Origin of the sequence: Nakamurella aerolata (assembly GCF_013002705.1) — a bacterium.
Taxonomy (GTDB): Bacteria; Actinomycetota; Actinomycetes; order Mycobacteriales; family Nakamurellaceae; genus Nakamurella; species Nakamurella aerolata.
In genome coordinates this window covers 516,726-571,822 of the sequence record NZ_JABEND010000002.1, presented here as the reverse complement: position 1 = coordinate 571,822, position 55,097 = coordinate 516,726, and the positions used below count along the sequence as shown (strand labels likewise).

General features: G+C 69.5%; 62 protein-coding genes and 1 pseudogene (1 of these 63 only partly in view). 21 read left to right on the top strand and 42 right to left on the bottom strand.

Features of this window, described 5'->3' with window-relative positions; all coding sequences use genetic code 11:
* From HKD39_RS05820 to infA, 6 genes are all read right to left on the bottom strand, one after another.
* A protein-coding gene (locus HKD39_RS05820; protein ID WP_171198842.1) for a DNA-directed RNA polymerase subunit alpha crosses the window boundary here: on the bottom strand, positions 1-1,056 show its 5' portion. The gene continues 54 nt to the left of window position 1, outside the view; only the first 1,056 of its 1,110 coding nucleotides appear in the window; it begins with the start codon at positions 1,054-1,056; its stop codon lies off the left edge, out of view.
* Between the two features lie 361 nt (positions 1,057-1,417).
* Positions 1,418-2,023 carry a 30S ribosomal protein S4 gene (gene rpsD / locus HKD39_RS05815; protein ID WP_171198841.1) on the bottom strand — a complete coding sequence of 202 codons (606 nt, stop codon included), beginning with the start codon at positions 2,021-2,023 and terminating at the stop codon, positions 1,418-1,420.
* A gap of 23 nt (positions 2,024-2,046) precedes the next feature.
* Positions 2,047-2,451 carry a 30S ribosomal protein S11 gene (gene rpsK / locus HKD39_RS05810; RefSeq protein ID WP_171198840.1) on the bottom strand — a complete coding sequence of 135 codons (405 nt, stop codon included), beginning with the start codon at positions 2,449-2,451 and terminating at the stop codon, positions 2,047-2,049.
* Between the two features lie 6 nt (positions 2,452-2,457).
* Positions 2,458-2,835, bottom strand: a complete 378-nt coding sequence (gene rpsM / locus HKD39_RS05805) for a 30S ribosomal protein S13 (protein ID WP_171198839.1) — start codon at positions 2,833-2,835, stop codon at positions 2,458-2,460.
* A gap of 261 nt (positions 2,836-3,096) precedes the next feature.
* A complete protein-coding gene (gene rpmJ, locus HKD39_RS05800) occupies positions 3,097-3,210 on the bottom strand; it encodes a 50S ribosomal protein L36 (protein WP_171198838.1) in 114 nt (37 codons plus the stop codon).
* 81 nt (positions 3,211-3,291) lie between these two features.
* On the bottom strand, positions 3,292-3,513 hold the full coding sequence (gene infA / locus HKD39_RS05795) for a translation initiation factor IF-1 (protein WP_004558881.1): 222 nt from the start codon (positions 3,511-3,513) through the stop codon (positions 3,292-3,294).
* Between the two features lie 602 nt (positions 3,514-4,115).
* Between infA and HKD39_RS05790 the strand changes: the two genes are divergently transcribed.
* The 3 genes from HKD39_RS05790 to HKD39_RS05780 all read left to right on the top strand — a co-directional run bounded on the left by HKD39_RS05790 (position 4,116) and on the right by HKD39_RS05780 (position 7,023).
* On the top strand, positions 4,116-5,351 hold the full coding sequence (locus tag HKD39_RS05790; RefSeq protein WP_171198837.1) for an ATP-binding protein: 1,236 nt from the start codon (positions 4,116-4,118) through the stop codon (positions 5,349-5,351).
* Between the two features lie 80 nt (positions 5,352-5,431).
* Entirely contained in the window at positions 5,432-6,211 is a 780-nt protein-coding gene (locus tag HKD39_RS05785) for an SDR family oxidoreductase (protein ID WP_171198836.1), read from the top strand.
* The gene (locus HKD39_RS05780; RefSeq protein ID WP_171198835.1) at positions 6,211-7,023 is read left to right on the top strand and encodes a phosphatase PAP2 family protein; all 813 of its coding nucleotides are present in this window, start codon (positions 6,211-6,213) and stop codon (positions 7,021-7,023) included. Before HKD39_RS05785 ends, HKD39_RS05780 begins: the two co-directional genes overlap by 1 nt.
* Positions 7,024-7,026: 3 nt before the next feature.
* Here HKD39_RS05780 and HKD39_RS05775 read toward each other — a convergent pair whose 3' ends face one another.
* Together HKD39_RS05775 and HKD39_RS05770 are read right to left on the bottom strand one after the other, a co-directional pair.
* A complete protein-coding gene (locus HKD39_RS05775) occupies positions 7,027-7,542 on the bottom strand; it encodes a putative immunity protein (RefSeq protein ID WP_171198998.1) in 516 nt (171 codons plus the stop codon).
* Positions 7,542-8,249: a putative immunity protein gene (locus HKD39_RS05770; RefSeq protein ID WP_212754019.1), complete on the bottom strand. Its 708-nt coding sequence runs from the start codon at positions 8,247-8,249 to the stop codon at positions 7,542-7,544. The genes HKD39_RS05775 and HKD39_RS05770 overlap by 1 nt, the downstream gene beginning before the upstream one ends.
* A 102-nt stretch (positions 8,250-8,351) precedes the next feature.
* On the opposite strand from HKD39_RS05770, the gene HKD39_RS05765 reads away from it, so the two are divergent.
* The 3 genes from HKD39_RS05765 to HKD39_RS05755 all read left to right on the top strand — a co-directional run bounded on the left by HKD39_RS05765 (position 8,352) and on the right by HKD39_RS05755 (position 11,157).
* A complete protein-coding gene (locus HKD39_RS05765; protein WP_171198834.1) occupies positions 8,352-9,143 on the top strand; it encodes a MerR family DNA-binding transcriptional regulator in 792 nt (263 codons plus the stop codon).
* Positions 9,144-9,338: 195 nt separating this feature from the next.
* Positions 9,339-10,289, top strand: coding sequence for an NADP-dependent oxidoreductase (locus HKD39_RS05760; protein ID WP_171198833.1), 951 nt, complete (start codon positions 9,339-9,341; stop codon positions 10,287-10,289).
* Between the two features lie 79 nt (positions 10,290-10,368).
* Entirely contained in the window at positions 10,369-11,157 is a 789-nt protein-coding gene (locus tag HKD39_RS05755) for a serine hydrolase (protein ID WP_171198832.1), read from the top strand.
* A gap of 68 nt (positions 11,158-11,225) precedes the next feature.
* Here HKD39_RS05755 and HKD39_RS05750 read toward each other — a convergent pair whose 3' ends face one another.
* The gene (locus HKD39_RS05750) at positions 11,226-12,191 is read right to left on the bottom strand and encodes a DMT family transporter (RefSeq protein ID WP_171198831.1); all 966 of its coding nucleotides are present in this window, start codon (positions 12,189-12,191) and stop codon (positions 11,226-11,228) included.
* A gap of 67 nt (positions 12,192-12,258) precedes the next feature.
* Here HKD39_RS05750 and pdxR point away from each other — a divergent pair, with 67 nt between their 5' ends.
* Positions 12,259-13,848, top strand: coding sequence for a MocR-like pyridoxine biosynthesis transcription factor PdxR (gene pdxR / locus HKD39_RS05745; protein WP_171198830.1), 1,590 nt, complete (start codon positions 12,259-12,261; stop codon positions 13,846-13,848).
* A gap of 26 nt (positions 13,849-13,874) precedes the next feature.
* Here the strand turns inward: pdxR and map are convergent, their stop codons facing one another.
* The 16 genes from map to HKD39_RS05665 form a co-directional block, all read right to left on the bottom strand.
* On the bottom strand, positions 13,875-14,738 hold the full coding sequence (gene map, locus HKD39_RS05740; protein ID WP_343074605.1) for a type I methionyl aminopeptidase: 864 nt from the start codon (positions 14,736-14,738) through the stop codon (positions 13,875-13,877).
* A 4-nt stretch (positions 14,739-14,742) separates the two neighbouring features.
* A complete protein-coding gene (locus HKD39_RS05735; protein ID WP_171198829.1) occupies positions 14,743-15,333 on the bottom strand; it encodes an adenylate kinase in 591 nt (196 codons plus the stop codon).
* The gene (secY, locus tag HKD39_RS05730) at positions 15,333-16,661 is read right to left on the bottom strand and encodes a preprotein translocase subunit SecY (protein WP_171198828.1); all 1,329 of its coding nucleotides are present in this window, start codon (positions 16,659-16,661) and stop codon (positions 15,333-15,335) included. The genes HKD39_RS05735 and secY overlap by 1 nt, the downstream gene beginning before the upstream one ends.
* Before the next feature lie 515 nt (positions 16,662-17,176).
* Positions 17,177-18,241, bottom strand: coding sequence for a hypothetical protein (locus HKD39_RS05725; protein ID WP_171198827.1), 1,065 nt, complete (start codon positions 18,239-18,241; stop codon positions 17,177-17,179).
* Between the two features lie 526 nt (positions 18,242-18,767).
* Complete coding sequence (gene rplO / locus HKD39_RS05720; protein WP_171198826.1) at positions 18,768-19,211, bottom strand: 50S ribosomal protein L15; 444 nt, start codon at positions 19,209-19,211, stop codon at positions 18,768-18,770.
* Between the two features lie 2 nt (positions 19,212-19,213).
* On the bottom strand, positions 19,214-19,426 hold the full coding sequence (gene rpmD, locus HKD39_RS05715; protein WP_171198825.1) for a 50S ribosomal protein L30: 213 nt from the start codon (positions 19,424-19,426) through the stop codon (positions 19,214-19,216).
* Between the two features lies 1 nt (position 19,427).
* Positions 19,428-20,045 carry a 30S ribosomal protein S5 gene (gene rpsE / locus HKD39_RS05710; protein ID WP_171198824.1) on the bottom strand — a complete coding sequence of 206 codons (618 nt, stop codon included), beginning with the start codon at positions 20,043-20,045 and terminating at the stop codon, positions 19,428-19,430.
* A 1-nt stretch (position 20,046) separates the two neighbouring features.
* Complete coding sequence (rplR, locus tag HKD39_RS05705; RefSeq protein ID WP_171198823.1) at positions 20,047-20,421, bottom strand: 50S ribosomal protein L18; 375 nt, start codon at positions 20,419-20,421, stop codon at positions 20,047-20,049.
* 2 nt (positions 20,422-20,423) lie between these two features.
* The gene (gene rplF, locus HKD39_RS05700; RefSeq protein ID WP_171198822.1) at positions 20,424-20,960 is read right to left on the bottom strand and encodes a 50S ribosomal protein L6; all 537 of its coding nucleotides are present in this window, start codon (positions 20,958-20,960) and stop codon (positions 20,424-20,426) included.
* Positions 20,961-20,998: 38 nt separating this feature from the next.
* A complete protein-coding gene (gene rpsH / locus HKD39_RS05695; protein WP_171198821.1) occupies positions 20,999-21,397 on the bottom strand; it encodes a 30S ribosomal protein S8 in 399 nt (132 codons plus the stop codon).
* A gap of 157 nt (positions 21,398-21,554) precedes the next feature.
* The gene (locus HKD39_RS05690; protein WP_171198820.1) at positions 21,555-21,740 is read right to left on the bottom strand and encodes a type Z 30S ribosomal protein S14; all 186 of its coding nucleotides are present in this window, start codon (positions 21,738-21,740) and stop codon (positions 21,555-21,557) included.
* A 3-nt stretch (positions 21,741-21,743) separates the two neighbouring features.
* Positions 21,744-22,328 carry a 50S ribosomal protein L5 gene (rplE, locus tag HKD39_RS05685; RefSeq protein ID WP_171198819.1) on the bottom strand — a complete coding sequence of 195 codons (585 nt, stop codon included), beginning with the start codon at positions 22,326-22,328 and terminating at the stop codon, positions 21,744-21,746.
* Positions 22,328-22,642, bottom strand: a complete 315-nt coding sequence (gene rplX / locus HKD39_RS05680) for a 50S ribosomal protein L24 (protein ID WP_171198996.1) — start codon at positions 22,640-22,642, stop codon at positions 22,328-22,330. The genes rplE and rplX overlap by 1 nt, the downstream gene beginning before the upstream one ends.
* Positions 22,643-22,647: 5 nt before the next feature.
* The gene (gene rplN, locus HKD39_RS05675; RefSeq protein WP_171198818.1) at positions 22,648-23,016 is read right to left on the bottom strand and encodes a 50S ribosomal protein L14; all 369 of its coding nucleotides are present in this window, start codon (positions 23,014-23,016) and stop codon (positions 22,648-22,650) included.
* Positions 23,017-23,519: 503 nt separating this feature from the next.
* The gene (locus tag HKD39_RS05670) at positions 23,520-24,365 is read right to left on the bottom strand and encodes a hypothetical protein (protein ID WP_171198817.1); all 846 of its coding nucleotides are present in this window, start codon (positions 24,363-24,365) and stop codon (positions 23,520-23,522) included.
* Positions 24,366-24,524: 159 nt separating this feature from the next.
* Entirely contained in the window at positions 24,525-25,532 is a 1,008-nt protein-coding gene (locus HKD39_RS05665) for a pseudouridine synthase (RefSeq protein WP_212754017.1), read from the bottom strand.
* Positions 25,533-25,659: 127 nt separating this feature from the next.
* Here HKD39_RS05665 and HKD39_RS05660 point away from each other — a divergent pair, with 127 nt between their 5' ends.
* The 6 genes from HKD39_RS05660 (at position 25,660) to HKD39_RS05635 (ending at position 32,515) form a co-directional block, all read left to right on the top strand.
* A complete protein-coding gene (locus HKD39_RS05660; RefSeq protein ID WP_171198816.1) occupies positions 25,660-27,060 on the top strand; it encodes a lactonase family protein in 1,401 nt (466 codons plus the stop codon).
* Complete coding sequence (locus HKD39_RS05655; protein WP_171198815.1) at positions 27,060-28,403, top strand: ABC transporter substrate-binding protein; 1,344 nt, start codon at positions 27,060-27,062, stop codon at positions 28,401-28,403. The genes HKD39_RS05660 and HKD39_RS05655 overlap by 1 nt, the downstream gene beginning before the upstream one ends.
* Positions 28,400-29,383, top strand: coding sequence for a carbohydrate ABC transporter permease (locus tag HKD39_RS05650; RefSeq protein WP_212754015.1), 984 nt, complete (start codon positions 28,400-28,402; stop codon positions 29,381-29,383). The genes HKD39_RS05655 and HKD39_RS05650 overlap by 4 nt, the downstream gene beginning before the upstream one ends.
* Positions 29,380-30,330, top strand: a complete 951-nt coding sequence (locus tag HKD39_RS05645; RefSeq protein WP_171198814.1) for a carbohydrate ABC transporter permease — start codon at positions 29,380-29,382, stop codon at positions 30,328-30,330. The genes HKD39_RS05650 and HKD39_RS05645 overlap by 4 nt, the downstream gene beginning before the upstream one ends.
* A gap of 90 nt (positions 30,331-30,420) precedes the next feature.
* A complete protein-coding gene (locus HKD39_RS05640) occupies positions 30,421-31,695 on the top strand; it encodes a Gfo/Idh/MocA family oxidoreductase (protein WP_171198813.1) in 1,275 nt (424 codons plus the stop codon).
* 85 nt (positions 31,696-31,780) lie between these two features.
* Positions 31,781-32,515, top strand: coding sequence for a DUF998 domain-containing protein (locus tag HKD39_RS05635; protein ID WP_171198812.1), 735 nt, complete (start codon positions 31,781-31,783; stop codon positions 32,513-32,515).
* Positions 32,516-32,536: 21 nt separating this feature from the next.
* Here HKD39_RS05635 and HKD39_RS05630 read toward each other — a convergent pair whose 3' ends face one another.
* Positions 32,537-33,184 (bottom strand): class I SAM-dependent methyltransferase, encoded by a 648-nt coding sequence (locus HKD39_RS05630; RefSeq protein ID WP_171198811.1) that lies wholly within the window; start codon positions 33,182-33,184, stop codon positions 32,537-32,539.
* A gap of 156 nt (positions 33,185-33,340) precedes the next feature.
* On the opposite strand from HKD39_RS05630, the gene HKD39_RS05625 reads away from it, so the two are divergent.
* On the top strand, positions 33,341-34,132 hold the full coding sequence (locus HKD39_RS05625) for a DsbA family oxidoreductase (RefSeq protein WP_171198810.1): 792 nt from the start codon (positions 33,341-33,343) through the stop codon (positions 34,130-34,132).
* On the opposite strand, the gene HKD39_RS05620 is transcribed toward HKD39_RS05625, so the two are convergent.
* On the bottom strand, positions 34,129-35,043 hold the full coding sequence (locus HKD39_RS05620) for an LLM class flavin-dependent oxidoreductase (RefSeq protein WP_171198809.1): 915 nt from the start codon (positions 35,041-35,043) through the stop codon (positions 34,129-34,131). The two genes, HKD39_RS05625 and HKD39_RS05620, sit on opposite strands and share 4 nt — an antisense overlap.
* A 37-nt stretch (positions 35,044-35,080) precedes the next feature.
* Positions 35,081-35,569: a MarR family winged helix-turn-helix transcriptional regulator gene (locus HKD39_RS05615; protein WP_171198808.1), complete on the bottom strand. Its 489-nt coding sequence runs from the start codon at positions 35,567-35,569 to the stop codon at positions 35,081-35,083.
* Positions 35,570-35,750: 181 nt separating this feature from the next.
* Here HKD39_RS05615 and HKD39_RS05610 point away from each other — a divergent pair, with 181 nt between their 5' ends.
* Genes HKD39_RS05610 through HKD39_RS05600 form a run of 3 tightly spaced genes read left to right on the top strand, consistent with a single transcriptional unit; the run spans position 35,751 to position 37,707 of the window.
* The gene (locus HKD39_RS05610; RefSeq protein ID WP_171198807.1) at positions 35,751-36,104 is read left to right on the top strand and encodes a DoxX family protein; all 354 of its coding nucleotides are present in this window, start codon (positions 35,751-35,753) and stop codon (positions 36,102-36,104) included.
* Complete coding sequence (locus tag HKD39_RS05605; protein WP_171198806.1) at positions 36,104-37,384, top strand: MDR family MFS transporter; 1,281 nt, start codon at positions 36,104-36,106, stop codon at positions 37,382-37,384. The genes HKD39_RS05610 and HKD39_RS05605 overlap by 1 nt, the downstream gene beginning before the upstream one ends.
* Positions 37,342-37,707 (top strand): hypothetical protein, encoded by a 366-nt coding sequence (locus HKD39_RS05600; protein WP_171198805.1) that lies wholly within the window; start codon positions 37,342-37,344, stop codon positions 37,705-37,707. Before HKD39_RS05605 ends, HKD39_RS05600 begins: the two co-directional genes overlap by 43 nt.
* Positions 37,708-37,869: 162 nt before the next feature.
* Here HKD39_RS05600 and rpsQ read toward each other — a convergent pair whose 3' ends face one another.
* The 12 genes from rpsQ to HKD39_RS05540 form a co-directional block, all read right to left on the bottom strand.
* The gene (rpsQ, locus tag HKD39_RS05595) at positions 37,870-38,181 is read right to left on the bottom strand and encodes a 30S ribosomal protein S17 (RefSeq protein WP_171198804.1); all 312 of its coding nucleotides are present in this window, start codon (positions 38,179-38,181) and stop codon (positions 37,870-37,872) included.
* Entirely contained in the window at positions 38,178-38,450 is a 273-nt protein-coding gene (gene rpmC, locus HKD39_RS05590; protein WP_343074618.1) for a 50S ribosomal protein L29, read from the bottom strand. Before rpmC ends, rpsQ begins: the two co-directional genes overlap by 4 nt.
* A gap of 83 nt (positions 38,451-38,533) precedes the next feature.
* Positions 38,534-38,953, bottom strand: coding sequence for a 50S ribosomal protein L16 (gene rplP / locus HKD39_RS05585; RefSeq protein WP_171198802.1), 420 nt, complete (start codon positions 38,951-38,953; stop codon positions 38,534-38,536).
* Between the two features lie 2 nt (positions 38,954-38,955).
* A complete protein-coding gene (gene rpsC, locus HKD39_RS05580) occupies positions 38,956-39,813 on the bottom strand; it encodes a 30S ribosomal protein S3 (protein WP_171198801.1) in 858 nt (285 codons plus the stop codon).
* The gene (gene rplV, locus HKD39_RS05575) at positions 39,813-40,274 is read right to left on the bottom strand and encodes a 50S ribosomal protein L22 (protein WP_171198800.1); all 462 of its coding nucleotides are present in this window, start codon (positions 40,272-40,274) and stop codon (positions 39,813-39,815) included. The genes rpsC and rplV overlap by 1 nt, the downstream gene beginning before the upstream one ends.
* 41 nt (positions 40,275-40,315) lie before the next feature.
* Complete coding sequence (gene rpsS / locus HKD39_RS05570; RefSeq protein WP_171198799.1) at positions 40,316-40,597, bottom strand: 30S ribosomal protein S19; 282 nt, start codon at positions 40,595-40,597, stop codon at positions 40,316-40,318.
* Positions 40,598-40,609: 12 nt separating this feature from the next.
* Positions 40,610-41,449: a 50S ribosomal protein L2 gene (gene rplB / locus HKD39_RS05565; RefSeq protein WP_171198798.1), complete on the bottom strand. Its 840-nt coding sequence runs from the start codon at positions 41,447-41,449 to the stop codon at positions 40,610-40,612.
* A 24-nt stretch (positions 41,450-41,473) separates the two neighbouring features.
* Entirely contained in the window at positions 41,474-41,767 is a 294-nt protein-coding gene (gene rplW / locus HKD39_RS05560) for a 50S ribosomal protein L23 (protein WP_171198797.1), read from the bottom strand.
* The gene (rplD, locus tag HKD39_RS20335) at positions 41,764-42,810 is read right to left on the bottom strand and encodes a 50S ribosomal protein L4, sunset domain variant (RefSeq protein WP_171198796.1); all 1,047 of its coding nucleotides are present in this window, start codon (positions 42,808-42,810) and stop codon (positions 41,764-41,766) included. The genes rplW and rplD overlap by 4 nt, the downstream gene beginning before the upstream one ends.
* A 12-nt stretch (positions 42,811-42,822) precedes the next feature.
* Positions 42,823-43,512, bottom strand: coding sequence for a 50S ribosomal protein L3 (gene rplC, locus HKD39_RS05550; protein ID WP_171198795.1), 690 nt, complete (start codon positions 43,510-43,512; stop codon positions 42,823-42,825).
* Positions 43,513-43,556: 44 nt separating this feature from the next.
* Entirely contained in the window at positions 43,557-43,862 is a 306-nt protein-coding gene (gene rpsJ / locus HKD39_RS05545) for a 30S ribosomal protein S10 (RefSeq protein WP_010120790.1), read from the bottom strand.
* Between the two features lie 539 nt (positions 43,863-44,401).
* Entirely contained in the window at positions 44,402-44,719 is a 318-nt protein-coding gene (locus tag HKD39_RS05540) for a hypothetical protein (RefSeq protein ID WP_171198794.1), read from the bottom strand.
* Positions 44,720-44,829: 110 nt separating this feature from the next.
* Here HKD39_RS05540 and HKD39_RS05535 point away from each other — a divergent pair, with 110 nt between their 5' ends.
* Entirely contained in the window at positions 44,830-47,109 is a 2,280-nt protein-coding gene (locus HKD39_RS05535; protein ID WP_171198793.1) for a catalase, read from the top strand.
* A gap of 177 nt (positions 47,110-47,286) precedes the next feature.
* Here the strand turns inward: HKD39_RS05535 and HKD39_RS05530 are convergent, their stop codons facing one another.
* A complete protein-coding gene (locus HKD39_RS05530; RefSeq protein WP_171198792.1) occupies positions 47,287-48,102 on the bottom strand; it encodes an alpha/beta hydrolase fold domain-containing protein in 816 nt (271 codons plus the stop codon).
* Between the two features lie 453 nt (positions 48,103-48,555).
* Here HKD39_RS05530 and HKD39_RS05525 point away from each other — a divergent pair, with 453 nt between their 5' ends.
* From HKD39_RS05525 to HKD39_RS05515, 3 genes and pseudogenes are all read left to right on the top strand, one after another.
* Entirely contained in the window at positions 48,556-51,615 is a 3,060-nt protein-coding gene (locus HKD39_RS05525; RefSeq protein ID WP_171198791.1) for a discoidin domain-containing protein, read from the top strand.
* Positions 51,616-51,783: 168 nt separating this feature from the next.
* Positions 51,784-52,257 (top strand): annotated as a pseudogene (locus HKD39_RS05520) (gluconokinase); the annotation flags it as partial.
* A gap of 194 nt (positions 52,258-52,451) precedes the next feature.
* Complete coding sequence (locus HKD39_RS05515) at positions 52,452-54,014, top strand: GntP family permease (protein WP_171198790.1); 1,563 nt, start codon at positions 52,452-52,454, stop codon at positions 54,012-54,014.
* A gap of 132 nt (positions 54,015-54,146) precedes the next feature.
* Here the strand turns inward: HKD39_RS05515 and HKD39_RS05510 are convergent, their stop codons facing one another.
* The gene (locus tag HKD39_RS05510) at positions 54,147-55,031 is read right to left on the bottom strand and encodes a lysozyme (protein WP_171198789.1); all 885 of its coding nucleotides are present in this window, start codon (positions 55,029-55,031) and stop codon (positions 54,147-54,149) included.
* Positions 55,032-55,097: the final 66 nt, after the last annotated feature.

The following is a 55,097-nucleotide window of genomic DNA, read 5'->3' as shown; positions in this document are numbered from 1 at the left end:
AGCGCCGGCGGCACCCGCGGTGGCATCGTCACCATCGGCGCCTTCGGCACCGGCCTGGGACACCGTCGGGCCCCAGTCGTTGCCGTAGGCCAGCGCGGCTGCGGTCGGATCGAAGCCGGCCGGGGAATCCTTGAGCGCCAAGCCCATCTGGTGCAGCTTGACCTTGACCTCGTCGATCGACTTCTGGCCGAAGTTGCGGATGTCCAGCAGGTCGGCCTCGGTACGGCCGACCAGCTCGCCGACGCTGTGGATGCCTTCGCGCTTGAGGCAGTTGTAGGAGCGGACGGTCAGGTCCATCTCCTCGATCGGCAGGCTGAACGCCGCAATGTGGTCGGCCTCGGCCGGCGACGGGCCGATCTCGATGCCTTCGGCGTTGACGTTCAGCTCGCGGGCAAGACCGAACAGCTCCACCAGGGTGGTGCCGGCCGAGGCCAGCGCGTCCCGCGGGCTGATCGACGACTTGGTCTCGACGTCGAGCACCAGCCGGTCGAAGTCGGTGCGCTGCTCGACGCGGGTGGCCTCCACCCGGTAGGTGACCTTGAGCACCGGCGAGTAGATCGAATCGACCGGGATGCGACCGATCTCGGCGCCGACGGCCTTGTTCGGAGCGGCAGGCACATAGCCACGGCCGCGCTCGACCACCAGCTCGATCTCGAGCTTGCCCTTGTCGGTGAGGGTGGCAAGGTGCAGGTCGGGGTTGTGCACGGTGACGCCGGCCGGCGGCGCGATGTCGGCGGCGGTGACCTCGCCGGGGCCCTGCTTGCGCAGGTACATGACGACGGGCTCGTCGTCCTCGGAGGAGACGACCAGATCCTTGACGTTCAGGATCAGCTCGGTGACGTCCTCTTTCACGCCGGGGACGGTGGTGAACTCGTGCAGCACACCGTCGATGCGGATGCTGGTGACGCTGGCGCCCGGGATGGACGACAGCAGCGTCCGGCGCAGCGAGTTGCCAAGGGTGTAGCCGAAGCCGGGCTCCAGCGGCTCGATGACGAACCGGGCTCGGTTCGCCGAGACGCTTTCCTCGGCAAGGGCGGGGCGCTGGGAAATCAGCACAGGGATTCCTCTCCCATGTTCAGGTGACGACCGCTATATGACGTCACGTTGGGGCACAACAACTTTCGTCGTGCAGTGCGGCGCAGCTGGTGCGGTGACCGGCTGCGCACCCACACGGTGGTGCCGTGTGGTGAGCGGCTCCGCCGCCGGCCGGTCGGTGCCGCACCCGTGATGCCGGGTGCCGGCGCCGACCGGCCGGCGCGAGCCGGAAGCGCGACGGGTCAGCGATGAACCCGTTGGTCACACTTGTGAATCCAAGGGACCGGCCGACGGAGTCAACCGATCGCTGTGGACCCGAGTAGTCGGACGACGCAGTCGGACCGAATACTTGTGGACCCGACTACTTGGAGTAGTACTCGACCTACTTGGAGTAGTACTCGACGATCAGCTGTTCGTTGATCTGCGAATCGATCTGCGCCCGCACCGGCAGCTGGTGGATCAGGATCTGCAGGGTGTCGGGGACCACCTGCATCCAGGCCGGAGCGGTGCGCTCGCCCTGGGTCTGCCGCGCCAGCTCGAACGGGAACTTCGCCACCGACTGCTTGCGGATGGTGATGATGTCGTACTGCTCGACGCGGTAGCTGGGCACGTCCACCCGCACACCGTTGACCTCGAAGTGGCCGTGGGTCACCAGCTGCCGGGCAGCGCGGCGGGTCCTGGCCAGGCCGGCACGGTAGATGACGTTGTCCAGCCGCGACTCCAGGATGACCAGCAGAGCTTCACCGGTCTTGCCCTTGGTGCGGGTGGCCTCGTCGTAGTAGCGGGAGAACTGCTTCTCCATGACGCCGTAGGTGTACCTGGCCTTCTGCTTCTCCTGCAGCTGGGTCAGGTACTCCTTCTCCTTGGTGCGGGCGCGGCCGTGCTGCCCGGGAGGGAAGGGACGGCGCTCGAACGCCTGATCGCCGCCGACCAGGTCGGTCTTGAGGCGACGGGAAATCTTGGTAACGGGACCTGTATAGCGAGCCATTGTTTTCTAAACCTTCTTCCCCGTCAGACCCGGCGCCGCTTGGGCGGCCGGGTTCCGTTGTGTGCCTGCGGGGTGACGTCGGAGATCGCACCCACCTCCAGGCCGGTGGCCTGCAGCGAGCGGATGGCGGTCTCCCGGCCCGAGCCGGGACCCTTGACGAACACGTCGACCTTGCGCATGCCGTGTTCCATGGCCTTGCGCGCGGCGTTCTCCGCGGCCATCTGGGCGGCGTACGGGGTCGACTTGCGGGAGCCCTTGAAGCCGACGTGGCCGGCGGAGGCCCAGCTGATCACCGCACCGGTCGGGTCGGTGATCGAGACGATGGTGTTGTTGAAGGTGCTCTTGATGTGAGCGTGACCGTGGGAGACGTTCTTCTTCTCCTTGCGGCGCACCTTTTTCACGGCACCTGCACGAGTCTTCGGTGGCATGGCGGATTACCTGGCCTTCTTCTTGCCGGCGATGGTCTTCTTCGGGCCCTTGCGGGTGCGGGCGTTGGTCTTGGTGCGCTGGCCGCGGACCGGCAGGTGCCGGCGGTGACGCAGGCCCTGGTACGACCCGATCTCCATCTTGCGGCGGATGTCGGCCTGCACCTCGCGGCGCAGGTCGCCCTCGACCTTGTAACCCTCGGCGTCGATGGCGTCGCGCAGGGCGAGCACCTGATCGTCGGTGAGGTCCTTGCTCCGAAGATCCGGCGAGATACCGGTCGACTTCAGGATGGCGACCGAGCGGGTGTGCCCGATGCCGTAGATGTAGGTCAGTGCGATCTCCATGCGCTTGTCGCGCGGGAGATCCACTCCCATGAGACGTGCCATCTGGCCGCTCTCCTTCTTGCCGGGTTTCCCCGGGCTGCGCTACAGGTGTCGGTCGCGTCCCGTCCCGCAGTGGGGACCGGCTGGGATGAGCCGGTCCGTGCGGGCCCCGGCCTGTAGTCCGGGGGTGGTCCGCTGCCCTTGCCGGAAGTTCCGGCAGGACGGCGGGTGGTGACGCGATATTCAGGTGTGCCGGTCTCGCTCCGGCTCACCCGCCACGTGGCGGGTGCAGTCTTATCTGTGGTGCTTGCGCAGGCTCGTCGCTCAACCCTGCCGCTGCTTGTGGCGCGGGTTCTCGCAGATCACCATGACGCGGCTGTGCCGCCGGATGACCTTGCACTTGTCACAGATCGGCTTGACGCTCGGCTGTACCTTCATTGCTTTTCCTCGGTGTCGCTGGTGTGGGGGATGGTTCCGGGGAACCATGCGGCGCTGGATCTGCCCTGCCGCCGCGAAGATTTACTTGTAGCGGTAGACGATGCGGCCGCGAGACAGGTCGTACGGCGAGAGTTCGACGACAACCCGGTCCTCCGGGAGGATGCGGATGTAGTGCTGCCGCATCTTGCCGCTGATGTGGGCGAGCACCTTGTGCCCGTTCTCCAGCTCGACTCGGAACATGGCATTGGGCAGCGGCTCGACAACCCGGCCCTCGACCTCGATCGCGCCGTCCTTCTTAGCCAAATCCGATCCTCTTCTATTCCGTGTTGCAGTTGTTCCGTGTTGCAGTTATTCCGTACTGCTGTCTGTACCGCTGTGCTGCCTGCACCGGCTGCTCTTCCTGCACCGGCTCTGCGCTGCCCGGTACCGCACGTGCTTCGGCAGCCAGCGACAAGCCGCCCGCCGGGCACCGGCAGACCGCTTGCTTGCTGCTCGGGGTGGGTCCGCGCCGCCGGCTCAACCTGCGAGCTAGCATCGGCCCAGACACCGGGAAAGATGCTCGTCCCGAGCTGGTTCTCGGGCGAACAGTGAACACGCCAGAACCGGCCCGACACGCGCGCCAACAGTCAACTGTACGCGGCGGGCGCCCCTGAATCCAATCGGCGCCCGAGCGGCGTCCGGCGAAGCCTCTCGGCACTCAGCTTCCTCGCCATTCAGCCTCTCGGCACGCAGCTCGCCACGCAGCTTCCGCCACATCCCGGCTCCCGGCCCGACTCGCTGGGCCCGATCCCCCGGCCCAGCATCCGCGCAACCCGATGCCCACTCCGATGATTCGTGATAGTTTCAGGCTAATATCACGCATTATCGACAGTGCGCTGGATCGGCCAGGGAGAGCGGGGCCAAGCATGCAGCCGAGTCCGTACACCCCTGGCCAGATCGCGCGCCAGGTGCCGGGCCGCGACGAGCAACTCGCCGACATCGACGAACAGATCTCGCTGATGGCCGATCTCGGCGAGTTCATCGGGCGGATCAGGGTCGATGCGGCACCGCGCGGTATGGGCAAGACGTCGATCCTTTCGCAGGTCGACCAACTGGCCAAGGGCCGCGGCGCCGTCACGGTATGGGCAGCCGGCGGGGCGGGCGACTCGCTGATCGGCGCCATCGCCGACCGCATCGACCGACAACTGCGCGCCTGGGACGGCGAGCGGCCGCCGAAGCGCAGCAAGCACTCCAAGCTGCGCCGGATCCTGGACCGGCTCACCGTCAAGCTCATCGTCGGCGTCCCTGGAGTGGCGCAGGTGGAGGCCAGCGTCGAGCCCGCCGGCAAGTCGGGCACAACGACGGGTGCCGGCAACCGGCCGACCGACCCCACCCTCGAGTTCGAGGAGTTGATCACCGAGACGGTGGCGGCGGCCCAGCAGGAAGGTCACAGCGGGCTGGTGCTGCTGATCGACGAGATCCAGAGCGCCGACCCTGCCGGTCTCAGCACGTTGGCGCACACCTGGCAGAACCTTCAGCGCCGCGTCGGCGGGCCGCTGCGGGCGGCGGTGTTCGCCGCCGGTACGCCGGACGCCGAGGACGCACTGCGCAAGGCCGCAACGTTCAGCGAACGCTTTCACTACCCGGTGCTGGGGCCGCTGTCCGACCAGGCGGTGCGCACGGCGCTCACCGCGCCGGCCCGGGAGCGCGGGGTCAGTTGGCAGGTGGACGCGCTGGACGCCGCCGTCAGGTTCGCCGAGGGCTTCCCGTTCACCGTGCAGCTGGTCGGTGACGAGGCCTGGCGGGCCGCCGGACGACCCGCTCCCGGCGGGACGTTGACGCTCGACCAGGTGCGCACCGGCATCGAGCGGGCAGCTGAGCAACTGGTGCGACTGCACCGCACCCGTTGGGCAGACGCCACCCCGGCCGAACGCAAGCTGCTGCGGGCGATGGCGCGGATCGCCGCGGACACCGGCTCACCCTCGGTCGCCCGCAGTGACATCGCCGCGGCGCTGCACACCTCGAGCACCAGCCTGAGCGAGCTGCGGGAGCGGCTGATCACCAAGGGCGTCATCCGGCCGACCAGTCGCGGGCGGTTGGGCTTCACCGTCAACGGTTTCGGCGATTACGTGCTGCAGGGCAATCTGGACCCCGACGACTGAATCCTGCTCGCCGGCACACCGGACCACCCGAGCAGCGGCGGGACGGCGCGGCAAGCGCGAACAACCAAGGAGCAGAGCCGATGGACCTACAGCTGGCCGGGCGGACGTACCTGATCACCGGCGGCACCCGCGGGCTCGGCCGCGCCACCGCTGAGGTGCTGGTGGCCTCGGGGGCCGACGTGGTGGTCAGCGGGCGCACCGCGGAGTCCGCCGCAGCCGCCGCCGACCAGCTCACCAACGGTGGGCCGGGGCGCGCCGTCGGGGTGGGCGTTGACAACGCCGATCCTGCTGCACCGCAACAACTCCTGGCCGCGGCGCAGGGTCTGGCGCCGCTGCGGGGCGCGTTGATCAGCGTCGGCGGACCGCCGGCCGGCGCGCTGACCGACATCACCGACGAGCAGTGGCGGGACAGCTTCGACCGGGTCTTCCTCGGGGCGTTGCGCATCGCCCGCGCCGTCGTCGGCGTCCTGCACAACCAGCCACCGGTGGACGGCGAACGGGGCGCGATCGCCTTCGTGTTGTCCAGCACCGTTGTGCAACCGGCACCGACGTTGGCCATCTCCAACGGCCTGCGGCCGGGCCTTGCGATGATCGCCAAAGAGATGGCCGATGGGCTTGGCCCGCAAGGCATCCGGGTGAACTCGCTGCTGCCGGGCAGCATCGAGACCGACCGGGTGCGTGAGGTGGCGGCGGCAGCAGCCGACCCGGCTGCGGCCAGGAGGGCAGCGGAGCAGTCGGTGCCGCTGCGGCGGTACGGGCGGCCGGCAGAGTTCGGCGCGGCCGCCGCGTTCCTGCTCTCCCCCGCGGCCGGCTACCTCACCGGGGTTGCCCTGCCGGTCGACGGCGGCGTCAGTCGCTGATGATCGGCGAATACTGGCACGTCTGGCTGCCCTACGCGCTGGCGGCGGTGGCGCTGGCGGTGTTGGCGACGCTGTCGGCCCTGCGGGTGGGGCGCACCTGGCGGATCGCCTCGGCCTGGACGTTCGGTCTGTACGGCGCGGCGTTGGCCGTGGCGGGCGGCACCGCCGCGGCCCTGGCCGACGCGGCCGGCGAGGGCGACGGGCTGACGGTCTTCGACCGGCCGGTCTGGCAGTGGTTCGTCGAGCATCGGAGTCCAACCGCCACAACCATTTTCAAGGCGATCACCACGCTTGGCTCGACGGTGTCGATGACGGTGCTGGCCGTCGTGGTGGTGCTGGTGCTGGGCTGGCGACGGTCGTGGGGGGCGGCGATCTTCGTCGCCGTGGTGTCGGCGGGGGCCGGGCTGATCGTGTTCTTCGGCAAGCGCGCGGTCGGCCGCGTGCGGCCGCCGGAGGCGCAGCGGTTGGTGACCGAAACCAACGCCTCGTTCCCGTCCGGGCATGCGCTGGCCGCGACGGCCGTCATCGGGGCGTGCGTGCTGATGGCGGTGGTGGCGATGCGCGACCGGGCCCCGCGCTGGCGGGCTCCGCTGATCGTGCTGGCCGCGGTTTTCGTTGCCAGCATTGGCATTTCGAGGCTGTACCTCGGTGTGCACTGGGCCACCGACGTGCTCGGCGGCTGGGTGACCGGTGCGGCCTGGCTGCTGCTGTGCGTCACCGTCCGCCGATTGTGGCGGGCCTGGCAGCAGCCGACCGCACAACGAAGGCTCGCAGCGAACCCGCCGCCGGACACTCGGACTCACGGACACTAGGACTCAACAGTCGAACACCGACCAGCAGTAGTCGTTGCGGAGGCGCTGGTCGTCCAGCACCAGCTCCCGGACGTCGGGTGGCAGTTGCGCGCGCTGCCAATCGCATTCCAGCTGCCCCGCTGCCCGTTCGGCTCCGGCGGGCGCTGCGGCCCGCACCGCTTTGATGGCGTAGGCCGCGGCACCGAGCTGGTGCGCGGCGACGTGCGCCACGCACCCGGCTTGGCCGGCGGCATACGCGGCAAACCTGGCTGCTCCCTTGAGGTTTCTGGCCGCGCCCATGGCGTGGCCGCCCGCCGCCCTCGACCGCATCATCCCCACCTCGCCGCGCACCCAGGCTCTGATGTGCTCGATCGCCGCGCGCGGCCGCGGGTCGGTCGGCTGCTGCGCCTCGAACAGCCCCACCACGTGCTCGGCGCAATCGGCCGCCCAGAGCGCGAGCAGCCGATGGTCGTGGTCTGTCAGAGTGCCGCCGCGACGGACGGTCACCAACCGCTGGTCCGGGGTCGGTGCGAAGATCATCACCCGCAACTCCTTGCATCGCTTCGCTTCTCGGCGGCAGGGGCCCCGGCGTCGGGTTGCCCGGCACCGGCAGTCGCATCGGCGCCGGCCGCCGCATCAGCGCGGGCGCCGGTGTCAGTGCCGGTGCCTGTGTCGGTGTCGGCGCCCGCGTCGGTGCCGGTGTCGGCGCGCAGGGCACGGTCGAGGGTGACCAGCAGCCGCGTCACCGGGCTGGCCCCGGCGGGCGGCTCGGGCAGCGACGGGTAGCGCCGCAGCACGGCCAGCACCACGGGGGTGGCGCGCCGCCGCGTGCTGAGCAAGGCGGCCGCCGCGGGCTCGGCGCCCGACACTTCGGCGATAGCCGCGACCGCAGCTGCTGAGCGGAGCAGGTGCGCAAGCTGGCTGGACCGGGCCAACGGATGCAGGTACGCCGCGGCGGCCGCATCTCCGGCAGCAAGAGCGGCAAGCCGAGCCGGCTCGCTGGGCGCCTGCCGCGCGGCGCGATGGGCGTCCGCAGCGGCGCGGCGCTGCACCGCGGACCGGGGCGCGCCGCCGGCGAACAGCAACGCGGCGTCCACCGCCGCCCTGGGTCGCTGGTCGCCCGGCACGGCCGCCTCGAAAACACCGAGGACATCCTGCGCGTGCCGAGCGGCGAAGGCCGCGACCGCCCGCAGCTCGGCCGTCGTCAGGTCGAAGTCTGGCGCTGTCCTGGTCGCCTTTGGTGTCATGTAGGCAAACCGTAACTGTGAACGCTCGGTTGAAACTTTTGCGGCGACACCCGCGAGGATGTCGTCCAAACCTTCCAACGACTAAACCATTAGCGAGGTGTCGTGCGGCCGAGTCAGCTGGCGCAGCGCTTCGGGTTGTCGGCGCAGGCGGTGCGCAATTACGAGGAGTCCGGCATCGTCCCGCCGGCCAACCGCAGCACCTCCGGATACCGGAACTACGCCGAGACGCACGCCGCCGGAGTGGGCGCGTACCTGGCGCTGGTGCCCGCCGTCGGGCACGGGCGCGCCCGGCGTTTGCTGCAGGCCGCGACCGCCGGACGACTCGACGAGGTGCTGACCACCATCGATGCGGTGCACGCCGAGCTCGCCCGCGACCGCGCCACCCTGCGCAGCGTCGAGAGTGCGCTGGCTCTGCACAACGCGAACAACGGACACCATCCGCAGCACTCGCCCACCCCGCATGACCTGACAGCAGAGCACCACCTGACAGCAGAGCACCACCTGACAGCGGTGAACGCCGCGGGCGGGTCGGCCGCCCCGTTCACCACCGGTGAGCTGGCCCGTCGCCTCGGGATCGGGGCCGCGACGCTGCGGGCCTGGGAACGCGCCGGCATCCTCACGCCGGCGCGAGATCCACACACCGGCCAGCGCCGTTATCGACCCGCAGACGTCCGCGAGGCCGAATTGGCGCACATGCTGCGCCGGGGCGGCCGCCCGCGCGCCGAGATCGCCGTGGTGATGCGCGAATTGCGCGGCGCCGGCAACATCGAGGCGTTGGCGGAGTCGGTGCGACGGTGGCGGGACCAGCTCAGCACCCGCGGGCACACATTGCTGCGCGCCGCCGGACTGCTGGCCGGCTACCTGGACGAACTGCGAGCGCCGCGGCCCGGCTGACTGTGCCCATCGTCACCATCGCTGCGGCGTCGGCATGCCGGCACCGTGACTCGCGGTTGCTGCCGGTGACGGCAGGCAGGCCGTGCGTTCGTCGTTCAGCGCGGCGTGTCGCACAGCGGCGCATCGTTCGGCGCGGTGCGGCGTTCAACGCGGTTCGCCGCGGCGCCCGCGGCCATTTCGCGAGAGGATCAGTAGATGCGAGCAACCAGCTACGACCATTACGCCAAGGACAATTCGGCGCTGCGGGTGGGCGAGCTGCCCGATCCCAAGGTGGCGCCCGGCGCGGTGCTGATCAAGGTGCGGGCCGCCGGCGTCAACCCGGTCGACTGGAAAGTGATGGCCGGGGCGTTGGATGCGTTGCTCGACACCGTTTTTCCCGTCATTCCCGGATGGGACGTTGCCGGTGAGGTGGTGGCCGTCGGACCGGACACTCCCGAGTTCGCGGCCGGTGACAAGGTCATGGCATACGCCCGCAAGGACGTGGTGCACGGCGGCACCTTCGCCGAGCTGGTCGCGGTGGCCGCCGAGGCCGTCGCGCCGAAACCGACGGCATTGAGCTGGGAGCAGGCCGGTGGACTGCCGCTGGCCGGCCTGACCGCGCTGCGCGCGCTGCAGGCCGTCGGTCTGGCGCCGACGGCCGACCCGCAGCAGCAGCCGGGCGCCGGCAAAACGGTGCTGATCCACGGTGGCGCTGGTGGGGTGGGACTGTTCGCGGTGCAGCTGGCCAGAGCGGCCGGGGCCAGGGTGATCGCCACCGCCTCCGAACGCAATCACGACTACCTGCGTGGGCTCGGCGCCGAGCCGGTGAGCTACGGCGACGGCGAGATCGAGCGGCTGCGCACGCTGGTGCCCGACGGTGTTGACGCCGTTGTGGACTTTGTCGGCGGGGTTCTCGACGTCACCGTCGCGGTGCTGAAACCGGGCGCGCCGCAGGCCTCGGTCGCCGACCCGACCGTCACCCAGAAGGGCGGCCGCTACGTGTGGGTCCGCCCCAACGGGCGGGAGCTGGCTCTGCTCGGCGAGTTGGCCGACGCCGGCCGGCTCACCGTCGAGGTTGCCGGCACCTTCGGTCTCGACGGCGTCGGCGCCGCGTTCGACGCCAGCCGCAGCGGACGCACCCGCGGCAAGCTCGTCATCGTTTCCTGAGCCGGGTCAGTTGCCGCCAGCCGCGACCACCGGCGGGTGCTCCCTGAAGCTGCGCGACGGTCGGCCTAGGCTGGCCACCGTGGCTGAGATCAGTGTCTGCCTGCTGGATGCCGACAACGGCGGCGTGCTGGAGTTCGACGGCGGCGAGCGCGTGCACAAGACCGCCTCCATCGGCAAGATTCTGCTGCTGATCGAGGTGGCGATCCGGCTGGCCGACGGCCGGCTGCGGGCCACCATTCCGCTGCGCCGCACTGCCGAGGACGACATCGCCGATTCCGGTCTGTTGCAGCACCTTTCGGCCACCGAATGGTCACCGGCCGATCTTGCCGTGCTGGTCGGCGGGGTCAGCGACAACCTTGCCACCAACGTGCTGTTGCGCCATGTCGGGATTCCGTCCGTCATCGAGCGGGCGAAAACCCTTGAGCTGCAACACACCGCACTGCTTGACCGGGTGCGGGCCAGCCGCGGACCGTCCGATCCGCCCGCACTGTCGGTCGGCACCGCCGCCGAGCTCGCCGACCTGATGGCCCGGCTGCACCGTGGCGAGGTGCGGTCGAGAGCAGTGTCGAGGCAGGTGCTCGGGTGGCTCGCCTTGGACACCGATACCTCGATGACGGCCGGCGCGTTCGGCCTTGACCCGTTGTGCCACTTCGAACCCGACCGCGGGATCAGCCTGGCTCACAAGACCGGCACCGACACCGGTATCCGGTGCGACGTCGGCGTTGTCACCGGCCCGAAACGCTCGGTGGCCTACGGGGTGCTGGCGTCGTTCACTGAGTCGGCCGACCCTTCGGCCGGCGAGCGGGACGAGGTGCTCGGGGCCATGTTCGGCATCGGCGAGCGGATCCGGAAGCTGATCACCGACTGACCGCTCCGGCGCTCAGTTGCCGCGCCCCGCCGCAGTTGCAGCCCTGGCCCGGTTCGGGCCGCGGCGCCCTACTCGACCGCCGGCGCCACCGGCACCCGCCCGGCCCGGCGCCGGCCGGCGCGCAGCCCGATCGTCAAACCCATTGCCACCACAGCGATTCCGAGCCACACCGCCGGGGCCGGAGCTGCATCACCGAGCAGCATGCCGGCGCCGATCGCGGCCACCGGCGCCACCCCGGTGAGCAGACCCGCCCGGTCCGAGCCCAGCAGCCGCACCCCGGTGTACCAACACACGAAAGCCACCGCGGTGACACCGACCGCCATGTAGATCACCGCAGCCCACTCGCCCGAGGTGAACCGCAGCACCGCCGTCGGCCCCTCCCGCCACACTCCCCCGACGCCGAAGGCGACGGTCGCGATCCAGCAGGCGTGCCACGACACCCCGACGGCGCCGTGCTGCGCGAGTACCGGCACCGCACACAGTGTGAAGGCGGCCTCGCAGACGAACACGGTGACGGCCAACAACAATCCGACGGCATCGGTCCGACCGAAGCCCTCGACGAGCGCCGCACCTGCGGTGACCACCAGCGCGCCGAGCACCGCCCGGACCGTCGGCGCGCGGTGTTCGAGCACCGGCCCGAGCAGCGCCAGCAGCACCGGCACCGCTGCCATCGCCACCCCGAACACGGCCGGCTCCGCGTGCCGTGACCCGGCCATCAACGCCAGGTTGAACACCACAAGACCGCAGCCGGAAACCGCGAGCAGCCAAGCCCACTGCCACCCGCGCGGGCGCCGCAACGGCACCCTGCGCAGCTTGGCGTACCCGGCCAGCAGGGCAGTGGCCAGCGCGTACCGCACGGCCTGCGCGGTCAGCGACGGCGCGTCGGCCAGCACCCTGGACGCGGCGATGCTGCCACCGACCAGCGTCATCGCAGCGGCGCCGAGCAGCGCCCCGAGCACCAGCCGGCCGCGCTGTGTGGCGACCGGAGCTGCCGCGGTGGTGGGCGCGCCCGCCCCGTTGACGGTGTTGGTCATGGCCCACATCCTCTGCGCACCCGTGGCCCACCTGCCAGGTCCAATCGGCGACCCGCACAATGGACCAATGTCGGCCGACTCCCCCGCCCAGCCTCCGACCCGGCCGGCACCCGGAGCAGCACCAGGAGCGGCCGCCCGAGCTACGGCCCGAGGGAGGGCCACCGTCCCGACGCCGGCGCAGCGGCAGCCACCGCGGGCCGGGTCCGACTTCTTGCAGTTGTCCGCACCGGACCGGGGCATCGGCGGGCCGGGGCTGACCGACTGGCTCACCGCCCAGATCAGGGCGGCCATCATCGACGGCCGACTGGGCGCCGGGACGCTGCTGCCGGCCAGTCGCACCCTTGCCGGCGAGCTGCGGTTGTCCCGCGGGGTGGTGGTTGAGGCCTACCGCCGGTTGACCGACGAAGCGCTGATCGCGGCCCGCCGCGGCTCCGGCACCATCGTTCTGGCCCGCCCGTCCGACCCGGGCGAGGACGACGGCGCTGGGCAGCCCACGGCGACCGCCCCGCTGCTTCCGAACAGCCCGACGCTGCCTGCCGGCGCCGCCGGACCCGACCCGACGGTCCGCATCGACCTGTCACCAGGGCTGCCCGACCTGGCCGGGTTCCCCCATCAGGAGTGGGCCGCGGCCGGCCGGCGAGCGCTGGCCGGCGCGACGGCGTCCGACCTCGGCTACGGCGATCCGCGCGGCCACCCGCGGTTACGGGCCGAGCTGGCCGACTGGTTGGGCCGCAGCCGCGGGGTGCGCACCCATCCGGACGGCATCGTTGTGGTGAACGGGGTGGCGCAGGCGCTGGCACTGCTGGCCCAGGTGTTGCTGCGGGCCGGCCAGACCTCGGTGGCGGTGGAGGATCCAGGTTCGCGGGGCGCGAGAGAGCAGTTCGAGTACTGGGGGCTGTCCACCGAACGCCTGCCTGTTGACCACGACGGCGCCGATACCGCTGCGCTGCAACGTTTGTCGGTCCGCACGGCCAGCTTGACACCGGCGCACGAATTCCCGATGGGGGTGGTGCTGTCGCCCGCCCGGCGGCAGCAGCTGCTGGCCTGGGCCGAAGCCGCCGACGGATTGCTGATCGAGGACGACTACGACGCCGAGTTCCGCTACGACCGCCCACCGGTGCCTGCGGTGCAGGCCAGCGCGCCGCACCGGGTTGCCTACACCGGAAGCACGTCAAAGACGCTTGCCCCTGGGCTGCGGCTCGGCTGGCTGGTACCGCCGAAACACCTGCTGGCCGAGGTGGTTTCGGTGAAGCACGCGACGGACCTGGGCGCTTGCGTGCTGCCGCAGCTGGTGTTGGCGCAGTGGATCGGCAGCGGCCGGCACGAGCGGCACATCAGAGCGGTGCGGACTCGGTACCGCCAGCGCCGCGACGCGCTGGTGTCGGCACTGCAGGGTGGGCTGACCGGGCGGGCGCCGTTCGTGCTGCACGGGGTGGCCGCCGGGCTGCACCTCGTTGTCGGCCTGCCGGAGTTGACCGTTCCCGACACGGTGCTGGCCGAACGGCTGCTGCGCAACGGGATCCGGGTGCAGCCGCTGTCCTGGCACGCCATCGCCGCCGCACCGCGGGGATTGGTGCTCGGCTACGCCGCGACCAGCGCCGATCGGCTGCGGGAGGCTGGCACCGAGATCGCCGAACAGGTGCTCGCGCTGCGGTGACGGGCCGTTCTGGCTGCCCGATCGAGCTACAGATCGAGGTTGACCGGCTCGACGCCGAGCTCGCTCAGTCCGCTGGCGCCGCGGTCGCGGGCGGTGAGCACGGTGACGCCGTCGGACAGCACCGCGATGGTGTGTTCGACGTGGGCGCCGCGCCGGCCGTCCCTGGTCACCACCGTCCAGCCGTCCGACCGCTCCGACACCGCGCCGCGACCGGCGGCCAGCATCGGTTCGATCGCCAACGCCGTCCCCGGCACCAGCCGTTGGCCGCGACCGGGCTTGCCGCGGTTGGCGACGTACGGGTCCATGTGCATCGCGGTGCCGATGCCGTGCCCGCCAAAGTCCTTGATCGGCGCGTAATCTCCGGCCGCCGCCTCGATCGCGGCGGAGACGTCACCGAGCCTTGCCCCGGCCTTGGCGGCCGCAACTCCGGCCCACAGCGCGGCCCACGCGGCGTCGATGAGCTGCTGGTCTGCGGTGTTCTGGTCGTCGTCCATCTGCGCAGGGTCCCCCGGCACCACGATGGACCAGGCGGCGTCGGCGTGCCACCCGTCGACGATGCAGCCGGCATCGACGCTGAGTAGGTCACCGGCCTGCAGCACCCGGTCGCCGGGGATGCCGTGGATCACTTCGTCGTTGACGCTGGTGCAGATGGCGGCCGGAAACCCTTGGTAGCCAAGAAAACTGGAAGTCGCTCCCGCGTCGATCAGCGCCTGCCGGGCCACCTCGTCGAGCCGGCCGGTGGTGATGCCGGCGGCAGCGCTGCCCCGCACCGAGTCGAGGATGCCGGCCAAGGTCAGGCCGCTGGCGCGCATCGCCTGCAGCTCGCCGCGGGTCTTGAGCTCGATCCGTCGTTTGCGTCCTGGCGAGCCCGATCCGAACGGCCAGCGCACTCGCTCAGCCGCCGACGGCGTCGGTGGTGGCCGGCTGCGGATCCGGCCCGGTGCCGTCCAATGCTGCGGCGATGCGGTCGTGCACGTCGTCAACCTCGCCGACACCGTCGATCTGCACCACCCGGTCGCCGTAGTACTCGACCAGCGGCAGCGTCTCGGCGTGATAGATGTCCAGCCGCTGCTGGATCGCCTCTTCGGTGTCGTCCGCACGACCGCGGGCCAACATGCGCTCCATCAGCACCTCGTCCGGCGCGGTCAACAGCAGCACCCGCTCGATCGGGGTGCCCCGCTCGGCCAGCAGGGTGCTGAGCCACTCGGCCTGCTTGAGGTTGCGCGGAAACCCGTCAAGCAGGAAACCGTTGTCGGTGTCCGGCTGGGCCAGCCGGTCGGCCACCATCGCCTGGGTGACGTCGTCGGGGACCAGCTTGCCGGCGTCGGTGTAGCTCTGCGCCAGCTTGCCCAGCTCGGTACCGCCGGCGATGTTCGCGCGGAACAGGTCGCCGGTGGAGATGTGCGGGATGCCGAGCTCGCCGCAGATCCGGGTCGCCTGGGTGCCCTTGCCCGCGCCCTGCGGACCGATGATCATCGCCCGCATCAGCGCAGGAACCCTTCGTAGTTGCGCTGCATCAGCTGCGACTCGATCTGCTTGATGGTGTCGAGGCCGACACCGACCATGATCAGCACAGCGGTGCCACCGAACGGGAAGTTCTGGTTCTGCCCGTCACCGGTGATCGACAGGAACAGGTTGGGCAGGATCGCCACGATGCCCAGGTACAGCGACCCGGGGAAGGTGATCCGGCTCAGCACGTACTGCAGGTATTCGGCGGTGGGGCGGCCCGGTCGGATGCCGGGGATGAAGCCGCCGTACTTCTTCAGGTCGTCCGCCCGTTCGGTCGGGTTGAACGTGATGCCGACGTAGAAGTAGGTGAAGAAGATGATCAGCGCGAAGTACAGGACGATGTGAATCCAGCTGTTCTGGTTCACGATGTTGAAGCTGACCCACTGCTGCCAGCCACCGCCGGTCACCTGGCCGGTGTTCGGGTCGATGGTCGGGTTCATCAGGCTGATGATCAGCTGCGGGATGTACAGCAGCGAGGTCGCGAAGATGACGGGGATGACGCCGGCCTGGTTCACCTTCAGCGGCAGGTAGGTGGAGGTGCCGCCGTACATGCGGCGGCCGATCATCCGCTTGGCGTACTGCACAGGGATGCGGCGCTGCGCCTGCTCGACGAACACCACGGCGGCGATGATGCCGAGGGCGATCACCACGACGACGCCGAAGACGACCCCACCGTTCTGCCGCAGGATATTGATGCCCTCCTGCGGGATCCGGGCGGCGATCGAGGTGAAGATCAGCAGCGACATGCCGTTGCCGATGCCGCGGTCGGTGATCAGCTCACCCATCCACATCACGGCGGCGGTCCCGGCCGTCATCACCAGCACCATGACGACAAGACCGAACCCGCTCTCCGGGACGACCTCACGGTCACAGTTCTGGAAGATGCCGCCGTTCTTGGCCAGCGCGACGTACGCGGTCGACTGCAGCACGCCGAGGCCGACCGTGAGGTAGCGGGTGTACTGGGTCAGCTTGGCCTGGCCGGCCTGGCCGAGCTTCTTGAGCTGCTCGAACCGCGGGATCACCACGCCGAGCAGCTGGATGATGATCGACGCGGTGATGTACGGCATGATGCCCAGCGCGAACACCGACACGTGCAGCAGCGCGCCACCGGAGAACAGGTTCAGCAGCGACAGCAGGTCGTTGTTGGAGCCAGACTGCTGGGAGCAGTAGTTGACGTTGGTGTAGTCAACCCCGGGGGTCGGCACGGTGGCCCCGAGCCGGTACACGGCGATCAGGCCCAGCGTGAAGAGGATCTTCTTGCGAAGATCCGGCGTCTTCAACGCCGAGACGAAGGCTTTCAGCAAGGGTCCTCCTGTTGGTGCCGCCGCATTACCTGGCCCGGATTTCGGCCGGCCTGGCATGGCGACCGGGGTGCACAACCTGGCAGCGCGGACGCGGGCACAGCGGTGCCCGACAGCGAAAGCGACTGCCGCTCTAGGAGCTTACTGCACACTGCGTGAGCAACTTTCCGCGCAGCCGGCTCTGGATCGGACAGTCACGACGAGGCCCGCCGCTGCCGCGTCGAGCGGCGGAGTTGCTGCCGCGTCGAGCGGCGGGGTTGGCGGGTGAGCTTCCTCGCTGGCCGTTCGGCGGCCGGCGGCTGGCGGCTCGCGGCGCGGCTGGTCTGCGCTCGCTGCCGGCCCGCACGATCGGTCGGCCGAGATTCAGCCCCGGCCGCAAACTCGGCGCCATCCGGGCGCGCGCGTCCGACGAATGCCTCACTTCTGTCGGTGGTGCTGAATCGTGGTGATCTGACCGTGGTGATCTGACCGCGGTGATCTGACCAGCCGGATCGGCGCCGGCGTCGGCCGCTGCCGGCTCAGTACGGCTGCGCCAACCGCTCCGCGGCGCGCACCTGGCGAACGAACTCCCCCTCGTCCTCAAGGCTGAGGTGGGTGAACCGCAGCGCGATGAAGCGGTGCAGCTGCGCCAAGTTGTCTCTGGTCCGGTCCGACTCGAACGCCTCTCGTTGGTGGTGAAAGGCGTAGCCGTCGAACTCCAGGAGCAGCCGGACGCGGGTGAACCTGATGTCGGGCATGAGGATCGAGTCACCAATCCGGTAGCGGCGGTTGGCCACCCACTCGGTGATACCCGCGCGCCTGAGGACGCGGTGCGCCCGGCGTTCGAGCTCCGAGCAACCCATGGTCGCCGAGTCCTTGAGCAGCCGCCGGCGAGCCCGGTTTCCCCAGCGGCCGCGCGTGAGCCGCAGGGCGCGGTGCAGATCGTCCAGGGTGGTTCCGCCTCGCAACAGCACTCTGTCGATCGCCTCGGGCCCAACGTCACCGAGGCAGAGATCGAGCGCTGTCAGCGCGGGCCTTGTCACCGGTATCCCGTGCACCAGGCCGATCAGCTCGTCCGGGATCGAGGCGCGCCGAACGCGAAAGAGCGGATTCTCGACGAGGTGCGAGTCGACGATCTCCACCGGGAGGCCCTCTAGCTCGGGCCAGTAGGTCAGCGCAGCGGCCGAGCGCCCAACGACGACGGCGGTCGGATGCGCCGCGGTGAACGCCCGCGCCAGGATGGTCGGATTCTCGGCGAATCGCGGCGCGGTGTAGGTGCCTGGCAATATCTTGACTAGCCGGCCGGTCCTGGTCAGGTAGTCGAGCCGATTCCGCCGGGTTTTGCTCGTCCCGGCCATGGCGACGCCGGAGCCGGGAGCGAGCAACTCGGTCGGCGTTTCTCCCACCAAACAACTGTGTAAGACAACGCCGCGTCTCCTCGCAGTTGTCCACAACGCTCGGTCGACCGGCCGCACCCACCCCACGCTCGTTCGCCGGGCCTCCGCCACCCCGCGCTCATGCGCCGGGCCGGCAGCCCCACCCCACGCTCGTGACCGGCGCCGATCATGACCGATGCCGTCGCCAAAATTCAGCACCACCGACAAACCCGGTCCATTCCGCGCTCGTATCGGCCCGCAACTGCCCGGGAATGGCAGTGGTGCTGAATCTGTGAACCGCCCGCAACACCGAGCCGCCCGCAACACACCGCAGCCACCCCACGCTCGTGACCGGCGCCGATCATGACCGATGCCGTCGCCAAATTCAGCACCACCGACAAACCCGGTCCATTCCGCGCTCGTATCGGCCCGCAACTGCCCGGGAATGGCAGTGGTGCTGAATCTGTGAACCGCCCGCAACACACCGCAGCCACCCCACGCTCGTGACCGGCGCCGATCATGACCGATGCCGTCGCCGAAATTCAGCACCACCGACAAACCCGGGCCATTCCGCGCTCGTATCGGCCCGCAACTGCCGGGAATGGCAGTGGTGCTGAATCTGTGAACCGCCCGCAACACCGAACGGCCCCGCGACCAGGTGGTCGCGGGGCCGTTCGGTGTGGCTGAAGTTCGGTGCTGCTGAGATTCGGTGTCGCTGAAACTCAGTGGTGCTGAAACTCGGTGGTGCTGAACGTCAGAGCGTGGTGGCGCTACCGCCGGCGGCGGCCAGCTTGTCCGACGCGGAGCCGGAGAAGGCGTGCGCGGTGACCTGCAGGCTGACGCCGTTCAGGTCGCCGTTGCCGAGCACCTTCACCAGCTGGCCCTTGCGGACCGCTCCGGCGTCGACCAACTCGTCGACGCCGACGGTGCCGCCCTGCGGGAACAGCTCGGCCAACTGACCGATGTTGACCACCTGGTAGCTGGTGCGGAACCGGTTCCGGAAGCCCTTGAGCTTGGGCAGCCGCATATGCAACGGCAGCTGCCCGCCCTCGAAGGCGGCGGGGACGTTCTTGCGCGCGCCGGTGCCCTTGGTGCCGCGGCCGGCGGTCTTGCCCTTGGAGCCCTCACCGCGGCCGACCCGCGTCTTGGCGGTCTTGGCGCCAGGGGCCGGGCGAAGGTGATGAACCTTGATCGACATGATCAGGCTCCCTTCTCGTTCTTGGTGGAACCCGCCGCTGCCGGCTCGACCGACAGCAGGTGGGTGGCGGTGCGCAGGTAACCGCGCACCACCGGGGTGTCCTCGACCACAACGGACTGGTGGATCCGCTTCAGGCCCAGGCTGCGCAGCGACTCACGGGCACCGCGCTTGGTGCCGATGGTCGAGCGGATCTGGGTCACCTTGAGCTGAGCCATCTCACACTCCCTGGCCGGCGCGCGCCCGCAGCATGGCGGCGGGAGCGACGTCTTCGATCGGGAGACCGCGGCGGGCCGCAACCTCTTCGGGCCGCTGCAGCGACTTCAGCGCCGCCACAGTGGCGTGGACGATGTTGATCGGGTTGTCCGATCCGAGCGACTTGCTCAGCACGTCGTTGATCCCGGCGCACTCCAGCACGGCACGCACCGGGCCACCGGCGATGACGCCGGTACCGGGGCTGGCCGGCTTGAGCAGCACGACACCGGCGGCCGCTTCGCCCTGCACCTGGTGCGGGATGGTCTGCGCGATCCGCGGCACCCGGAACATGGCCTTCTTGGCCTCCTCGACGCCCTTGCTGATGGCTGCCGGGATTTCCTTGGCCTTGCCGTAGCCGACGCCGACGTGCCCGTCGCCGTCACCGACGACGACCAGCGCGGTGAAGGAGAAGCGGCGGCCACCCTGGACCACCTTCGCCACCCGGTTGGTGGTGACGATGCGCTCCATGTACGGGTTCTTCTCGGCGGCCTCGCGGCCACCGTCGCGGCCGCGACGGCCGTCGCGACCCTGCCGGCCGCGATCTCCGCCGCCGCCGAAGTTGCCTCGTTGCTGTCCGGGCATCTCAGAACTCCAGTCCGGCGCCGCGGGCGCCATCAGCCAGGGCCGCAACGCGACCGTGGTACTTGTCGCCGGCGCGGTCGAAAACCACCGCGACGACGCCCTTGTCTTTGGCGCGCTCGGCGATCAGCTCGCCGACCTTGCGGGCCTTGGCGGTCTTGTCGCCGTCCAGCGAACGCAGGTCCGCCTCCAGAGTTGACGCCGACGCCACGGTCTGGCCGATCGCGTCGTCCACCAGGGCGGCACCGATGTGCCGGCTGGAGCGGGTGACGACAAGGCGGGGTCGCTCGGCGCTGCCGACGACCTTCTTGCGCAGCCGGAAGTGCCTGCGGGTCCGGCCGACGGCCCGACGGGCGGAAATGCTTGAAGAGTTCGACATGGTCACTTACCCGTCTTTCCAACCTTGCGGCGAATCTGTTCGCCGCTGTACCGCACGCCCTTGCCCTTGTACGGGTCGGGCTTGCGCAGCTTGCGGATGTTGGCGGCAACCTCGCCGACCAGTTGCTTGTCGATGCCCTCGACGCGGAACTTGATCGGCGACTCCACCACGAAGGAGATGCCCTCGGGGGCGGCCACCGGCACCGAGTGCGAGTAACCGAGCGCGAACTCAAGGTCCTTGCCCTTGGCGGTGACGCGGTAACCGACGCCGACGATCTCCATGGTCTTGGAGTAGCCCTCGGTGACGCCGACCACCATGTTGTTGACCAGGCTGCGGGTCAGGCCGTGCCGGGCGCGGGACTCGCGCTCGTCGTCAGGGCGGCTGACCTCGAGCACGCCGTCACCCTTGCTGACGGTGATGGGCTCGACGACGGTGTGCTGCAAGCTGCCCTTGGGGCCCTTGACCGTCACCTGCGAGCCGTCGATTGTCACGTCGACCCCCGAAGGCACGGGGATCGGCTGTTTTCCGATTCGCGACATGTGATGAGTTCCTTAGCTGAAGAGGTACGAGCGGTCCGTCACCAGACGTAGGCGAGGACTTCCCCGCCCACCTTCTGACGAGCGGCCTGGCGGTCGGTGAGCAGACCGGTCGAGGTGGAGATGATGGCGATACCCAAGCCGCCCAACACCTTCGGCAGGTTGCCGCTGCGCGCGTAGACGCGCAGACCTGGCTTGGACACCCGCTTGATGCCGGCGATGGAACGCTCGCGGTTGGGGCCGTACTTGAGGTTGACCACCAGCGCCTTGCCCACCTCGGCATCCTCGGTGGTCCAGTCGGAGATGTACCCCTCCTTGACCAGGATGTCGGCGATGTTCCCCTTGAGCTTGGAGAACGGCATGGTCACCTGCTCGTGGAAAGCAGAGTTGGCGTTCCGGATGCGGGTCAGGAAGTCCGCGATCGGATCGGTCATCGTCATGGCGTGCAGCTACCTTTCTCGCCTGGTTCCCGTTGCGGGGCAACGTTTGTCGCGTTGCCCCGCAACGGGCCTGTGACGAAGCGGTGATTCGAATGCTGATGTGGATGGTCGGTGCGGGTGGCGCCGTCGGCGCCGGCGCGGGCTGGCCGCGCTCAGCTCACCAGGAGCTCTTGGAAACGCCAGGCAGCTCGCCGTTGTGCGCCATCTCGCGCAGGCACACCCGGCACAGGCCGAACTTGCGGTACACCGAATGCGGGCGGCCGCAACGGTTGCAGCGGGTGTAGGCCCGCACGGCGAACTTCGGCTTGCGCTTGGACTTGTTGATCAGGGCGGTCTTGGCCATGGATCAGTTCTCCTTGAACGGGAAGCCCAGGTGCCTCAACAGCGCCCGGCCCTCGTCATCGTTGGTGGCCGTGGTGACGACGGTGATGTCCATGCCGCGCGGCCGGTCGATCTTGTCGATGTCGATCTCGTGGAACATGCTCTGCTCGTTGAGGCCGAAGGTGTAGTTGCCGTTGCCGTCGAACTGCTTGGGCGACAAGCCGCGGAAGTCGCGGATACGCGGCAGCGCGATGGTCAGCAGCCGGTCGAGGAACTCCCACATCCGGTCGCCCCGCAGGGTGACCTTGGCGCCGATCGGCATGCCCTCGCGCAGCTTGAACTGCGCGATGGACTTGCGGGCCCGCTTCACCTCTGGCTTCTGCCCGGTGATGGTGGCCAGGTCGCGGACGGCGCCCTCGATCAGCTTGGCGTCGCGGGCGGCCTCGCCGACCCCCATGTTGACGACAACCTTGGTGACGCCGGGGATCTGCATGACGTTGGCGTAGTTGAACTCGCCGTTCAGCGCCGGCTTGATCTCGTCGGCGTAGCGGGTCTTCAGCCGCGGGACGATCTTCTCTTCGGTTGTTGCGTTTTCGGTGGCGGTGGTCATCACAGGTCCTTACCCGACCGACGCGAGGTCCGGACGCGCCGTCCGGACTCGTCGGTGCGCTTGCCGACTCGGGTCGCCTTGTTGTCGCCGTCGACGACCATCACGTTGGAGATGTGGATGGGGGCTTCCTGGGTGACGATGCCGCCCGACTTGGCCCCACGCTGGGTGGTGGACACCTTGGTGTGCTTGCGGATCCGGTTGACCCCCTCGACCAGCACCCGGCTGGTCTCCGGGTAGGCCTGGATCACCTTGCCCTTGGCGCCCTTGTCCTTGCCGGCGATGACCAGCACGGTGTCGCCCTTGCGAACCTTCATGCTCATCACAGCACCTCCGGAGCCAGCGAAATGATCTTCATGTAGCGCTTGTCCCGCAGCTCGCGGCCGACCGGCCCGAAGATGCGGGTACCGCGCGGGTCGCCGTCGTCGCGGATCAGCACGGCGGCGTTCTCGTCGAACTTGATGTAGCTGCCGTCCGGGCGGCGCCGCTCTTTGACGGTGCGCACGATGACGGCCTTGACCACGTCGCCCTTCTTGACGCCTGCGCCGGGCAGCGCGTCCTTGACGGTGGCGATGATCTTGTCTCCGATGCCCGCGTAGCGCCGGGAGCTACCGCCCAGCACGCGGATGCACAGGATCTCCTTGGCGCCGGTGTTGTCGGCGACCCGGAGACGCGACTCCTGCTGAATCACAGCAATCGTTCCTTGTCGGTCGTTGGGTCTGGTGCTGACTCGGCCCTGCCGTTGGACACACGAAAAGACAAGAGGAAGTACGAGAACTGCGCTCTCGCCTTTTCGCTCTTGTCCGCGGCGGACCGGGGCATTCGCGTCGGAAGCGATGCCGGCCGATCGGCCAGAACGTGTAGAACACTGCAGTGACGAGCCCTGGCAGGATTTCCGACCCCGCCAGGCCAGTAGCCGTGTCGTGCTTGCGCACGACAGACCGCCGTCAACTGTACCGATCGGTCGGCCGTTCCCCAAATCGCCCGGGTTCACTCACAGATGGACTCGTCCACGACGCCCGCCGGTCGGGTCGTTGACTCATCCGCGCGTGCCCGCGCCGGTACGGGCGTTCACTCATCTCAGGGTGGCCACCGGCACCGACCCGGCGGTGGTCGGCAACATGCCGATGTTGACCGCCACCTCACGGTGACGGTCAACATCGGTGTTGTCGAGTCGACGTGCGGCGGAGCGCCTCAGCGCTGCCGGTCGATGGGGGTGGTCTCCAGCTGCTGGACCGCGGGGGTGACGGTCGCGGCACCGTGGGTGCTGGCCTGCCGCTTGGCCAGCGTGTCGGCCAGCGCGAAGGCACCGCGGGTGGGCGCGGAGGTCTTGTTGTCGAAGTACTCCTGCGCCTGCAGTTTGGTGACGACATTGCCCTCACGGAAGTAGAAGGCACCCTCGCTGGTCCCGCGCCAGCTGGACTGCACCAGGTAGCCGTCGTTGATGTCGCTGTAGCCGCCGTTGGTCAGCGACGTCACCCGCATGTCCTCGTACGAGCCGTCGGCCTCGAGATCACCGAAATCGAGCTGATCCGACTTCAAGAATTCCAGGTGCCTGGTGAGAGCGGCGCTGGCGGCCGCGTCGTCGCGGTACGACCAGGTCCACTGCAGCACCTGATAGCCGTACGGCGGCTCGTTCGCGGGTTTCAGCTCGGCCATGTAGAAGGCGATGGCCGAACTGACCGCGCCCTCGCGCAACGGCTCGACCGAGAACACCGTGCCGGTGCGCGGCTGCGTGGCCTGAGCCGCCGGCATCTTCTTGATGGCTGCGGAAACCTCGGCGGCCTGCGCCGGATCGATCACCGACGCGCGCACGGCCCGCTGCGCCTCCGGCAGCGTCGCGAGGTCGGTGGTGAACACGTAGCTGCGCAGCACGTCGGCCATGGACCGGAAGGTGCTCGCCACCGCGGCCGGCACGGTTTGCTGGGCCGGCGCGGTCGATTCGGTCGGCGCCGGCATCGCGACGGCAGGCGCGGCAGCGCCGATCAGCGCCAGCAGACCCGCGCCGGCCGCGACAGTGGTGCGTCGGATGAAATTCATGATGCTCTCCCCGCGATGCGTTCTGGTTGACGTGTCGTTCGCTGCCGGTACGCGGCCCTGCGGTCGCGTTCCCCGGAACTGTTGATACGACGCTGCCCCCGCCGTGCGGTTCCGTCCAGATCTATCCAGCTCGCAGCTGCCGCCGGCCCCGGCGTCCGGTCAACCCGGTCGGGCCGGCTCCAGCTGCAGCCGCTGCCGGGACGTGAACTCCCTGACCCGGCCGTCGATCGGGTCGGTGAAGCGCAGGGTGTGGGCCAGCAGCTGCAGCGGTCGGCTGAAATCGTCCCGCGGGACGTCCAGCAGATCGGGGTAGAACGGGTCGTTCACAATGCCGATGCCAAGCCCGGCCAGATGCAGCCGCAGTTGGTGCGTCTTGCCGGTCTCAGGAGTCAGCCGGTAGAGCCCAACGCCGCCCGCTGCCGTGATCAGCTCGATCAGGGTGCTGGCGTTGGGCGGCACGCCCGGCACCTCGTAGGCCCGCAGCACCCCCCGCTCCTTGACGATGTGCGAGGTCACCGTTGTGGGCAGCCGCAGCTTCGGGGTGAAGCCGGCCACCGCTCGGTACTGCTTGTGCACCAGGCGATCCCTGAACAGATTCTGGTATGCGCCGCGGTAGCGGCGGTCGGCGGTGAGCAGCAGCACGCCAGCGGTGGCCCGGTCCAGCCGATGCGCCGGCACCAGTTCCGGCAGCTGGAGTTCACGGCGCAGCTGCACCACCACCGTCTGCTGAATGTGTTGCCCGCGCGGGATGGTGGCCAAGAAGTGCGGCTTGTCCACCACCACGATGCGCTCGTCCCGGTACAGCACCTCGGCGCGGAACGGCGCCTGCGGTTCGTCCGGCAGATCGCGGTGGAACCAGATCCGCAGTCCCGGTCGATAGGGCGCGTCGGCGGTGATCACCTGCCCGGCGTCGTCGACGTAGCGGCCCTCGGCGAACATGCCGTCGATCCGTTCGGCGGACACCTTGCCGCGCAGCAACGCGACCAGGTGGTCCCTGATGGTGCCGGCCGGTCCCCCGGCATCGTCCCTGGTACCGCCGACACCGTCAGCACCGCCGGTACCGGGCGTACCCTCGGCGCCGGCGCTCGCCGCGGCGCTGATCGCCGGCAGCCGAATCCTGGCCGGATCCAGCCCGAACCGTTGCGGCAGTGGCGGAGTGGCGGGCACGCCCCATGGTAGGCAGCAGCCGCCGCCCCGCCCTGCCGCGCCGCCGTGGCGCTCGCCCCAGGGTCCGACCCGCCGCTGGAGTCAGCGACGAAACCTGAATGAAACGTTGTTTTGGTTGAATCAGCGGATGGCGTTTCGTGGCGATACCGACGCTGGGTCGGGCTACTGGATCGCGACCAGGCCGGCCCCGTCGTGGTTACCGACGGGGCCGCAGCGGCCGCACCCCGGACAACCCGCGGGATCGTTCGGCCTGACCTGGTGGGACGGCGATCCGGCGCTGGCTCCGCGGCTGGTGGCCGTGGCCGACCGGCTGTCGGCGCTGGCCGCACACCCGACGCTGCCGGTGGTGTACGGCACCGCGGGCGAGGGCGACGACGGCACCGTGCACTGTTGGCGGGTGACCGGGCGCGGCCGGGTCGGCGAGTCGATGACGCTGCCCTCCGGCGGCGCCGAGCCCTGTCACCTCGCGGTCGCCGCGGACGGGCACTGGCTGCTGGTCGCCAACTACACCTCGGGCACGGTGGCGGCCATACCGCTGGACGAAACCGGTTGGCCCAGCGGCGATCCGGTGCTCACCCTGCTCGGCGGCGCCGGCAGCAACGCCGAGCCGGCACGGCAAAAGGCGCCGCACCCGCACCAGCTGACAACACTGTCCGACGGGCAGCTGCTAATCACCGATCTCGGTGCGGACCTGTTGCGGCGCATGCGGATCGACCCGTCCGGCCGGCTACTGCCCACCGGGCGGTGGGCGACCCCGCCCGGCGCCGGCCCACGGCATCTGGTGCTGCTGCCCGACCCGCAGCACCCCAGCACCGCCGTCGGCGTGCCCGCCGGTGCGGCCGGCACCGCCGGCACCACGGACGCCGCCGGCACCACCGGCACCTCCGTGACTACCGCAGCCGATGCCGCGGCCCATGCCGTTGTCGCCACCGGCGCCGAAGCCGGCGCCGCGAATCCGCTGCGGGTCGCCGTGTCCGCGGAGCTCTCCGGTGAGCTGCTGGTGGGAACCCTGGACGAAGCGCCGGCGCAGCTGCCGGAAGCCGGGTCCCAAGACTCGGCCGGAGCGACGGACCCGGCCGACGTCCCGGCCCGTCCGGCTCGTCCGGCCCGTCCGGCCCGTCCGGCCTGGGTGCGGCTGCCGGGAAGCGAGCGAACCGGCGCCGCGCTCAGCCGTTCGGAGCGCAACTATCCAGGCGACATCGCCGGTGCCGCAGGCACTCCCGGCCCTGTCTACTTCGCCAACCGCGGGCACGACACCATCTCGGTGTTCGCCGCGGACCCGGCACCGCGGCTGCTGGCCGAGGTGTCCAGCGGGGTCCGATGGCCGCAACACCTGTGCCCGCAGCCAGGGGTACTGCTGGTGGCTGGCTGGGACTCGGGGCAGCTCAGCATGCTGATGCTCGACGACGACGGACTGTCGGGACCGCAACCGCCGGCGCTGGTGGAGTGTCCCGGCGCTGCCTGGCTGCTGCCATGGCACGCTGATCGCGGGGGCCGGCCGTCACCTACCGAACAGCGAGACCGATGATGACTGCACCACCATCCCCTGCCGCCGGAGCGACCCTCAGTCGCCGTTCAGCGCTGCGCTGGGCCGGGTTGGCCGGGCTGGCCGGCACCGCCGCGGTCGGCGGCCTCGGCACGTTGACCGGGTGCACAGTGGAACCGGAATGGACCGGCACCCTCAACCTGCTCACCTGGGACTTCCAGCCACAGACCATCCAGTCGCTGGTGTCGCAGTGGAGCGCGCAGTCGACGGTGCCGGTCGAGGTGAATGTGTTGCCGTCGTTGGGATATGGCGCAGCACTGCAGACCAGGCTGCGCGGCGGCGACATCCCACACGTCTACTACAACTACTCGTACAACAGCCGGAAATTCGTGCAGGAGGAATGGGCAGCCGACCTGGCCGGGCAACCGCAGATCGACCAGCTGCTCGACGAGCTGTATCCATCGGCGCGGGAGCGGCACGTGACTGCGAGCGGGCAGGTGCTGTCGGTCCCGTACTTCTCCGCCGTCCACATGCTGATGTACAACGCGGAGCTGCTGCGCCAACACGGTTTTGCCGACCCGCCCGTCGGACTGGAGCAGACCTACCGACAGTGCAAGGCCCTCAAGTCCGCGGGCCAGCCCACCCCCTACGTGTCGTACTGGGTCAAGGAGTACTGCGAGGAGTTCCTGATCCGGTACCTGCTCAGCGAGGGGGTGGTGCCGTTCAACGATGCCGGCGACCCGGTGTTCGCCGACGACCCGACGTCGGAGGACGTGCTGGCCTGGTGGCAGAGCATGTATCGCGAGGGCCTCACCCCGACCTCGGCGCTGACCGACGACCCGGCCAAGAGCGCCGGCCTGATGGCGAACGGCGAGGCGAGTTTCTTTGCGCTGCACCACTATTTCCTGTCCACGGTGCGGCAGTTGGACGGTCCGCAGGCGCAGCATGTGCAGTTGGCGATGGGCGCCGTGCAGACCCTGCAGATCGGCGAGGTACTGCAGATGGGGGCGGTGTCGCAGCCGCCGGCCCGCACCGACGCGTGGGCGTTGATGCGCTACTACGGCTGGAAGGACGCGGCCGGCAAGTTCACCGTTTCGACGCAGTGGGCCAAGGCTGCGGGGTTGGCGGCCCCCTACCGCGGGTTCTTCACCGATCCCGCTGTGCAACAGGCATATCCGGACTATTACGACCTGACGTTGCTGGATCGCACCTTTGCCTCGGGCTCACAAGTGGTGCCGGCCCGCACCGAGACCTGGTACCCGGGATTCCAGGCCAAGGTGGGCGATCTGGTGCACGGGTTGCTGCTCGGGCAGAACTCTCCCCGCCAGTGCGTGGCCGATCTGGCCGACGCGGCGCGGGCTACTCGAAAGGACGGTGGCCTGTGAGTCCCACCGCTACCGGGACCATGGCGCCCACCGGGCGACCGGCCGCCGGCTCAGGCAACCGGCCCGGCGACACCGACCGGAACCATCCTGCGGCCAGGTCCCGGCGCCGGTTCGGCCTGCTGATGACGTCACCGGCCATCGTCATCCTGGCCGCGCTGATGGTGATTCCCACGGTGATCACCGTGGTGTACAGCGTATTTCGCCCGCCGGCGTCGGGTCGGCACCTCGGACCGTTTGTCGGTCTCAGCAACTACGGCACCGTGCTGTCCAGCGAGGTGTTCTGGAAATCGGCGCTTACCACGCTGCTGTTCTCGATCGGCTTCGTTGTCGGTTCGACGGTGCTCGGGCTGGCCATCGCGGTGCTGCTGAACCAGCGTTTCGTCGGCCGCGGGCTGTGCCGCACGCTGCTCATCATTCCGTGGGCGATGCCGTGGCTGGTGCTCGGTATCCTCTGGCGCTGGTTCGCCGACGGCGACGTCGGGGGCCTGAACGTGCTGCTCACCGGCATCGGTCTGCAGGACGGCCAACGCGACTACCTGGCGGACCCGACGTCGGCGCTGATTCTGGTGACGGTGGCATCGATCTGGCGGCAGGCCAGCTTCGCCGGCATTCTCTTCCTGGCCGGCCTGCAGACCATGCCGACCGACATGGCCGAGGCCGCGCAGCTGGACGGAGCCGGTGTCTGGCAACGCTTTCGCTACCTGACCCTGCCGTGGCTGCGCCCGGTCACCGCCACCGTGACGGTGCTGAACGTGATCTACGCCTTTCTCAGCTTCGACGTGATCTTTGCGATGACGCAGGGCGGCCCCGGCGATGCCACCCAGGTGTTGAGCATCGTGGTGTACCGACAGTTGTTCGTGGTGACCAACATCGGGCTGGGCTCGGCACTGGCTGTGGTGTTGGCGGTGCTGGCGCTGCTCGGCGGGCTGCTGACGGTTCGGCTGGTGGCCCGCTCAGACAACGGCGCGGTGACCCGATGACGACCAGGACCCCGGCGCCCAGCAGCACCGGCACCGCCCCAGCCGCAACCACCGCCGGCGCACCGACCAAGCGGCGGGTGCGCAGCAATCCCGGCCGCCGCCGCCCGTGGCCGCTGACCGTGCTGATCTACCTGTGTGCGTTGCTGTTTGCCGGCTGGGTGCTGATCCCGGTGTGGTTCTTGGTGGTGTCCGCGTTGACCCCCGCCTCCAGCACCGGCGGGTTCAGCTTCGTGCCGAAGGCGGTCACTGTTGACAACTTCAGCGCGCTGTTGTCGGGCCGCACCGAGGGCACCTCTTTCGGCTCGGAGAGCGGATCGTCGCGACTGGTCGCCGCCATCGGCAACAGCCTGCTGGTGGCCGTTGTTGTGGTGATCGTCAACCTGGTGGTGGCAGGCGTTGCCGCCTACGCGATGTCGCGGTACCCGTTCCGGGGGTCGCGCGCGTTCCAGACCTCGATCATCGTCAGCCGGGTGGTGCCCGCCATCGCCGTTGTCGGGCCGATCTTCGCCGCGATGCGCATCCTGCGGTTGTTGGACACCCCGTGGGCGCTGGTGATCAGTTACAACGTCATCACCCTGCCGCTGGCCATTCTCATCCTGAAGAACTACTTCGACCAGCTGCCGATCGAGGTGGAGGAGGCCGCCAGGATCGACGGGGCGGGGCGCATCCAGACGTTGCTGCTGGTGGTGGCGCCGCTGGCCCGGCCCGGATTGGTGGCCGCCGGCGTGCTGGTCTTTCTTGAGGCCTGGAGCGAGTTCTTCTACGCGCTGGTGCTGACCGATCAGCTCACCGTTCCGCCGTTGCTGGTCGGATTCCAGTCGGTGCAGGCGTTCTCGTGGAACTCGCTGGCTGCCGCAACCGTGCTGGCGCTGCTGCCACCGGTGGTACTGGTGTTGATCTTCCAGCGCTACGTTGTCGGCGCCCTGGCCTCCGGCTATGACAAGTAGCGCCCGGTGCCACGGCACCGCCGCCCGTCAAGGACGCGTCCGGAGCGGCGTGACGAGACAGCGTGACGACACAACCGTGACGAGACAACCGTGACAGACCCATGCGTGCCGACCACCCCGCTGACGGCGGCGGTGCTGTCCGCCGGCGGCTGGTCGCAGACCGCGCACCTGCCGGCGCTGCTGAGCGACCCGGGGTGCCAGGTGGTGGCGGTCTCCTCCCCCGATCCGGTTGCGCGGCAACGCATCGGGCAACTGCCAGGGATGCCGCCACCGGTGGCCGACTGGCGGGCAGCGCTGGCGAGAGAACCCGATGTCGTTGTGGTGTCGAGTCCGCCGGCCGCGCACCTGGACATGGCGACGGCGGCGCTCCGCCGGGGTGCGGACGTGTTGGTGGAGAAGCCATTCGCCCCGAACGCCGCGCAGGCGGCGGCGCTGCGGGACACCGCCGCCGCAGCCGGGCGGCGGCTGCTGGTCGGCTTCGGCTGGCCCGCTACCCCACTGTTCGCCGCCGCCGGTGAGCTGCTGGCGTCCGGGCGGCTCGGGCGCATCGAGCAGTTGGTGTGCCACCTGGCGGTGGGCATCGGCGAGCTGTTGTCCACCGGGCCGGCCACCTACACCGACCCGGAGATTTCCGCGGGCGGCACGCTGGCGGTATCGATGTCGCACCAGCTCGGGATGATCGACTGGCTGCTCGGCGGAATTGACGCCGAAACCGTTGCAGCGCAGACCTTCCCACCCCCGGAACCAGCTCCCGGCGCGGCGGTGCGGCCCTGGATCGACCGGCACGCCGCCCTCACGCTGACCCGCGCCGACGGCGGCCAGCTGGTGCTCACCAGCTCGGCCACCCTGCCGGACCGGCCGGCCCCGCACTGGCGGCTGGACATCGCCGGGTCGTCCGGTCAGCTGTCACTCGACTCCGGCCCGCTGACCGGCCCCAGCCCGGCCACCGCATCCCGCGCGGCCACCCCGGCTGACGCCGGCACCCCCGGACCCGCCGACTCCGGCACCGCCGACACCGCGGCAACCACGGACGGCTGGCTCGGCGAGTTGCGCTCCGCGGTCCGGCCGGTCGGGTCGGTCCGGCCGGTCCGGCCACAAGCGTCGCCCCAGGTGCAGCCGCACGCGCAGAACGCGGTGCAGCGGCACCAGCGGCCCGACGTCCGGGACGAACCGCCGCCGGTGGTGCACCAGCAGTGGCTGCCGTCCGCGTACGACCCGACGGTGCCCACCCTTGCGCTGCTGCGGGCCGCCCGCGGCGCCCCCGTCCCGGATTATCTGGACGCCGACCGGGCCGTCACCGTGTGCGCGCTCACCGACGCCGCCTACCGCAGCGCTGCCACCGGCGGCCGGCCGGTCCGTCCCTGAGCCGCATCGACATCACAACTGATCCCGATGAATCCCCCACCAGGGCCGAGCCGGATCTGCGCTGCCGTCGGTACTGTCGGTTGACATGACCACAGTCGCGCCGGGCCGGAGCCGGGATCGGGCCGCGAGTGTGCGGCTGCTCGGCGGGGTGACCACGACGGCCGCGGTGCTGGCCGCGGCCCTGCTGGCCGGCCTCGACCTGCTGCTCGGCCTGCCGCCGGGAGTCGGCAGCACCATCTCGGCCTACGTCTTCACCGACGGCGAGTGGGCATTCCAACTGGCGATCGCGGCGCTGATCATCGGCTGCGCGGCCCTGGTGGCCGGGGTGATCCGAGCCCGGTTGGCGACCGCTCGGTCGTTCGGCACCGTGCTGCTGCTGATCGCCGGCATCTCGCTGGTGGTGCTGCTGGTGTTCCCGAAGACGGATTGGTCGCAGGGCGACAGCTGGCACGGTCAGCTGCATCGGTTGGCCAGCCTTGTCGCCTTCATCGGTGCACCGCTTGGCATCATCGCGCTCGCCGCCAGGCGCAGGGCCGGCGAGAGCGCCGCCGCAACCGCGCTGCGCCGGGCCGCGCTGACGCTGGCCGTTGTCGCGCTGTTGTGGTTGGCGCCGTTGGTGTTTGCCGCCGCCCGGATGGTCTTCGGCGGGCCGCCGTGGTGGCACGCGGTGCCGTTGGGCCTGATGGAACGCGGCATCGTCTTCTCCGAGATCGCCGCGACCGCGGCGATGGGGCTGTGGCTGGTGGCGAGCACCGGCGCCAGGTCGGCGGCCAAGCGGCTGGCCGGGCCGGCGGCGGCCACCGCGCCCGCGCGTCCCTGATCGCTGCCGGGTCGGCTCAGCTCAACTCGGCTCGGTGTCGGTGCCGGCGGCGGGGCCGGCACCCCCGGCGGTGGCAGTCACCTGGAGTACCCGGAAGCCCTTGCGGGACGCGAGCTTTTCCACCAGGTAGCCCTGCCGGGACAACCAGCCGGCCAGCGAGTCGGCGCCGAGATTGCGGTTCACCACCAGGTCAGCATCGCCGTCTCGGGTCAGCCGTGGCAGCCAGCCGGCGAGGATGTCGTGCAGCGCCTGCTTGCCCACCCGGATCGGCGGATTCGACATGATCCGGTCGAAGCGCACATCCGCCGGCACGTCCTCGGGGCGGCTCGCCCGCACGTTGTCGAGCCCGAGCTCGGCGGCGTTGGCCGCGGTCAGCTCCAGCGCCCTGTCGTTCACGTCGACCGCCCAGACCGTCGCGCCCGGCGTCTGCAGTGCCATCCAGAGCGCGATCGGACCGTAGCCGCAGCCGAGGTCGAGCAGGTTGCCGGCGCCCGGTGGCGGCAACTGCGCATCGGCGACGTCCAGCAGTACCGCCGTGCCCTGGTCCAGCCGGCGCCCGGAGAACACACCGTCAGCGGTGTGCAGGGTGACCGGCCGGCCGGCGAGCTCGATGCTGATCGTCGACGCCTGCGCCGGACCGTCTGGCGTGTTGAAGTAGTGCTGGGTCATGACGCCATCCAACCGGTCCGTGGCATCGACTCGACTCCCGGGGAGCGGGTCAGCCGGCCCAGCGCACACCGGTGCGCCTCGTCCAGGACGGGAGCGTAGCCGCCCGGGGCGCCGGGCACGGGGAATATCTCATCCGGTGAAGTTCTTGAACCTGGCATGAAGATTGAAGTCTGGTCAGACGTCGCCTGCCCGTTCTGCTACATCGGTGAGCGCCACCTGGAGCTGGCGCTCGAGTCGTTCGCGCACCGCGACCAGGTGCAGGTGGTGCCGCGCAGCTTCGAGCTGGACCCGGCCGCTGAGCCGGGCGTGCACAAGCGGATGGACGAGGCGCTGGCGGCGAAGTTCGGCACCAGCACCGCGCAGGTCGCTGCCATGCAGCGCGGGATCGCCGACAAGGCGCATGCGGTCGGCCTCGACTTCGACACCACGAACGCCAGCACTGCCAACACTTTTGATGCTCATCGGCTGGTGCATCTGGCCGAGCAACAGGGCAAGGGCAAGCAGCTGTTGTTCGCGCTGATGCGCGGTTATTTCGCCAACGGGCTGAAGGCCGGCGACCACGACGCGCTGACCGCGGTGGCCGTCGATGTCGGCCTCGACGAAGCCAGGGTGAAGCAGGTGCTGGCCGGCGACGAGTTCGCCGCCGATGTCCGGGCGGACGAGCAGACCGCCGGCACCCTCGGCATCACCGGTGTGCCGTTCTTCCTGATCGACGGCAAGTACGCGGTCTCCGGTGCCCAGCCGGTGGCGGCGTTCGAGTCTGCGCTCGACCAGGTGTGGGCCGCCGAGCACCCGATCCAGATGGTCGGTGATGCCGGCGCCGGCGCGGTCTGCACCGACGACAGCTGCGCGGTCCCGGGCGCGACCACCACCGAATCGGGCGCAACGGCCGACTCGGCCGGCGGGCCGGGCAGCACCGCGACGCCCGCCGCCGGGCAGCGCAGCTAACCGACGGCCGCCCGCACCGGGCCGATCACCTCGGCGCCGAACCGGTCGATCACCTCGCCGCTGATGGCGCCGGTCTCGTCCAGCACCGCCATGTTGAAGCCGGCGACGCCGTACCCGGTGACGGCGCCGGTGAGTTCGGTGACCCACTGCCTGGCCGAGCCGCCGGCAAAGCGCCCGTCGGGGCCACGAGTAGTGGGCAGGTCCGCCGCGGTGAGCACCGGCGCACCGAGGTTGATCACGCTGATCACCTCCGCCGGGTCGCGACCGGCGGAGGTCGCGGCGGCATCGATCCGCCGGCGTCCTTCCCGGAACTTCTCGGTGGTCCAGTCGGCCCCGTTCGGTGGGATCCACCCGTCAGCCAGCCGCCCGGTGACGGCCAGCGACCTCGGCCCGCCGGCGCCGGTCCAGATCGGAGCGGTCGGCACCGCCGACGGCGCCAGGTGATCGGCGCGGTAGAAGCTGCCGGCGAAGTCCAGCGAACGCCCAGGCCCACCCGTCATTCCGCGGATCACCTCGATGGCCTCGGCGAAGGCGTCCACCGCCTGGCGCGGCGAGAGCGGTTGCACCCCCATCCTGGTGATCTGTTCCCAGAATCCGCCTGACCCGAGACCGAGCGCGAACCTGCCGCCGGACAACGACGTCAGCGACGCGACCGTCCTGGCCAGCATCGGCGCCGGCCGCAGTGGCAGGTTGGTCACCCCGACGTAGCCGCTGATCCGCTCGGTGCGACCGAGCAGGAACGGCACCGCAGCGTAGGGCTCGAAAGACTGTGCGCCGTAAGGGTGATCGGTCATCGAGAAGAGGTCGAAGCCGGCCGCCTCAGCGGCCCGCACCACCGCCTCGGCGGCGGCGCCCTGGCCGAACGGCACGTTTGCCGCGAAGGAGAACAGCGGCCTACTCGACAGGCTCACGGCGGGCCCACCTACCCTCGGATGAGCGGCAACCCCATCAACTGTCGATCAGTCGACGCAGGGTGGCGCAGTCGGCCTCGTCCAGGTCGGCGATCACCGGTGCTGCATCGAGCATGGCCGGGACCAACCTGGCGCGCAACCGGCGCCCGGCCGTGGTGAGCGACAACTGCCGTACCCTGCGGTCGTCGGGATCGGGTTCCCGGGTGATCAGCCCCAGCTGCTCCAGTTGGTCGGCCAGCGCCGTCAGGTGCGACGGCTCGCACGCAGTCAACTCAGCCGCCAGCTGCATCCGCAACGGCTGTTCCAGGGTGATCACCAGCCGGGCCTGCGGTGCGCTGAGGTCGTACTCCCGCGCCACCTGTTCGACGTGCCGGCGCAGCCGGATCGCCACCCGCAACAGCTCGTCGAACGCCGCCAGCCGTACCGAGCGGTCCGCGGCCGGTCCGGCCGCGGCACCTGCCTGACCCGCGACGTGGCCGGTGCTGTTGTGCCCCCCGGACGACCGGGCTCGGCGTTGTTCGCTCATGCCACCCTCCTGACCTTGCGCTGTCCTTGCACTGCTCTTGGCTTCTCCCGGCCGCGGCCGACAGCGCCGCGCGCCGCATTCGAGAAACTTCACTCAACCAAGGAATAACTTCACTCAGTGAACGGTTGTGCTGCCTGTTGTCTTCCCCTGCTTCGCTCCCATCCTGTTGGAGGTTCCCGTCGTGACCATCGCGACCATCATTCTGTCTGCTCTGCTGGGACTGGCCTTCATCGGCGCCGGCCTCGGCAAGCTGCGCCGGGCCGAGCCGGTCACCGGCGTCCTGGTCCGGCTCGGCGTCTCCCCCGGTCTGCAGCGCATGGTCGGCGTGCTCGAGGTGCTCGGCGGCATCGCCGCCATCGTCGGCTTCTGGCTGCAGCCGCTCGGCATCATCGCCACCAGCGGCCTGGTGCTGATGATGATCGGCGCGCTGGTGTTCCACGTCCGCGCCCGCGACAGCTTCAAGGAGATGTCCGGCGCGGTGTACCTGCTGGTGCTGTCCGTCGTGGTGCTGATCTTCCAGATCGTGACCGTCTGATGTCGATGGCACCTTCGCACCCCTCCCGGCGACGCTCGCTGTTCCGCTCGGTGCAGTACAAGTGGTTGGTAGCAACAGCTTTCGTGATGGCGCTGTTCATGGAGATCCTCGACATGACGGTGCTGAACACCGCACTGCCGATTCTCGGTGAACACTTCGGTGCGCAGACGTCGACGCTGCAATGGCTCGTCACCGGTTACCTGATCAGCCTCGCGGTGTTCATTCCTGCGTCGGGCTGGGTGGCTGACCGGTTCGGTGACAAGAACACCTTCGTGCTCGCGCTGAGCATCTACACCGCGGCGTCGCTGTGGGCAGGGCTTGCCAACTCGGTGTCCGAGCTGCTGGTGGCCCGCATCGTCCAGGGCGTCGGCGGCGGTCTGCTCACCCCGGTGGGTACCGCCATGCTGTTCCGCGCCTTCCCGGCCAACGAACGCGCCCGTGCCTCCGCGGTGCTGGCCATCCCGACCTCGCTGGCACCGGCCCTCGGCCCGGTGCTCGGTGGCTGGCTGGCCGACAACGTGTCGTGGCGCTGGGTGTTCCTGCTCAAAGTGCCGGTCGGCGTGATCGGTCTGATCTTCAGCATGCTGGCGCTGCGGCCGGGTGAGCGCACCGCCTCCGGACGGCTGGACGTCGGAGGGTTCGTCGCCGGCGGTGCCGGTCTTGCGACTCTGCTGGTTGGCCTGGAACGCGGCGCCCGGGAGGGCTGGAGCGACGTCCCGTCACTGCTGCTGCTGGCGATCGGCGCGCTCGCGCTGGTGGCCTTCGTCGTCATCGAAGGCCGGGTCAAGGCGCCGATGGTCGACCTGAAGCTGTTGGGCAACAGGATGTTCCGGCTCGGCAACCTGATCATGCTGCCGGCCGCGGGTGCCACCATGGGCGCACTGTTCGTGGTACCGCTGCTGGTGCAGACCACCATGGGACTGAGCGCCACCGAGTCCGGTCTGCTGACCATGTGGCAGGCCATCGGCATGGTGGCGGTGCTGCCTTTCACCAACAGGGTGTTCCAGCGGCTCGGCCCGCGGCGGATGCTGGCCGGTGGTTTCGTGGTGGTGACCGCCAGCCTCGTCATGCTGGCGACCATCGAAGCCGGTTCCAGCCTGTGGCTGATCCGCGGCGCGATGTTCGCCATGGGCCTGGCCGGCGCTTTCATCATGGTGCCGGTGCAGGCCGCGGCGTTCTCCACCATCACGCCGCTGCAGACCGCTCGGGCCAGCGCCTGTTCTCCACCACGCGGCAGGTGGCCTCCAGCATCGGCGTTGCCCTACTGGCCACCACGCTGACCGTCCGGTTGTCTGCACATCTCGGTGAGCTGACCGCCCCGGTCGACGACGCGGCAAGGACGGCGGCCTCGTTCGCCGCCTACCAGGACGTGTTCTGGGTAGCCGCCGCCGTCGCCGCGCTCGGTGTTGTGGTCTCGCTGTTCGTCAGGAACTCCGAGGCCGCAGCCAGCCGTGGCATCCCGGCACCGGAGCCAACGGTGCCGGTCACGCCGGCCGGCACCGCGGTGCCGGTCACGCCGGTGCCGGGCACGCCGGTGTCGGGCACGCCGGTGTCGGGCGGTAAGTCACCGGCCGGCACCGCGCTCGGCGAGGCCACCGCCTGACGGTCCGTCCGTCGCCGCCGTCCGGGGTGTGCGACTGGTGCCTCACTCGGCCGGATGCAGGCGCGGGGCGGGGCCACTGCGGCCCCACAACGCGCACAAACCCCGGAAACCGTTGTGGTTTCCGGGGTTTGTGCGTGTTGGTATGCGGCTGCTGGGGCTGGCTTACTTGGCCTTCTCCAGCACCTCGACCAGCCGCCAGCGCTTGGTGGCCGACAGCGGCCGGGTCTCGGCCAGCAGCACCCGGTCGCCGATGCCGGCGTCCGAGTTCTCGTCGTGCGCCTTCACCTTGGTGGTGCGGCGGATGACCTTGGAGTAGCGCGGGTGCTTGGCGCGGTCTTCGAGCTCCACCACGATGGTCTTGTCCATCTTGTCGGAGACGACGTAGCCCTCGCGGACCTTGCGCTCGCCGCGGCTCTCGGTGGTTTCCGCGGTCTCGGCGGTTTCCTCAACGGCGGTGGGGGTCTGCTCGCTCATGCGGCACCTTCCTTGCTTCCAGCGGTGGCGCCAGCTCCGGCGCCGGCCGCTGCGGTCTCGTCGGGGCCGATGCTCAGGCCCAGCTCGCGCTCGCGCAGCACGGTGTAGATCCGCGCGATGTCGTGCCGGACGGTGCGCAGCCGGCGGTTGTTGTCCATCTGGCCGGTGGCCATCTGGAACCGCAGGTTGAACAGCTCTTCCTTGGCCTCGGCCAGGCGAGCCAGCAGCTCGTCCCGGCCCAGCTCGCGCAGCTCGTCGGCGGCGCTCACCCGGGCCGGAGCCTCGGTCTGCGCGTCCTTGGAGTCAGCCTTCGAACCGGCCTTGGAATCAGCCTTGGTGTCGGTCTTGGCCATCAGTTGTCACCACCCTCGCGGGTCACGATGCGGCACTTCATCGGGAGCTTGTGGATGGCCCTGCGCAGTGCCTCACGCGCGGTCTCCTCGGACGGGTAGGTCATCTCGAAGATGACCCGGCCCGGCTTGATGTTGGCAACCCACCACTCCGGCGAACCCTTACCGGAACCCATTCGGACCTCGGCGGGCTTCTTGGTGAGCGGCCGGTCGGGGAACACGTTGATCCAGACCTTGCCGCCACGCTTGATGTGCCGGTTGATGGCGATACGAGCGGACTCGATCTGCCGGTTGGTGATGTACGCCGGCTCCAGCGCCTGGATACCGAAGTCGCCGAAGGTCACCTTGGTGCCTCCGGTGGCCAACCCGGTGCGGTGCGGGCGGTGCTGCTTGCGGTGCTTGACCTTGCGGGGGATCAGCATGGTCAGCCCTCCGATCCTGCGGTAGTGGGCTGCGCGTCGGCGGTCGCCGAGCCAGCACCAGCGGACGCGCCGGCGGTGGCGGGAGCGTCGGCAGCGCGGCCGGCCTCGGTGGAGGTCGGGGTGGTGCCTGAGGCTCCGCCGCGGCGGCGCGGACGGTCGTCACGGGAGCGCCCGCCGCCACCACGGCCGGCCGCTGCTGCGGCGGCCTCGGCGGCGCGCTGCTCGGCGAGGGTGCCGCTCTTGTCGCCCTTGTAGATCCACACCTTCACGCCGATCCGGCCGAACGAGGTCTTGGCCTCGAAGAAGCCGTAGTCGATGTCGGCGCGCAGGGTGTGCAGCGGCACCCGGCCCTCGCGGTAGAACTCGCTGCGGCTCATCTCGGCGCCGCCGAGCCGGCCGGAGCACTGGATCCTGATGCCCTTGACGTTGCTGCTGCGCTGCGCCGATTGCATCGACTTGCGCATGGCACGCCGGAACGAGACGCGGTTGGACAGCTGCTCGGCAACACCCTGGGCGACCAGCTGCGCATCAGACTCGGGGTTGCGGACCTCGAGGATGTTCAGCTGCACCTGCTTGCCGGTGAGCTTCTCCAGCTGGCCACGCAGCCGGTCGGCCTCGGCGCCGCGGCGGCCGATGACGATGCCGGGACGGGCGGTGTAGATGTCCACCCTGACCCGGTCCCGGGTGCGCTCGATCTCGACCTTGGCGATGCCGGCGCGGTCCATGCCCGTCGACATGAGCTTGCGGATGGCAACGTCCTCCGCGACGTACTCGGAGTAGGCCTTGTCGGCGTACCAGCGGGAGCTCCAGTCGGTGGTGATACCGAGACGGAACCCGTGCGGGTTGATTTTCTGACCCACTAGCGGGTCCTTCCCTTCGCACTCGACGAGCCGGCGGCACGGCGGCCCCGGCTGGACTTGGTGGCATTGACCGCCTGCTTGGCGGCCGCGCGCTGATCCTCGGCCAGTTCAACGGTGATGTGGCAGGTGCGCTTGCGGATCCGGAACGCCCGGCCCTGGGCTCGCGGCTGGAACCGCTTCAGGGTCGGCCCCTCGTCGACGAAAACCTTGTCGATGACGAGGCTCTCGCGATCCATGCCGTGGTTGTTCTCGGCGTTGGCCGCGGCCGAGGCCACCAGCTTGGCCACCGGCTCGGCGGCGGCCTGCGGCTGGAACTTCAGGATGGCAAGGGCGTCGGCGGCGGACCGGCCGCGCACCAGGTCGGCGACCCGGCGCACCTTCATCGGAGTCATGCGCACGTACCGCGCCTGAGCCCGAGCGCGCGGCAGCTGCTCGGCAGCTGCTTCAGCTTTTTCAGGCATGTTCTTCCTTTACTCGTGGTACTCGTGGGCGGTCGGCGCGACTATCCGCGGCGGGCGCGGCGGTCGTCCTTGATATGGCCCTTGAAGGTCCTTGTGGGTGCGAACTCGCCCAGCTTGTGACCGACCATCGACTCGGTGATGAACACCGGGACGTGCTTGCGGCCGTCGTGCACCGCGATGGTGTGGCCGAGCATGTCCGGGATGATCGTGGACCGGCGGGACCAGGTCTTGATGACCTGCTTGGAGCCCTTGTCGTTGGCGACGTCCACCTTCTTGAGCAGGTGGTCGTCGACGAAGGGGCCCTTCTTCAATGAACGAGGCATGTGCTGGCTTCCTTACCGCTTCTTGCCGGACTTGCGACGACGGCGGACGATCAGCTTGTCGCTCGCCTTGTTCGGACGACGGGTGCGGCCCTCGGGCTTGCCCGCCGGGTTGACCGGGTGCCGGCCTCCGGAGGTCTTGCCCTCGCCACCACCGTGCGGGTGGTCGACCGGGTTCATCGCCACACCGCGGACGGTCGGGCGCTTGCCCTTCCAGCGCATGCGGCCGGCCTTGCCCCAGTTGATGTTCGCGTGGTCGGAGTTGCCGACCTCGCCGATGGTCGCCCGGCAGCGGGCGTCCACGTTGCGGACCTCACCGGACGGCATCCGCAGCTGGGCGTACGGACCGTCCTTGGCGACCAGCTGGACGCGGGCGCCGGCGCTGCGGCCGATCTTCGCGCCGCCACCCGGGCGCAGCTCGATGGCGTGCACGACGGTGCCGACCGGGATGTTGCGCAGCGGCAAGTTGTTGCCCGGCTTGATGTCTGCGCTCGGCCCGGTCTCGATGGTGGCGCCCTGCCGGAGCCGGTTCGGCGCGATGATGTAGCGCTTGTCGCCGTCGGCGAAGTGCAGCAGCGCGATCCGCGCTGAGCGGTTCGGGTCGTACTCGATGTGCGCGACCTTGGCCGGCACGCCGTCCTTGTCGGCGCGGCGGAAGTCGATCACCCGGTAGCTGCGCTTGTGGCCGCCGCCCTGGTGCCGGGCGGTGACCCGCCCGTGCACGTTGCGGCCGCCCTTGGAGTGCAGCGGAGCCAGCAGCGACTTCTCCGGGGTGTCGCGGGTGATCTCGGCGAAATCGCTCACCGAGGCGCCGCGGCGACCTGGGGTCGTCGGCTTGTACTTACGGATACCCATTGTTCTTCTCGTTCCCTATCCCGCTCAGGCGCCCGTGAAGATCTCGATCGGCTTGCTGTCGGGCGACAGCGTGACGATCGCGCGCTTGGTGGACTTCCGCTGGCCGTAACCGAATCGGGTGCGCTTGCGCTTGCCCTGCCGGTTGAGGGTGTTCACCGCGGTAACGGTGACATCGAAGATCTCTTCGATGGCGATCTTGATCTGCGTCTTGTTGGCGTCCGGGTGCACCTCGAAGGTGTACCGGCCGGATTCCAGCAACCCGTAGCTCTTCTCGGAGACGACCGGGCGCAGGATGATGTCGCGCGGGTTGGCGGTCATTTGCTCTCCTCATCTTTCTTGCGCTGGCTCGGCGGCAGCAGGAAACCAGCGGCCTCGGCGGCTTCCGGGCTACGGAACCAGACCTCTGCAACGGTGGAGTTGTAGAACCGGCTGCCCGGCACGTGGTACAGCATCGAGTCGGCGTTGCCCTTGATCGGGAACCCTTCCGGCTCGCTGCCGTCGGCCAGCGGGGCGTGGCTGTCCGGGCCAAAGTCCTTGGCAGCGCCGGTGTCCGCGCCCTTGTCGGAGTCGGTACCCGACCCGGCCTCGGCAGTGTCGGCAGACTCGGCGGGAGCCTTGGCGGTGTCCACCAGTCCACGCGGGGCGGCAGTGGCGCCGCCCTTGCCGCTCGCCGACTCGGCCGCCCCCGAAGATTCGACGGCGCCGTCAACGGCAGCAGCCTTGCCGGGCTTGGCGAACGACAGGAACTCCTCGAGCGCGGCCTTGGTGAAGACCACGTCGTCGGCGCACAGCACGTCGTAGGTGTTGAGCTGATCGGCGGAGATCAGCTGAACGGTGGCCGCGTTGCGCAGCGACTTCCAGCCGGCCTCGTCGGTGCGCTCGACAACCACAAGGATGTTCTTGCTGGCGGCCAGTGCCTCGACAGCGCCGAGGGTGGCAAGCGCGGCCTTGGTGGACGGGGCGTCGCCATCGACCAGTGCGCTCAGCACGTGCACCCGGCCGCCGCGGGCCCGGTCGGAGAGGGCACCGCGCAGCGCGGCCGCCTTCATCTTCTTCGGGGTGCGCTGGCTGTAGCCGTGCGGGATGGGTCCGTGCACGGTGCCGCCGCCGACGAACTGCGGGGCCCTGGTGGAACCCTGGCGGGCCCGGCCGGTGCCCTTCTGGCGGTACGGCTTGGCGCCGCCGCCGCGGACCTCGCCGCGGGTCTTGGCCGAGTGCGTGCCCTGACGGGCGGCGGCCAGCTGGGCCACCACCACCTGGTGCATCAGCGGGATGTTCGACTGGACGTCGAAGATCTCAGCGGGCAGCTCAACGCTGCCGTCGGCCTTGCCGGCCGGATTCGTAACGGTAACGGTGCTCATCGGGCCGTGTCCTTACTTCGCGTCCGAGGATTGCGCTGCGGCGGGAACCCCCGCTGCCGGCGACTTCACTGCGGTCTTGATCATCAGCAGGCCGCCCTTGGGGCCGGGGATGGCGCCCTTGATCAGCACCAGACCCTTGTCGGCATCCACTGCGTGGACGGTCAGGTTCTGGGTGGTGACGGTCTCCTGGCCGGCGCGACCGGCCATCCGCAGGCCCTTGAACACCCGGCCGGGGGTGGCGCAGCCACCGATGGAGCCGGGAGCGCGGTGCTTGCGGTGCACGCCGTGGCCACCGGAAAGACCGGCGAACCCGTGGCGCTTCATGACACCGGCGGTGCCCTTGCCCTTGGAGGTGCCGGTGACGTCGATGACGTCACCCGAGGCGAAGACCTGCTCGGCGGTGAGCTCCTGGCCCACCTGGTAGCCGGAGACGTCTTCGGTGCGCAGCTCGGCCAGGTGCCGGCGCGGGGTGACCCCGGCCTTGGCGAAGTGGCCGGCCTGCGGCTTGTTCACCTTGCGCGGGTCGATCGCGCCGAACGCGAACTGGACCCCGTTGTAGCCGTCCTTGTCTGCGGTGCGGACGGCGGTCACCACCACCGGTCCGGCGGCGACGACGGTCACCGGGACGACCCGGTTGGTGTCGTCGAAAACCTGCGTCATCCCGAGCTTGTGCCCGAGGATGCCCTTCAGCGTGTTTGCCATGTCTGAAAACCCATCTCCTGCCGACTGATGGCGGTGGACTCGAATTACTGGATGTTGACGTCCACCGACGCCGGCAGATCGATGCGCATCAGCGCGTCAACCGTCTTGGGCGTCGGGTCGAGGATGTCGATCAGCCGCTTGTGCGTGCGCATCTCGAAGTGCTCGCGCGAGTCCTTGTACTTGTGCGGCGAGCGGATGACGCAGTAAACGTTCTTCTCGGTGGGCAGCGGCACCGGGCCGACGACCCTGGCACCGGTACGGGTCACCGTCTCGACGATCTTCTTCGCCGAGGCGTCGATCGCTTCGTGGTCGTAGGCCTTGAGCCTGATGCGGATCTTCTGTCCCGCCACGTTGCCGTCCTTCTTCTCAAGCCGGCGCTCGACCGGGCGGTCGAACGCGTTGCTGCACTGGGTCTTGACTACTGGGTCTTGACTGGTCTGCCTGCACTGCACCCGCGCCGATGCCAGCGCGAGGCTGCCGCCTCCAGTCCAGTGGTCCGCTCCGGCGCACCGCGGCCGGCGAGCAAGCCGACTGCCCGGGCAAGCCCGGTGGTGCGCGCCGCGAGGGCCGCTGCCGCTGTTCATCAGTGCAGGTTCACCGGTCCACGCGGCCGGGCGTGTCGCGGATGATGCACACAGGCGTGCCCCTACCGTGTGCCGCTGGAGGATTCTCCGGACGTCGGTGACGGGGCCGCCGGGCAACATCTGCAACGCTGTCCTGGCGTGAACCAGCTGTGCTCGCGAGGAGCACCGAACTGCTGGTTGTTCCCCTGCCGCAGGCCGCACGAAAGCAGCACCCCGGAAGGGCAACTCAACGAGTATGCCCCACCATGGCGGGCCGGTTCAAATCGCCGGACGTCGCGAGCACGCTGGACGTCCCCGCGTGTGGCTCAGATCTCCGTCACCGGCACCTGCATCACCGGCACCTGCGTCACCGGCACGGTCAGCTTGCTGAGGCGCCGGCCGCACCGCGCGCAGCCGTTGGATGGCACGCGGTCGTCGCGTCGCTTCGTTGCGTCGCGCCGTTGCGTCGCTCGTTGCATCGCACGCCTCGGCTGCCGCTCTACGCGGCCCGCGCATTCTGCGCGTTCTACGGATTCCTGGCCATTCCCGGCCATTCCCGGCCATTCCCGGCCATTCCTGGCTTCGTGGGCATCTGGGGAGTACTGGGCATCGGTTTCCTTTGCCGCATAACGGTTCTCGGACACCGACCACCGAAGCCTCATGAGGTTTCGGGGGCGGCAACCGGGGTAACGAAACCGTGAGGGGCTGTCCCGCCGAGCGTTCGTCATCGGTCACCCCGCGAGAGGAGAGGTCATTGCCAACCAAGAAGCCAGCCAAGAACTCAACCGAGAACTCAGCATCCAACAGTAGGTCGAGCGAACCCCGTCGGACCGGCGGCGACAGCGCCGGTAGGCGCAAGACCGGCGATGCCGTCGTCCCCGGCGTACCGGCGAGCGAGCCGCCCAGCCTGGCGGAGCCGACCAAGGCCCGCGATCCGTTGCCGCCCAAGGCCGACCAGCAGGGTCCGGCGAACGTCTCGCCCACCGGGGCCGACTACAACGCACCCCCGGAGACCAATGCCCAGCAGGGCAGGTATCTGACCACTTCGACCGGGGTGCGGCTGGGCGACACCGACCATTCGCTCAAGGCCGGCCCGCGCGGGCCGGTACTGCTGCAGGACCATCATCTGCGCGAGAAGATCACCCACTTCGACCACGAGCGCATCCCGGAACGGGTGGTGCACGCCCGCGGCGCCGCGGCGCACGGCACCTTCGTCGCCAACGGCGCGGCCGCCGGCATCAGCAAGGCGGGCTTTCTGGCCAAGGGCGTCGAGACACCGGTGTTCGTCCGCTTCTCCACCGTTCTGGGCAGCCGGGGCTCGGCCGACACGGTGCGCGACACCCGCGGATTCGCCACCAAGTTCTACACCGACGAGGGCATCTACGACCTCGTCGGCAACAACATCCCGGTGTTCTTCATCCAGGACGGCATCAAGTTCCCCGATCTGATCCATGCCGGCAAACCGCAGCCGGACCGCGAGATTCCGCAGGCGCAGAGCGCCCACGACACCTTCTGGGACTTCGTCTCGCTGCACACCGAGGCCCAGCACCACACTCTGTGGAACATGTCGGACCGGGCCCTGCCGGCGTCCTTCCGCACCATGGAAGGTTTTGGGCTGCACACCTTCCGGATGATCAACGACGCCGGCGAGACCTGCCTTGTCAAGTTCCACTGGAAGCCACGGCAGGGTGTGCACTCGCAGACCTGGGAAGAAGCGCAGCTGACCCAGGGCCTCGACCCGGACTTCCATCGGCGGGATCTAGCCGACGCCATCGAGGCCGGCGTCTACCCGGTCTGGGACCTCGGGGTGCAGGTGATGCCGGACAACGACGAGCAGACCTTCTCCGGGATCGACCTGCTGGACCCCACCAAGCTCGTCCCCGAGGAACTGGCCGAGGTGCAGATCATCGGCACGATGACGCTGAATCGCAATCCCATCAACTACTTTGCCGAGACCGAGCAGGTGATGTTCAACCCCGGTCACCTGGTGCCCGGTATCGACGTCACCAACGATCCGCTGTTGCAGGCGCGGTTGTTCTCCTACATCGACACCCAGCTCAGCCGGCTCGGCGGCCCGAACTTCAGCCAGCTGCCGATCAACCGGCCGCATGCCGCGGTCAACGATCTGTTGCGGGACGGCAGCCACCAGGACGCGGTTCCCGGTGGGGTCGCCGCGTACCGGCCGAACTCGCTCGACGGCGGCTGTCCGTTCACCGCCAGCACCGCGGAGGGCGCCTTCATCGACATCCCCACCGAGGTGCACGGCGCCAAGGTGCGCGAGCTGTCGGAGTCGTTCGAAGACCACTACACCCAATGCCGGTTGTTCTACGCATCGTTGGGCGAGGTGGAGAAGCAGCACGTGATCGCTGCCTACACCTTCGAGCTGGCCAAGTGCTACGAGGAGAACATCAAACTGCGCCAACTCGGCTGCCTGGCGAACATCGACGCCGAGCTGTGCCAGCAGGTGGCCGCAGGTCTGGGCCTGCCGGCTCCGAAACCGACGGAGAAGCTCACCACTCCCGAGCCCAGCCCGGCGCTGAGTCAGCTGGGCGGGCGGTGGCCGGTGGCCGGGCGCAGGGTCGGCGTTGTGGTCGGCGCCGACACCGATCCCACGGTGGCGGCTGCGGTGGCCGACGCGGTGCGGTCCGCCGGCATGCTGCCGCTGCTGATCGCGCCGACCGGCGGCACATTCGGCAAGCAAGCCATCCAGCGCAGCTATCTCACGGCGGCGTCGGTGGAGTTGGACGCCGCGGTCCTGGCCGGGCTGGCGGCGCCGGCGGACGACGCCTTCCCCGCGCGCGACAGCAAGGCCGGCCATCAGCCGGCCGGGCAGCTGGATCCACGGGTGGTCAAGCTGTTCGGTGAACTGTTCCGGCAGGCCAAGCCGATCGGTGTGCTCGACGGGCTGGACGACTCCGGCATCGCCGACGTGGTGGATCTCGGTGCTCCGGGAGTCGCCACCGGCTCCGCCAGCGCGGTGGTGGACGAACTCACCGAACTCCTTGCCCAGCACCGGATGTGGCAGCGGGGCTGACCGGCGCTCGACGTCCCGCGGGTACCGGGGTCAGGGTCGGCCGGCGTCCGGTTGGGTGCCTGGCGCGCCAGGCGTGGCACCCCACCAGGGCACCGGCCGACCGCCTGGCGGCCGGGTGCATATGGCTCAGTGCGGGCGGTGCCGTAGCAGCAGACGCGGCTTCAAGCAGACGCGGCATCAGTGCGACGCCGGCACGAATCCGTGCACGTCGAGCCAGCTGTCCACAAGAGCCGGCCACTGCCGCGCCCCTGGCTGCGCCGCGGCCAGGCCGATTCCGTGCGGCCCGTCGTCAAACAGGTGCAGCTCGACGGGCACACCGGCCCTGACCAAGGCGTTGGTGTAGTCCAGCGATTGGGCAGCGGGCACCACCCGGTCCGGGGCCGTGTGCCAGATGAAGGTCGGCGGGGTGGCCGCGTCCACCAGGTCGGCCACATCCAGCTTCCGCAGCTTCGCCGATCGCGGCTCGCCGAACAGGTTGTCGCCCAATAGTTCTGCTGTCACCGGGTCCGACACTCTGGTGGCCGGGTAACCCAGGACGCACCCGTCAGGACGATCGTCCGTTGTGCCGCCGAGTGAGGCGGATTCGGCCACGGCCGCCTCAGGGTCGAACCCGACCGCAAGCAGCGCGGCGACATGCCCGCCCGCCGAGAATCCCAGTACCACAACGCGATCCGGCCGGAACCCGAGCTGGCCGGCGTGCCGTCGGAGCCAGCGCAGCGTGCGCCATGCGTCCAGCAGACCGGCCGGAAACCGATGCGGCGCCACGCGGTACCGCAGCACGAACGCCGCAAACCCACGCTGGTGAAACCACTCCGCGACCGGCTCGGCTTCGTGGTCGGCATGCAGCTGGTACCCGCCGCCGGGCAGCACCAGTACCGCGGGCGCTCCCGGGTCGGACGCCGGCAAACCGCGCAGCACGCTCCCATCGGGAGGCACCGGCTCAGCGGAATCCGTCGACGGGTCGTAGCTGTACCAGCCATGGTGAGCAGTCACGCCACGGTCACCGGGCAGCCACCGACAGCGCGACGGTGCCGCGCAGAACCGACCAGCCGCGCAAAACCGACCAGCCGCGCAGACCCGACCATCATGGGCTCACTCTTGCACGCGGCGGGTATCGCCGCTCGTTGGAGCCTGCAACCACCGCATCCGTTGCGACCCAACGATTCCCGCGACATCGGTTCGAACCCGGCCACGAGTGCCGGGAATCGGCCGAGCGCAGCGTCCACCACCCGAAGGTGGCATTTTCGCTCGCCGTTGTTGCCAGCATCACGGCTCAGTGCCATCATCTGAAACAGAATTCCACGAACTCGCACAGAACCGCCCACAACGGACGTGCCGAGCCTGCTCCACTCCCCCGAACTCCGCTCACCGACTTCCGGACAGCGACGTCTCGGTGGCCGGCCACCGGCTGCCGACGCCGGCTCGGACACAGCAAAGGCAGGAACCATGCGCAGCAACTCGCGACGATCACGACTGTCCGCCTGGCTGGCCGGCGCACTGATCGGCGCCGGCGCCACCGCGGTCGCCGTCATCCCCGGATCGGCGGTCTCCCCGCTGGCGACCGGCAACTACACCGACCTGCCCCCCGGCACCGCCCCGTCCGGGGATGGCACCGCGGTGGACAAGGCCGGGATCGAGCTCGGCCCGGCGTGGGGCGTGTACAACCCGGCTCCTGGGTTCAAAGCCAGTGCACCGCGGGCCAGTCAATGGGACACCGTCGACGCGACCGGCCGCACCGCCAAGAAAATGGCGGTCAGCTTCAGCGCAAACGCCGACCTGGCCAGCGCCGATGCCGTGTCGGTCGTCGCCCGCTCCGGCAACAGCGGCCAGACCTGGAACACCGTTGGCCCCAGCGACTGGATGGCGTTGAACATGGCCAAGCTGGCCGACGGGTCGCTGCTGACCGTCGACTTCATCCCGGAGTGGACCGACGCCAGCCATCGCAACGTGGTACTGGTCAGCTACCGATCCACCGATGGTGGCAGCACCTTCACCAGGTCAACGGTGCCGGTCGCTCCCCCGGCCGGCACCAACTGGGGCCCGATGGAGCGGGGCCTTCGGGTCGCGCGCGGGCTATACCAGCTGCCGGACGGCACCCTGCTGATGCCCGCCTACACCCAGGTCACCGGCGACCCGGCGGCGCGGGTGATCATCTTGCAGTCGACGGACAACGGGGCCAGTTGGTCGGTCCGCTCCACCATCGCCAAGGGCACACCGACCAAGAACATCGTCGAGCCGGGCATCAGCTGGACCACCGACAACCGGCTGATCGCGATCATGCGGACCGACTACAAGCCGGTGCAGGTGGCGCCGACCGAACTGCTCGTCTCCTATTCGGACGACGTCGGCCAAACCTGGTCGACCCCAACGCCTCTCACCACCGCCGGCGGCACCGTTGTGAAGGGCATCGACCCGAACTTCAGCCTGCAGCCCAACGGCATGCTGCTGCTGTCGTACGGTCGTCCTGACAACCAGTTGCTGGTCTCCGAGGACGGCACCGGGCGTAGCTGGACCGACCACCAGGTGACCTTCAGCAACGCCTTCGACACCACCACCCCGATCGAGCAGAACCAACAGCGCAGCTACGGCTCCGGTGGCAACACCTCCATCCTTCTGGTGGCCGCGAACCGCTCGCTGCTGTTCTACGACACCTGCATCACCAACAACTGGTGCAAGTCGTACAACGAGCAGTACGGCATCCAGGCCAAATACATCGACGCCGTCACCCCCGGCGTCGGCAAGATCGACGTGATGAGCCGGCTGCTGGACAAGACGGCGACCGTCACCGGCGACTTCGCCGCACCGAACAAGATCTACCCGGAACAGCGGGCCGAGGGCGCCTTCGACGGCAGCTCGGCCGAGCGGGCCGCCACCGTGCTGCAGCGCGCCGACGGCGCCGCGCCGTCGATGGTGCTGCGGCTGGACCGCCCGTACCGGCTGGACAAGCTGGGCATCATGCTCGGCACCGGGCAACCGCTGGACGCCGATGTTCAGGTCTCCGCCGACGGGAAAGCCTGGGGTGCACCGGTTCTCACGATCCGCGGCACCCAGGACCGGGCGATGCGCTACCACGATCTGACGCCGGTGACCGCGCAGTACGTCAAGGTCACCGGAAAGGCCGGCGCCACCACTCCGGTGGTCGAGCTTGAGCTGTACGCGCAGCAGCTCGACACCTTCGAGAACGATGCACCGTTCGCCATTCCGCGTGGTTTCACCGGCGGGGTCAACGCCACCGTCACCGACGTTGAGGCGGGCGGAGCCCACTCGCAACGGTCACTGCGGTTGCTGGACCGGCGCTACGACCAGGACGCGACCATCACCAAGGCCAGTCCGCAAGCGCCGTACCAGTCGGCCGAGTTCCAGTTGGCCTACGAGTTCGGCGCCAACCCTGTGTACTTCTCGGTTGTCGGCACGTCAGCGGGCAAACAGACTGCGCCGTGGCAATTCCGGGTGGCTGCGCCGAGTTCGGCGCCGACGCTGCAGGTGCTCAACGGCGGCAGTTGGAAGTCGCTGGGCCCGGTGCGCTCGTTCCCGGTCACCGACGCGGCGTCCAACCTCGGCCAATGGAACACGATCGGCGTCGAAGCCGGCCCCTCGTCGGCGACGGTGACGATCAACGGGCAGCGGTTCCCGGCCACCACCCTGCGCAGTGAAGACGCCGACTCGCTGGCCGGCCTGCAGTGGCGCTCCGACGGGCTGGCACCGGCGCACACCGAACTGTTCATCGACGACCTGTACCTGGCCGGGCACACGCAACCGGCACCGAAACTGGCCGCACTCACCACCTCTGCCGCGGCCACCGGGCCGGGGCGGCCGATCACCGTCACCAGCACCCTCACCAACACCGCGTCGGTGGCGGTGAACAACGCCGAGGCGTTCCTGGTGACGCCGGCCGGCTGGAGCACCTCGACGGCGAACCTGCCCGGCACCCTGCGGCCGGGCCAGAGTGTGACCGTGCGGTGGGTGGTGACGCCGCCCGCCGGCACCGAACCCGGCAGCTTCCAGCTGCACGCCCAGGCCGGGTACTCCATCGGTTCCGACGACTACCGGGCGGTGTCACCGAGCATGTCGGTCTCGGTCGGCCTGGTCCCGCGGGAAGCGATGACGGCCACCGCCAGCAGCCAGCAGGCACCTGGCAACGTGGCATCGCTGGCCATCGACGGCAAGCCCGACACCTTCTGGCACACCCAGTATTCGCCGAGCACACCGCCACTGCCCCAATGGATCACCCTCGATCTGGGCGCACCATACAACCTGAATGGACTGCGCTACCTGCCGCGCCAGTCCGGCGGCAGCAACGGGATCATCACCGGCTACACCATCTCGGCCAGCACCGACGGGACCACCTTCACCCCGGTGACATCGGGCAGCTGGGGCGCCGATGCCGCCGAAAAGTCGGCGACGTTCACCGCCCGGAGCGCGCGCTATCTGCGGTTGACCGCGACGGCCGGCGTCGGCGGCTTCGCCAACGCCGCCGAGCTGAAGGTGCTCGGCAGCCCGCGCTGATCCAGCGCTCCGGCCCGCGCGAGCGCGCCTGCACGCGGCCGGGTTTAGTGTCTGCGGGTGGACTCAGACCCGCAGCCAGACCCGGACCGGCAGGCCGACCCGGCGGCCGGTACCGCTGACCGGCGGCAACCCGGTGTCGGCGATCGGCAGCAACCGGTGCTGGTGGTGATGGGGGTTTCCGGTTCAGGCAAGTCGACCGTCGCCGGGATCCTGGCCGGTCAGCTCGGCTGGGATCTGGGTGAGGGCGACGACATGCATCCGGAGGAGAACGTCGCCAAGATGGCCGCGGGTGAGCCGCTCACCGACGACGACCGCTGGCCGTGGCTGGAAACGGTCTGCTGCTGGATCACCGAGCACAATCTGGCCGGTATCCCCGGCATCATCACCTGCTCGGCGCTCAAACGCAGCTACCGCGATGTGCTGCGCGGGCAGCATGTGGTGTTCGTGCTGCTGGCCGGCGACGCCAATCGCATCGGACGGCGGATGGCGATGCGCACCGGGCACTACATGCCGACCTCGCTGCTGGATTCTCAGCTGTCGATCCTGGAACCACCCGGCCAGGACGAGCGGGCCGTCGTGGTGGACATCGACCGCCCGCCGGCCGCCATCGCGGCCGAGGTGGTGACCCGACTGGCACTGCGGCCGGACGTGGGCTCGTCCGGCTTGGGCGCCGCAGAGCCAGGCGCCGACTCGGCCGGCGCCAGAGCCGCTCCTGATGGCCGACGGGCCGACCCAGGGCCGCAGCCGCCGCCCACGACCGAGCCCGATCGGGTTGCCGCCCAACCAGTCTCACCCGAACCCACTCCTTCACAGCAACAGCAACAGCAGGAGATGCCATGAGCGTTGCCTCGAGTTTCTTGGCCGCCACCCTGACTCCCGCCGAGAAGGCGAAGGCCGCAGCCGAGCCGTGGACCGGCCACGACACCCGGCTGTTGCTGGTCACCTTCGGCTCCATCGCGATCATCGTGCTGCTGATCGCCTGGGCCAAGATGAACCCGTTCCTGGCACTGATCCTTGGGTCGGCGTTCATGTCGCTGGCCTCCGGCGTGCCGGTGGCCGACGCCGTCGGCAACTTCGAGTCAGGCGACTTCGGCGTCGGCTCCGTGCTGAAGGAGGTGGGTCTGCTGGTGGCGCTCGGCGCCATGCTCGGCAAGTTGCTGGCCGACTCCGGCGGGGCGAATCAGGTGGTGGACAAACTGATCTCGCACGCCAAACCCAGACACGTGCCATGGCTGATGGCACTGGTCGCCGTGATCATCGGCATCCCGATGTTCTTCGAAATCGGCCTGGTGCTGCTGCTGCCGGTGGTGGTGTTGGTGGCGGTGCGCAGCAAGATCCCGCTGATGCTGGTGGCGGTTCCGGCCTGGGCCGGCCTTTCGGTGCTGCACGGATTCGTGCCGCCGCACCCGGGACCGCTGGCGGCCATCGCCTCGCTCGACCCGAACGGCGGCGGGGCCATCCTCGGCCCGACCATCGCACTCGGCCTGCTCTGCGCCATCCCGACCGTGATCATCTGCGGCCCGCTGTTCGCCAAGTGGTGCGTGAAATGGGTTCCGGTGGGCGGAGATCACGCCCCGATGGCCAAGCTGCTCGGCGTGGCAGCCGGCAACGGCGGCACCGCATCGGGGACGGGACGGCCACCGGCCGACGGCGGCACCGACGACGATACCGCCGCCGACTGGCACGGCAAGCAGGCCGCGGACGACCCGGAACTGAAGCGCCGCCCCAGCTTCGGCATCACCATCGCCACGATTCTGTTCCCGGTGGTGCTGATGCTGCTGCGTGCACTGGCGGATGTGATCTGGCAGAACAACCCCGACCTGATGCTGCGCCGCATCCTCGACTTCCTCGGCGAACCGCTGGTGGCGATGGTGCTTGCGGTGCTGCTGGCCATGGTCACGTTCGGGTACGCGGTGGGCTTCTCCGGGTCGTCGATCAGCAAGCGGGTGGGCGATTCCATCGGCCCGGTGGCGCTCGCGGTGTTCGTGATCGGGGCCGGCGGCGGCTTCAAGGGCAGCCTGGTGGGCGCCGGTGCCGACATCACGATGGCGAAGGCGGCCATCAACCTCGGCGTGCCGATCCTGTTGCTCGGCTGGCTGTTGGCGGTGTTGATCCGGGTCGCCACCGGTTCGGCGACCGTCGCCATCACCACCGCGGCCGGCATCATCACCACGCTGGCAGCGGCGGCGGACCTGTCCAACACCCATATGGCTTTGCTGGTGCTGGCTCTCGGTGCCGGCTCGCTGTTCCTCTCCCACGTCAACGACGCCGGGTTCTGGCTGGTGAAGGAGTCTTTCGGGCTCACCATGGGTCAGACCTTCAAGACCTGGTCGGTGATGGAGACGATGATCTCGGTGATCGGCCTCGGGCTCACCGCGCTGCTCTGGGTGATCTTTTGACGCCGGTCCCGCTGCCGTGACGCAGCAACAGCGGTAACAGCACGAGCGGCCGGTGCTCACTCCTCACGGGGTGAGCACCGGCCGCCTGCCGGGTAGCGGGTGTGGGTGAATCGGTGGCCGGCGTGTTGCCGATCAGCCGTTGGCCAGCGCCTGCAACCTGTCGTAGGCACCGTTGAAGTAGTCCTTGTCCAGCGGTGTCGAGGTCCACTGGAAGAACGTGTAGTAGCTCCAGCCGGCCGGCAGCGGCGGCGTTGAGGTGCTGTAGTTGGCCACCCACAACGGGTTCGTGGCTCCGAAGCTGGCGTTGTTGCCGGTGCACTGCTGCCACCAGCCGGTGTTGGTGTAGATCACCGCGTCGCGTCCGGTACGCGCCTTGTACTGATTGGTGAAGCTCCGGATCCACGACACCATCGCCGACTGCGACAGCCCGTAGCAGGTTGAGCCGTACGGGTTGAACTCGATGTCGAGCACCCCCGGCAGCGTCTTTCCGTCCCTCGACCAACCGCCGCCGCGGGCAACGAAGTAATCCGCTTGCGCCGCACCGGATCCGATGTCGGGCCGGGCGAAATGGTAAGCGCCGCGGATGAATCCGGCGTTGTACGAACCGTTGTATTGCTGGGTGAAGTAGTTGTTGGTGTAGTAGTTGCCTTCGGTCGCCTTGACGTAGGCGAACCGGAAACCCTGGCCGTAGTAGTAACTCCAATTGACGTTGCCCTGGTAGCTGGAGACGTCGATTCCGGAAACCCTCGCGACGGCAGCAGCAGTGGCGCTGGAGGTGCGAGCGCGGGCGTCACCGCTGCTCTTCGGCGTCGACCAGCCGAGGTAGGCCTGCCCGGGAGCAAGTTGGACGCCGTCGCCTGCCTTCGGTTGCGCGGCCGGGGCCGCCTGCGCGGCCGGCGCTGCGGTCAGCAGCAGGGCGGCGACGCCGGCGACGGCACCGAGGCCGCTCAGCCGTCGTCTGGTCCTCCTAGGGCTGGTTCGGGTAGCGGACGCTTGGGTAGCTGTGGTGATGGACATGCACGACACCTTTCGTTCGACGAGTCGAGAAGACGGTGAGTCCCTGACATCAACCGGGCAACACAT

Bases quoted from the DNA above. Each gene is read 5' to 3' on its own strand.
- rpsD (WP_171198841.1), bottom strand. From the start codon at position 2,023: ATGGCTCGCTATACAGGTCCCGTTACCAAGATTTCCCGTCGCCTCAAG.
- rpsK (WP_171198840.1), bottom strand. From the start codon at position 2,451: ATGCCACCGAAGACTCGTGCAGGTGCCGTGAAAAAGGTGCGCCGCAAG.
- rpsM (WP_171198839.1), bottom strand. From the start codon at position 2,835: ATGGCACGTCTCATGGGAGTGGATCTCCCGCGCGACAAGCGCATGGAG.
- rpmJ (WP_171198838.1), bottom strand. From the start codon at position 3,210: ATGAAGGTACAGCCGAGCGTCAAGCCGATCTGTGACAAGTGCAAGGTC.
- HKD39_RS05790 (WP_171198837.1), top strand. From the start codon at position 4,116: ATGCAGCCGAGTCCGTACACCCCTGGCCAGATCGCGCGCCAGGTGCCG.
- HKD39_RS05785 (WP_171198836.1), top strand. From the start codon at position 5,432: ATGGACCTACAGCTGGCCGGGCGGACGTACCTGATCACCGGCGGCACC.
- HKD39_RS05780 (WP_171198835.1), top strand. From the start codon at position 6,211: ATGATCGGCGAATACTGGCACGTCTGGCTGCCCTACGCGCTGGCGGCG.
- HKD39_RS05775 (WP_171198998.1), bottom strand. From the start codon at position 7,542: ATGATCTTCGCACCGACCCCGGACCAGCGGTTGGTGACCGTCCGTCGC.
- HKD39_RS05770 (WP_212754019.1), bottom strand. From the start codon at position 8,249: ATGACACCAAAGGCGACCAGGACAGCGCCAGACTTCGACCTGACGACG.
- HKD39_RS05760 (WP_171198833.1), top strand. From the start codon at position 9,339: ATGCGAGCAACCAGCTACGACCATTACGCCAAGGACAATTCGGCGCTG.
- HKD39_RS05750 (WP_171198831.1), bottom strand. From the start codon at position 12,191: ATGACCAACACCGTCAACGGGGCGGGCGCGCCCACCACCGCGGCAGCT.
- pdxR (WP_171198830.1), top strand. From the start codon at position 12,259: ATGTCGGCCGACTCCCCCGCCCAGCCTCCGACCCGGCCGGCACCCGGA.
- HKD39_RS05735 (WP_171198829.1), bottom strand. From the start codon at position 15,333: ATGCGGGCGATGATCATCGGTCCGCAGGGCGCGGGCAAGGGCACCCAG.
- rplO (WP_171198826.1), bottom strand. From the start codon at position 19,211: ATGTCGATCAAGGTTCATCACCTTCGCCCGGCCCCTGGCGCCAAGACC.
- rpmD (WP_171198825.1), bottom strand. From the start codon at position 19,426: ATGGCTCAGCTCAAGGTGACCCAGATCCGCTCGACCATCGGCACCAAG.
- rpsE (WP_171198824.1), bottom strand. From the start codon at position 20,045: ATGCCCGGACAGCAACGAGGCAACTTCGGCGGCGGCGGAGATCGCGGC.
- rplR (WP_171198823.1), bottom strand. From the start codon at position 20,421: ATGTCGAACTCTTCAAGCATTTCCGCCCGTCGGGCCGTCGGCCGGACC.
- rplF (WP_171198822.1), bottom strand. From the start codon at position 20,960: ATGTCGCGAATCGGAAAACAGCCGATCCCCGTGCCTTCGGGGGTCGAC.
- rpsH (WP_171198821.1), bottom strand. From the start codon at position 21,397: ATGACGATGACCGATCCGATCGCGGACTTCCTGACCCGCATCCGGAAC.
- HKD39_RS05690 (WP_171198820.1), bottom strand. From the start codon at position 21,740: ATGGCCAAGACCGCCCTGATCAACAAGTCCAAGCGCAAGCCGAAGTTC.
- rplE (WP_171198819.1), bottom strand. From the start codon at position 22,328: ATGACCACCGCCACCGAAAACGCAACAACCGAAGAGAAGATCGTCCCG.
- rplX (WP_171198996.1), bottom strand. From the start codon at position 22,642: ATGAAGGTTCGCAAGGGCGACACCGTGCTGGTCATCGCCGGCAAGGAC.
- HKD39_RS05670 (WP_171198817.1), bottom strand. From the start codon at position 24,365: ATGAATTTCATCCGACGCACCACTGTCGCGGCCGGCGCGGGTCTGCTG.
- HKD39_RS05660 (WP_171198816.1), top strand. From the start codon at position 25,660: ATGGCGTTTCGTGGCGATACCGACGCTGGGTCGGGCTACTGGATCGCG.
- HKD39_RS05655 (WP_171198815.1), top strand. From the start codon at position 27,060: ATGACTGCACCACCATCCCCTGCCGCCGGAGCGACCCTCAGTCGCCGT.
- HKD39_RS05645 (WP_171198814.1), top strand. From the start codon at position 29,380: ATGACGACCAGGACCCCGGCGCCCAGCAGCACCGGCACCGCCCCAGCC.
- HKD39_RS05635 (WP_171198812.1), top strand. From the start codon at position 31,781: ATGACCACAGTCGCGCCGGGCCGGAGCCGGGATCGGGCCGCGAGTGTG.
- HKD39_RS05630 (WP_171198811.1), bottom strand. From the start codon at position 33,184: ATGACCCAGCACTACTTCAACACGCCAGACGGTCCGGCGCAGGCGTCG.
- HKD39_RS05625 (WP_171198810.1), top strand. From the start codon at position 33,341: ATGAAGATTGAAGTCTGGTCAGACGTCGCCTGCCCGTTCTGCTACATC.
- HKD39_RS05615 (WP_171198808.1), bottom strand. From the start codon at position 35,569: ATGAGCGAACAACGCCGAGCCCGGTCGTCCGGGGGGCACAACAGCACC.
- HKD39_RS05605 (WP_171198806.1), top strand. From the start codon at position 36,104: ATGTCGATGGCACCTTCGCACCCCTCCCGGCGACGCTCGCTGTTCCGC.
- rpsQ (WP_171198804.1), bottom strand. From the start codon at position 38,181: ATGAGCGAGCAGACCCCCACCGCCGTTGAGGAAACCGCCGAGACCGCG.
- rplP (WP_171198802.1), bottom strand. From the start codon at position 38,953: ATGCTGATCCCCCGCAAGGTCAAGCACCGCAAGCAGCACCGCCCGCAC.
- rplV (WP_171198800.1), bottom strand. From the start codon at position 40,274: ATGCCTGAAAAAGCTGAAGCAGCTGCCGAGCAGCTGCCGCGCGCTCGG.
- rpsS (WP_171198799.1), bottom strand. From the start codon at position 40,597: ATGCCTCGTTCATTGAAGAAGGGCCCCTTCGTCGACGACCACCTGCTC.
- rplB (WP_171198798.1), bottom strand. From the start codon at position 41,449: ATGGGTATCCGTAAGTACAAGCCGACGACCCCAGGTCGCCGCGGCGCC.
- rplW (WP_171198797.1), bottom strand. From the start codon at position 41,767: ATGACCGCCAACCCGCGCGACATCATCCTGCGCCCGGTCGTCTCCGAG.
- rplD (WP_171198796.1), bottom strand. From the start codon at position 42,810: ATGAGCACCGTTACCGTTACGAATCCGGCCGGCAAGGCCGACGGCAGC.
- rplC (WP_171198795.1), bottom strand. From the start codon at position 43,512: ATGGCAAACACGCTGAAGGGCATCCTCGGGCACAAGCTCGGGATGACG.
- HKD39_RS05525 (WP_171198791.1), top strand. From the start codon at position 48,556: ATGCGCAGCAACTCGCGACGATCACGACTGTCCGCCTGGCTGGCCGGC.
- HKD39_RS05515 (WP_171198790.1), top strand. From the start codon at position 52,452: ATGAGCGTTGCCTCGAGTTTCTTGGCCGCCACCCTGACTCCCGCCGAG.
- HKD39_RS05510 (WP_171198789.1), bottom strand. From the start codon at position 55,031: ATGTCCATCACCACAGCTACCCAAGCGTCCGCTACCCGAACCAGCCCT.